This window comes from Sphingomonas sp. Leaf208, from assembly GCF_001421415.1.
GTDB lineage: Bacteria > Pseudomonadota > Alphaproteobacteria > Sphingomonadales > Sphingomonadaceae > Sphingomonas.
Window position 1 is genome coordinate 224273 of the sequence record NZ_LMKH01000034.1, and the last position, 54977, is coordinate 279249.

General features: G+C 66.2%; 58 protein-coding genes, 1 tRNA gene, 2 pseudogenes and 1 riboswitch (2 of these 62 running past the window's edge). Of the genes and pseudogenes, 35 read left to right on the top strand and 26 right to left on the bottom strand.

Annotated elements, in window-relative coordinates; genetic code table 11:
• Both ASE69_RS13780 and ASE69_RS22610 read right to left on the bottom strand, forming a co-directional pair.
• A protein-coding gene (locus ASE69_RS13780) for a glycoside hydrolase family 127 protein (protein WP_056487666.1) crosses the window boundary here: on the bottom strand, positions 1-1944 show its 5' portion. 18 nt of this gene lie to the left of the window's left edge; the window shows 1944 of its 1962 coding nt (coding positions 1-1944); its start codon is at positions 1942-1944; its stop codon lies beyond the left edge, outside the window.
• Positions 1945-2016: 72 nt separating this feature from the next.
• Entirely contained in the window at positions 2017-2373 is a 357-nt protein-coding gene (locus ASE69_RS22610) for a hypothetical protein (RefSeq protein WP_235518776.1), read from the bottom strand.
• A gap of 20 nt (positions 2374-2393) precedes the next feature.
• Here ASE69_RS22610 and ASE69_RS23490 point away from each other — a divergent pair.
• The 7 genes and pseudogenes from ASE69_RS23490 to thiC form a co-directional block, all read left to right on the top strand.
• Positions 2394-2822: pseudogene (locus ASE69_RS23490) on the top strand (sterol desaturase family protein); the annotation flags it as partial.
• Positions 2728-3162 (top strand): DUF2141 domain-containing protein, encoded by a 435-nt coding sequence (locus tag ASE69_RS23015; protein WP_321163579.1) that lies wholly within the window; start codon positions 2728-2730, stop codon positions 3160-3162. The pseudogene ASE69_RS23490 and the gene ASE69_RS23015, both read left to right, overlap by 95 nt.
• A gap of 69 nt (positions 3163-3231) precedes the next feature.
• Positions 3232-4095: a MipA/OmpV family protein gene (locus ASE69_RS13795; protein ID WP_156362338.1), complete on the top strand. Its 864-nt coding sequence runs from the start codon at positions 3232-3234 to the stop codon at positions 4093-4095.
• A gap of 391 nt (positions 4096-4486) precedes the next feature.
• A complete protein-coding gene (locus tag ASE69_RS13800) occupies positions 4487-5479 on the top strand; it encodes a ferritin-like domain-containing protein (RefSeq protein WP_056064415.1) in 993 nt (330 codons plus the stop codon).
• 49 nt (positions 5480-5528) lie between these two features.
• Positions 5529-6551, top strand: a complete 1023-nt coding sequence (locus ASE69_RS13805) for a ferritin-like domain-containing protein (RefSeq protein WP_056487672.1) — start codon at positions 5529-5531, stop codon at positions 6549-6551.
• Positions 6552-6630: 79 nt separating this feature from the next.
• Entirely contained in the window at positions 6631-7503 is an 873-nt protein-coding gene (locus ASE69_RS13810; protein WP_056487675.1) for an outer membrane protein, read from the top strand.
• Positions 7504-7914: 411 nt separating this feature from the next.
• Positions 7915-8024, top strand: a riboswitch (TPP riboswitch).
• A 39-nt stretch (positions 8025-8063) separates the two neighbouring features.
• The gene (thiC, locus tag ASE69_RS13815; RefSeq protein WP_056487677.1) at positions 8064-9980 is read left to right on the top strand and encodes a phosphomethylpyrimidine synthase ThiC; all 1917 of its coding nucleotides are present in this window, start codon (positions 8064-8066) and stop codon (positions 9978-9980) included.
• Positions 9981-9993: 13 nt separating this feature from the next.
• Here thiC and ASE69_RS13820 read toward each other — a convergent pair whose 3' ends face one another.
• The 5 genes and pseudogenes from ASE69_RS13820 to ASE69_RS13830 form a co-directional block, all read right to left on the bottom strand.
• Positions 9994-11022 (bottom strand): ImmA/IrrE family metallo-endopeptidase, encoded by a 1029-nt coding sequence (locus ASE69_RS13820; RefSeq protein ID WP_162236889.1) that lies wholly within the window; start codon positions 11020-11022, stop codon positions 9994-9996.
• Entirely contained in the window at positions 10964-11287 is a 324-nt protein-coding gene (locus ASE69_RS22440) for a hypothetical protein (protein WP_056487684.1), read from the bottom strand. The genes ASE69_RS13820 and ASE69_RS22440 overlap by 59 nt, the downstream gene beginning before the upstream one ends.
• Complete coding sequence (locus ASE69_RS23495) at positions 11280-11507, bottom strand: colicin E3/pyocin S6 family cytotoxin (protein WP_082453123.1); 228 nt, start codon at positions 11505-11507, stop codon at positions 11280-11282. The genes ASE69_RS22440 and ASE69_RS23495 overlap by 8 nt, the downstream gene beginning before the upstream one ends.
• Before the next feature lie 116 nt (positions 11508-11623).
• A pseudogene (locus tag ASE69_RS23500) lies at positions 11624-11784 on the bottom strand (Txe/YoeB family addiction module toxin); the annotation flags it as partial.
• A 65-nt stretch (positions 11785-11849) separates the two neighbouring features.
• Positions 11850-12104 (bottom strand): type II toxin-antitoxin system Phd/YefM family antitoxin, encoded by a 255-nt coding sequence (locus ASE69_RS13830; RefSeq protein WP_056487686.1) that lies wholly within the window; start codon positions 12102-12104, stop codon positions 11850-11852.
• A gap of 144 nt (positions 12105-12248) precedes the next feature.
• Here ASE69_RS13830 and ASE69_RS13835 point away from each other — a divergent pair, with 144 nt between their 5' ends.
• Positions 12249-13103, top strand: coding sequence for a hypothetical protein (locus tag ASE69_RS13835; protein ID WP_056487688.1), 855 nt, complete (start codon positions 12249-12251; stop codon positions 13101-13103).
• Between the two features lie 36 nt (positions 13104-13139).
• On the opposite strand, the gene ASE69_RS13840 is transcribed toward ASE69_RS13835, so the two are convergent.
• Complete coding sequence (locus ASE69_RS13840) at positions 13140-13442, bottom strand: alkylphosphonate utilization protein (RefSeq protein WP_056487691.1); 303 nt, start codon at positions 13440-13442, stop codon at positions 13140-13142.
• Entirely contained in the window at positions 13442-14137 is a 696-nt protein-coding gene (ung, locus tag ASE69_RS13845) for a uracil-DNA glycosylase (RefSeq protein WP_056487694.1), read from the bottom strand. The genes ASE69_RS13840 and ung overlap by 1 nt, the downstream gene beginning before the upstream one ends.
• Positions 14138-14310: 173 nt before the next feature.
• On the opposite strand from ung, the gene aguB reads away from it, so the two are divergent.
• Positions 14311-15159, top strand: a complete 849-nt coding sequence (aguB, locus tag ASE69_RS13850) for an N-carbamoylputrescine amidase (protein ID WP_056064445.1) — start codon at positions 14311-14313, stop codon at positions 15157-15159.
• 130 nt (positions 15160-15289) lie between these two features.
• Here aguB and ASE69_RS13855 read toward each other — a convergent pair whose 3' ends face one another.
• Entirely contained in the window at positions 15290-15877 is a 588-nt protein-coding gene (locus tag ASE69_RS13855; RefSeq protein WP_082453124.1) for a DUF4337 domain-containing protein, read from the bottom strand.
• Positions 15878-15933: 56 nt separating this feature from the next.
• Here ASE69_RS13855 and ASE69_RS13860 point away from each other — a divergent pair, with 56 nt between their 5' ends.
• The gene (locus ASE69_RS13860; protein ID WP_056487697.1) at positions 15934-16971 is read left to right on the top strand and encodes an MBL fold metallo-hydrolase; all 1038 of its coding nucleotides are present in this window, start codon (positions 15934-15936) and stop codon (positions 16969-16971) included.
• A gap of 134 nt (positions 16972-17105) precedes the next feature.
• Here ASE69_RS13860 and ASE69_RS13865 read toward each other — a convergent pair whose 3' ends face one another.
• Positions 17106-17840 (bottom strand): uracil-DNA glycosylase, encoded by a 735-nt coding sequence (locus tag ASE69_RS13865; protein ID WP_082453125.1) that lies wholly within the window; start codon positions 17838-17840, stop codon positions 17106-17108.
• 22 nt (positions 17841-17862) lie between these two features.
• On the opposite strand from ASE69_RS13865, the gene folK reads away from it, so the two are divergent.
• The 3 genes from folK (at position 17863) to ASE69_RS13880 (ending at position 19182) form a co-directional block, all read left to right on the top strand.
• Positions 17863-18372, top strand: coding sequence for a 2-amino-4-hydroxy-6-hydroxymethyldihydropteridine diphosphokinase (gene folK, locus ASE69_RS13870; RefSeq protein WP_056487700.1), 510 nt, complete (start codon positions 17863-17865; stop codon positions 18370-18372).
• Between the two features lie 21 nt (positions 18373-18393).
• Positions 18394-18469, top strand: a tRNA-Lys gene (locus tag ASE69_RS13875).
• 242 nt (positions 18470-18711) lie between these two features.
• A complete protein-coding gene (locus tag ASE69_RS13880) occupies positions 18712-19182 on the top strand; it encodes a phosphatase PAP2 family protein (protein WP_082453126.1) in 471 nt (156 codons plus the stop codon).
• Here ASE69_RS13880 and galE read toward each other — a convergent pair.
• Entirely contained in the window at positions 19179-20177 is a 999-nt protein-coding gene (gene galE / locus ASE69_RS13885) for a UDP-glucose 4-epimerase GalE (protein ID WP_056487703.1), read from the bottom strand. The genes ASE69_RS13880 and galE overlap by 4 nt on opposite strands.
• Before the next feature lie 59 nt (positions 20178-20236).
• Between galE and msrA the strand changes: the two genes are divergently transcribed.
• A complete protein-coding gene (gene msrA / locus ASE69_RS13890) occupies positions 20237-20779 on the top strand; it encodes a peptide-methionine (S)-S-oxide reductase MsrA (protein ID WP_056487706.1) in 543 nt (180 codons plus the stop codon).
• A gap of 97 nt (positions 20780-20876) precedes the next feature.
• Here msrA and ASE69_RS13895 read toward each other — a convergent pair whose 3' ends face one another.
• Entirely contained in the window at positions 20877-21896 is a 1020-nt protein-coding gene (locus tag ASE69_RS13895; protein WP_056487709.1) for an L-threonylcarbamoyladenylate synthase, read from the bottom strand.
• Positions 21897-21942: 46 nt separating this feature from the next.
• Between ASE69_RS13895 and ASE69_RS13900 the strand changes: the two genes are divergently transcribed.
• Positions 21943-23655: an acyl-CoA dehydrogenase gene (locus ASE69_RS13900; RefSeq protein ID WP_056487712.1), complete on the top strand. Its 1713-nt coding sequence runs from the start codon at positions 21943-21945 to the stop codon at positions 23653-23655.
• A 616-nt stretch (positions 23656-24271) separates the two neighbouring features.
• On the top strand, positions 24272-25087 hold the full coding sequence (locus tag ASE69_RS13905) for an arylamine N-acetyltransferase family protein (protein WP_056487715.1): 816 nt from the start codon (positions 24272-24274) through the stop codon (positions 25085-25087).
• 227 nt (positions 25088-25314) lie between these two features.
• On the opposite strand, the gene ASE69_RS13910 is transcribed toward ASE69_RS13905, so the two are convergent.
• Together ASE69_RS13910 and ASE69_RS13915 are read right to left on the bottom strand one after the other, a co-directional pair.
• Complete coding sequence (locus ASE69_RS13910; protein WP_056053547.1) at positions 25315-25671, bottom strand: GntR family transcriptional regulator; 357 nt, start codon at positions 25669-25671, stop codon at positions 25315-25317.
• Positions 25672-25708: 37 nt separating this feature from the next.
• A complete protein-coding gene (locus tag ASE69_RS13915) occupies positions 25709-26284 on the bottom strand; it encodes a nitroreductase (protein ID WP_056487718.1) in 576 nt (191 codons plus the stop codon).
• Positions 26285-26401: 117 nt separating this feature from the next.
• On the opposite strand from ASE69_RS13915, the gene ASE69_RS13920 reads away from it, so the two are divergent.
• Complete coding sequence (locus tag ASE69_RS13920) at positions 26402-28195, top strand: peptide MFS transporter (protein WP_056487721.1); 1794 nt, start codon at positions 26402-26404, stop codon at positions 28193-28195.
• A 117-nt stretch (positions 28196-28312) separates the two neighbouring features.
• Here the strand turns inward: ASE69_RS13920 and ASE69_RS13925 are convergent, their stop codons facing one another.
• Both ASE69_RS13925 and ASE69_RS13930 read right to left on the bottom strand, forming a co-directional pair.
• Positions 28313-29305 carry an aldo/keto reductase gene (locus ASE69_RS13925; protein WP_056487725.1) on the bottom strand — a complete coding sequence of 331 codons (993 nt, stop codon included), beginning with the start codon at positions 29303-29305 and terminating at the stop codon, positions 28313-28315.
• Positions 29280-30554, bottom strand: a complete 1275-nt coding sequence (locus ASE69_RS13930) for a dicarboxylate/amino acid:cation symporter (protein WP_056487728.1) — start codon at positions 30552-30554, stop codon at positions 29280-29282. The genes ASE69_RS13925 and ASE69_RS13930 overlap by 26 nt, the downstream gene beginning before the upstream one ends.
• Positions 30555-30623: 69 nt before the next feature.
• Here ASE69_RS13930 and glmM point away from each other — a divergent pair, with 69 nt between their 5' ends.
• Positions 30624-31964: a phosphoglucosamine mutase gene (gene glmM, locus ASE69_RS13935; protein ID WP_056487731.1), complete on the top strand. Its 1341-nt coding sequence runs from the start codon at positions 30624-30626 to the stop codon at positions 31962-31964.
• Complete coding sequence (locus tag ASE69_RS13940) at positions 31964-32179, top strand: DUF1272 domain-containing protein (RefSeq protein ID WP_056064261.1); 216 nt, start codon at positions 31964-31966, stop codon at positions 32177-32179. Before glmM ends, ASE69_RS13940 begins: the two co-directional genes overlap by 1 nt.
• A gap of 185 nt (positions 32180-32364) precedes the next feature.
• Here ASE69_RS13940 and ASE69_RS23230 read toward each other — a convergent pair whose 3' ends face one another.
• The gene (locus tag ASE69_RS23230) at positions 32365-32493 is read right to left on the bottom strand and encodes a hypothetical protein (protein WP_268795503.1); all 129 of its coding nucleotides are present in this window, start codon (positions 32491-32493) and stop codon (positions 32365-32367) included.
• 23 nt (positions 32494-32516) lie between these two features.
• Here ASE69_RS23230 and thiD point away from each other — a divergent pair, with 23 nt between their 5' ends.
• From thiD to ASE69_RS13965, 5 genes are all read left to right on the top strand, one after another.
• Positions 32517-33404, top strand: a complete 888-nt coding sequence (gene thiD, locus ASE69_RS13945) for a bifunctional hydroxymethylpyrimidine kinase/phosphomethylpyrimidine kinase (RefSeq protein ID WP_056487734.1) — start codon at positions 32517-32519, stop codon at positions 33402-33404.
• Complete coding sequence (locus ASE69_RS13950) at positions 33392-34030, top strand: ribonuclease HII (RefSeq protein ID WP_056487737.1); 639 nt, start codon at positions 33392-33394, stop codon at positions 34028-34030. The genes thiD and ASE69_RS13950 overlap by 13 nt, the downstream gene beginning before the upstream one ends.
• Before the next feature lie 176 nt (positions 34031-34206).
• Positions 34207-35346 (top strand): site-specific DNA-methyltransferase, encoded by a 1140-nt coding sequence (locus ASE69_RS13955; protein ID WP_056487740.1) that lies wholly within the window; start codon positions 34207-34209, stop codon positions 35344-35346.
• A 129-nt stretch (positions 35347-35475) separates the two neighbouring features.
• Positions 35476-36525 (top strand): dihydropteroate synthase, encoded by a 1050-nt coding sequence (gene folP / locus ASE69_RS13960; protein WP_056488326.1) that lies wholly within the window; start codon positions 35476-35478, stop codon positions 36523-36525.
• Between the two features lie 80 nt (positions 36526-36605).
• A complete protein-coding gene (locus ASE69_RS13965) occupies positions 36606-37490 on the top strand; it encodes a bestrophin family protein (RefSeq protein WP_056064245.1) in 885 nt (294 codons plus the stop codon).
• 293 nt (positions 37491-37783) lie between these two features.
• Here the strand turns inward: ASE69_RS13965 and ASE69_RS23020 are convergent, their stop codons facing one another.
• Positions 37784-39442 (bottom strand): uroporphyrinogen-III synthase, encoded by a 1659-nt coding sequence (locus ASE69_RS23020; RefSeq protein WP_235518781.1) that lies wholly within the window; start codon positions 39440-39442, stop codon positions 37784-37786.
• Positions 39439-40344 (bottom strand): hydroxymethylbilane synthase, encoded by a 906-nt coding sequence (gene hemC, locus ASE69_RS13975; protein ID WP_156362339.1) that lies wholly within the window; start codon positions 40342-40344, stop codon positions 39439-39441. The genes ASE69_RS23020 and hemC overlap by 4 nt, the downstream gene beginning before the upstream one ends.
• A 64-nt stretch (positions 40345-40408) precedes the next feature.
• On the opposite strand from hemC, the gene tsaD reads away from it, so the two are divergent.
• The 3 genes from tsaD to ASE69_RS13990 are packed head-to-tail and all read left to right on the top strand — an operon-like array spanning position 40409 to position 42964.
• Positions 40409-41434: a tRNA (adenosine(37)-N6)-threonylcarbamoyltransferase complex transferase subunit TsaD gene (gene tsaD, locus ASE69_RS13980; RefSeq protein ID WP_056487746.1), complete on the top strand. Its 1026-nt coding sequence runs from the start codon at positions 40409-40411 to the stop codon at positions 41432-41434.
• Positions 41431-42408, top strand: a complete 978-nt coding sequence (locus ASE69_RS13985) for an NAD(P)H-dependent glycerol-3-phosphate dehydrogenase (protein ID WP_056487749.1) — start codon at positions 41431-41433, stop codon at positions 42406-42408. Before tsaD ends, ASE69_RS13985 begins: the two co-directional genes overlap by 4 nt.
• A gap of 58 nt (positions 42409-42466) precedes the next feature.
• The gene (locus ASE69_RS13990; RefSeq protein ID WP_056488329.1) at positions 42467-42964 is read left to right on the top strand and encodes an MmcB family DNA repair protein; all 498 of its coding nucleotides are present in this window, start codon (positions 42467-42469) and stop codon (positions 42962-42964) included.
• Positions 42965-43133: 169 nt separating this feature from the next.
• Here ASE69_RS13990 and ASE69_RS13995 read toward each other — a convergent pair whose 3' ends face one another.
• Positions 43134-43742, bottom strand: a complete 609-nt coding sequence (locus ASE69_RS13995; RefSeq protein ID WP_056487752.1) for an ankyrin repeat domain-containing protein — start codon at positions 43740-43742, stop codon at positions 43134-43136.
• 78 nt (positions 43743-43820) lie between these two features.
• Between ASE69_RS13995 and ASE69_RS14000 the strand changes: the two genes are divergently transcribed.
• From ASE69_RS14000 to ASE69_RS14010, 3 genes are read left to right on the top strand one after another with little or no spacing between them, the layout of a single operon-like run.
• Positions 43821-44402, top strand: a complete 582-nt coding sequence (locus tag ASE69_RS14000) for an SCO family protein (RefSeq protein WP_056488332.1) — start codon at positions 43821-43823, stop codon at positions 44400-44402.
• The gene (locus ASE69_RS14005; protein WP_133020171.1) at positions 44399-44833 is read left to right on the top strand and encodes a YcgN family cysteine cluster protein; all 435 of its coding nucleotides are present in this window, start codon (positions 44399-44401) and stop codon (positions 44831-44833) included. The genes ASE69_RS14000 and ASE69_RS14005 overlap by 4 nt, the downstream gene beginning before the upstream one ends.
• Before the next feature lie 15 nt (positions 44834-44848).
• Positions 44849-45523, top strand: coding sequence for a M48 family metallopeptidase (locus tag ASE69_RS14010; protein WP_056487755.1), 675 nt, complete (start codon positions 44849-44851; stop codon positions 45521-45523).
• On the opposite strand, the gene ASE69_RS14015 is transcribed toward ASE69_RS14010, so the two are convergent.
• Genes ASE69_RS14015 through ASE69_RS14035 form a run of 5 tightly spaced genes read right to left on the bottom strand, consistent with a single transcriptional unit; the run spans position 45499 to position 50982 of the window.
• Complete coding sequence (locus ASE69_RS14015) at positions 45499-47673, bottom strand: transglycosylase domain-containing protein (RefSeq protein WP_056487758.1); 2175 nt, start codon at positions 47671-47673, stop codon at positions 45499-45501. The two genes, ASE69_RS14010 and ASE69_RS14015, sit on opposite strands and share 25 nt — an antisense overlap.
• Before the next feature lie 45 nt (positions 47674-47718).
• Entirely contained in the window at positions 47719-48129 is a 411-nt protein-coding gene (msrB, locus tag ASE69_RS14020) for a peptide-methionine (R)-S-oxide reductase MsrB (protein WP_056487762.1), read from the bottom strand.
• Positions 48130-48173: 44 nt separating this feature from the next.
• On the bottom strand, positions 48174-49262 hold the full coding sequence (locus ASE69_RS14025) for an NAD(P)/FAD-dependent oxidoreductase (RefSeq protein ID WP_056487765.1): 1089 nt from the start codon (positions 49260-49262) through the stop codon (positions 48174-48176).
• Entirely contained in the window at positions 49241-49921 is a 681-nt protein-coding gene (locus tag ASE69_RS14030) for a methyltransferase domain-containing protein (protein WP_056487768.1), read from the bottom strand. Before ASE69_RS14030 ends, ASE69_RS14025 begins: the two co-directional genes overlap by 22 nt.
• Positions 49918-50982 carry a type III polyketide synthase gene (locus tag ASE69_RS14035; protein WP_235518782.1) on the bottom strand — a complete coding sequence of 355 codons (1065 nt, stop codon included), beginning with the start codon at positions 50980-50982 and terminating at the stop codon, positions 49918-49920. Before ASE69_RS14035 ends, ASE69_RS14030 begins: the two co-directional genes overlap by 4 nt.
• Before the next feature lie 468 nt (positions 50983-51450).
• Between ASE69_RS14035 and ASE69_RS14040 the strand changes: the two genes are divergently transcribed.
• The 5 genes from ASE69_RS14040 to ASE69_RS14060 form a co-directional block, all read left to right on the top strand.
• Positions 51451-51912 (top strand): hypothetical protein, encoded by a 462-nt coding sequence (locus tag ASE69_RS14040; protein ID WP_056488335.1) that lies wholly within the window; start codon positions 51451-51453, stop codon positions 51910-51912.
• Between the two features lie 311 nt (positions 51913-52223).
• Entirely contained in the window at positions 52224-53237 is a 1014-nt protein-coding gene (locus tag ASE69_RS14045) for a hypothetical protein (protein ID WP_156362340.1), read from the top strand.
• Positions 53238-53248: 11 nt separating this feature from the next.
• Complete coding sequence (locus ASE69_RS14050) at positions 53249-53722, top strand: DUF11 domain-containing protein (RefSeq protein ID WP_056487776.1); 474 nt, start codon at positions 53249-53251, stop codon at positions 53720-53722.
• Between the two features lie 58 nt (positions 53723-53780).
• Positions 53781-54905: a DUF11 domain-containing protein gene (locus tag ASE69_RS14055; RefSeq protein WP_056487778.1), complete on the top strand. Its 1125-nt coding sequence runs from the start codon at positions 53781-53783 to the stop codon at positions 54903-54905.
• A gap of 70 nt (positions 54906-54975) precedes the next feature.
• Positions 54976-54977, top strand: a 2-nt sliver of a protein-coding gene (locus ASE69_RS14060; RefSeq protein ID WP_082453127.1) for a DUF11 domain-containing protein. The gene runs 5026 nt beyond the window's last position; just 2 of its 5028 coding nucleotides fall inside the window; the start codon is cut by the window's right edge — 2 of its three bases fall inside, at positions 54976-54977; its stop codon lies off the right edge, out of view.

Here is a 54977-nt window from a genome sequence, read left to right on the forward strand (position 1 = left end):
GATCGGCCAATAGGTCGCATACCGCTCATGCGCGACGCGGAAATACGGCACCATCCGCACCGGCTGCCGGTCCGCCGCGAGGATCGTGAACTCCAGCGGCCGGTCCCCCGCGCGCATCTTCTGCGCAATCGTATCGGGATCGCCCGCCAGCGTCGGCGGCGCAAACGGCGCGGCATTATACTCGCCATATTTGCGCTCGTTGACGATGATGTCCGATCCCGGCGCCAGCCCCTCGCGCCCGAAGCTCCCCGCCATCACCAGCGGCCCATAAGTGAACGCGACGATATCCGGCGCGGCCGGCGATCGCTCGACCCCGGGTCGCATATCCAGCCGCAGTTCCACCGTATCGCCGTCGCGCCACCCCCGCGCCAATTCCAGATACCGCCCCGGATTGGTCGACCGCACCGCCTCGACCCCGTTTACCAGCACCACCGCGGTCCGGCTCCACCCCGGATGCCGCAGCTTCAGCGTCAGCGCGGCCGGTCGCTTCAACGTCCAGCGCAGCGTCGTCGTCGCGGTGTCGGGGAACGCCGTCACCTGCGTCAGCACCGCGTCCTTGTCCTTCCAGCGCACGGCGGAGGGCACGAACAAATTCACGTACAGCGCGCGGTCGTCGTGGAAATAGATCGAGTCGCGATATTTGACGTGGTTCTCCATCCCTGTGCCGGTGCAGCACCAGAACGAGTTCTCGGGCGTGTGATACAGCTTCATGTACCCCGGCCGCGCACCCTGGAAGTACGTCGCCATGCCGCTGTCCGGGTCCTGCGACGCGAGAATCCCGTTATACAGCGTCCGCTCGTAATAATCGGCATAGCCCGCCTGCGGATCGTGCAGGAACAGCGCCCGCGTCAGCTTCAGCATGTTGTGCTGGCAACACGTCTCCGATCCCTTCGCCGACAGGACATGCTCGGCGAAATCGGCGACCGGAAAGAAATGCTCGTTGTCGCCGTGCCCGCCGGTCGCGAACGACCGCGTCAGCGCCACCGTCTTCCAGAAGAATTCGGACGCATCGCGGTATTCGGGCTTTCCCGTCACCTCCCACACCCGCTGGAAGCCGATGATCTTCGGCACCTGCGTATTGGCATGCAGCCCGTCGAGATGGTCGCGGCTCTTGGCCAGCGGCGCAAGGATCGCCTTGTGCGAGAACCGCTCCGCCATCGTCCGATACTCGGCGGTCCCGGTCATCGTGTAGAGGTCGGCGAACACCTCGTTCATGCCGCCATGCTCGGTATCCAGCATGGTCTCGAACTGCGCGTCGCTCAGCGGACGGCTCGCGACCACCGCCCAGTCCGCCAGCCGCAGCAGCACCGCGCGCGCCGTGCCGCTGTCCGCCAGCAACGTCGCATCGCGCAGGCCCGCATACACCTTGTGCAGCGTGTACCACGGCACGCCGGTGATCGGATCGCCGCGCAGATGCGCCGCCACCAGCGCCGGCCCGTCGGGGAATGCGCAGACCAGCCCGGTCCCCGACGCCGCCTGGCACGCCGCCAGTTCGCGCGCGATATGGTCGATCCGCGCCTTGAACCGTCGGTCGCCGGTCGATCGATACGCGAGCGCGCACGCCGACAGATAATGCCCCAGCGTATGCCCGTGGCAGTTGATGTCCGCCCACAGCGGATCCGATTCCCAGCCGCCATAGACCGGCGCCTTCGGTGCCAGCCCGGCATTCACCCGGAAATTGTGGAGCATCCGGTCGGGTTGCAGCGCGAGTAGATACGCCTCGGTCTTGCGCTGCGCATGCAGGAACGGCCCCTCGCCGAGCGTGACGTCGGCTAGGTCGAACGCCTGCAATGTCGCGGTCGGCACCGTCACGGGCACCACCTCTGGCGGCACGAACGCAAACGCCTGCGAACCGATCGACAGCGAGCCCACGGTCAGCGCCCCGGTCGCGACACCCGTCAGGAATTTCCGGCGGGATTGGCCCCCGCGGCACAGCTCGACCATAACGACACCCTCTTATGCTATCATTATTTGTCTGAGTAGCAGGCGTGTCGTGCAGGCGAAAGAGGCAGAGGGTCAGGGTACCCGGTGCGCGCAGACGTAGCCGGCGAACCGGGGCACGAGCCGCGTCGTCTGCATCGCGCCCATCGTCACCGAGGTCTGGCACGCCAGTCCGTCGCGGTGGGCGCAACGCCGGTCCGCGATATTGACGGCAGCCAGCCGCGCGCGGTCCAGCCGCGACAGGCTCCGCTCGAACCCGTCCTGGAGATAATCGAGGTCGCCGGGGGTAATCGTCCGTACACGGCGTGCCGGGCACAGCCTGTCGGTACGCCGCCCCAGCGCCTCGAACCCTGCACGGGTCGCGGGGGGCATACCGGAATACCCCGTTACGGTCAGGATCAACGCGAGCAGAACCATCGACGACTCCATCATGCTGTATCGCCCGCGACTATCACGCGACTGCAACCACGTCTCGCGGCCCCCCTGGTCGAGGCGCTCCAATCACCGGCGCTGTGGTAATTCCGCTACGGGTGCGGTTGATTCCGATCAACATCGGCGCGCCGGGTCTGGTACTGACGATCACGACGGCTATGGGGTAACGCATCGCATGAGGTGGGGAGGTTTTCCCCCGGTTCATGTGGCGGGGCGCATGGGGCGGCTGGCTGATCACGGCGAGCCATCATCGGCGACATCACGAACGACACGGGTGCAACTATGGCCTCTATTTCCGCTTTTGGGATCGGCTCTGCGGCACCGACAAGCAACGCGGCGATCTTGCCGGCGCGCATGCGAAAGCGGCTGTTCGTAGTCGCGGCAGCAACGACGTGGGCGATGCTGTCGGCGGCGGCGCCCGTCACGCGGCTCGACGTCCAGGTCAACAATCTCCGCTCGTCGAAGGGGATGATCCGGATCTGCCTTACCGCGGACCCCGACAATTTCCCCGCCTGCGTCGACGACGCCAAGGCACTGACGCGGACGCTGCCCGCCAGTGTCCACGCCACCAGCTTTTCGGGCCTTCCCCAGCGCGGCTATGCGCTCGCGATCATCCATGACGAGAACAGCAATGCGAAGCTCGATACGATCGCGGGCATCCCGCGCGAGGGCTATGGTTTCTCGCGCAATGCCGCGGTCCGCTTCGGCCCGCCGCGTTTCGATGCCGCCCGGTTCATGCTTGCCGGTGATGCCGAAATGCAACAGGTAAAAATGCGTTACATCTTCTGACCGATCGCAGCGGACCGAAAACGGTTTTACCGCGTTGCGACGTGGAACCTTTTTCTCCGGAGCATTTCCTTGCGCGCATTCACCCTTCTCATGTCTGCCGCAATTGCGGTGCTGGCAACCGCCACCCCGGTGCTCGCCCAGACCGATCCGAACCCGTCGCCAACGATCACGGACCCGCGCGATAACAACCGTATCACCATAGCGGTCGGTGCGGTGTCGATGCCCGATTACGAGGGTGCGGACAGCAATTCCTTCACCCCCGCCGGCGCGATCGTCGGCACGGTGCGCGGGCATGACTTCTTCCTCCGCGGCACGCAGCTCTATTTCAACCTGATCCCGAACACGGGCGAAGTCGGCATCAACTACGAAGTCGGCGTCATCGGCGGCATCCGCCGCGATCGCACCGGCGACATCGACAACCGCCAGGTCCGCGCACTCGGCAAGATCGATACCGCGTATGAACTCGGCGGCTATGTCGGCATTGGCAAGACCGGCGTCATCACCAGCGATTACGACACGATCACCGCGCGCGTCGCGTACGTCCACGACGTCTCGGGCACCTATGACAGCTACGTCATCACCCCGCAGGTGAACTACACCACGCCGCTGTCGGTCCGCACGCTCGTCTCGCTCGGCGTGTCGGCGGATTACGCCGGCAAGGGCTTCGGCCGCACCTACGCGGCCGTGACACCGATCGGTACGCTGAACAGCGGCCTGCGCACCTACGACATCAACGACAGCGGCTTCCGTCGCGCGAACGCCTCGCTGTTCGTCGTGCAGAGTCTCTCGGGCGATCTGCGCCACGGCTTCGGCGTCGGCGCGGGCGTCCTCTACGGCCGCATGCTCGGCAAGTACAAGAACACGCCGATCGTCGCCGACGTCGGCGATGCGGACCAGTGGCTCTACGCCCTCGGCCTGACCTACACCTTCTAAGCTATCGATTTCGGCGGATCCGGCTCGGCCCGATCCGCCGAATGCGTTACCTTTTCTCTCTCTCCGGTAGGGAGAGAAAAGAGGGCCTGCCGGGCGTTTTCCGGGAAGACCAGGGAAAGGTGAAGCCGGCATCCAGCCGCCACCAAAACCCCAATCATCGCAAGCAGGTAAGCCTCTCTGCCGGGTCGTGAAATTTATTTCATCGCACCCCCTTGAAGCGTGCATCCATTATTCATCCGCGTACGTTCCTCGCCACGGACGGCTTTTTTTATGTCCGTAATTGAGCGCGTTACGAGCGGGATTCGAGCAATCGACCCGATCGGGGCATGCCCCGTTGCGCGACTGCCGCAGAGCATTTCGACGTCCGCAACAGCAAGGGGAGGACCCTGATATGACCGAGAGCGTGCACCTGATCGAAGCCCTCGATGCGCGAGTGGAACGCCGCAGCGAGCGACGTGAATTCTTCAAGACCGCGCTGGGCGCCGCTGCGATGACCGCAGCCGGTGCGACCGCGCTGTCCTTCTCCACGTCGGCGTCGGCACAGACGATCACCGATGCGGACGTCCTGAACTTCGCACTCAACCTCGAATATCTCGAGGCGCAGTTCTATTCCTACGCCGCCTACGGCACCGGCCTCGACAACAGCCTGCTCAGCGGTACCAGCACGCAGGGCGCGGTTCGTGGCGGTCGCCAGGTCAATTTCACCGACCCCATCGTGCGCCAGTACGCACGTGAGATCGCGCAGGACGAGATCGCCCACGTCAAGTTCCTCCGCACCGCACTCGGCACCGCCGCCGTCGCGCAGCCGGTGATCGACGTCAGCGTCTCGCCGACCAGCGCATTCTCGCTCGCGGCACAGGCTGCTGGCCTCGTCCCCGCCGGCACCGCGTTCGATCCCTATGCTTCGGACGAAGCGTTCCTGCTCGGTGCGTTCATCTTCGAAGACGTCGGCGTGACCGCATACAAGGGCGCTGCCCCGCTGCTCACCAGCAAGGCCTATCTCGAAGCCGCCGCCGGCCTGCTCGCGGTCGAGGCGTATCACGCCGCGATCGTCCGCACGACGCTGTACGGCAAGGGCATCGCGACCCCGTCGCTGCGCCAGTCGGCCGATGCGATCTCGAATGCACGCGACAGCCTCGACGGTACGACCGATCTCGATCAGGGCATCTCGCCCATCTCGCAGACGCCGATCAACCTGAGCACGACGCAGGCCGCGGTCACCGCGTCGAACATCGTTCCGCTCGATGCGAACGGCGTCGCCTTCAGCCGCTCGGCCAGCCAGGTGCTCAACATCGTGTACCTCAACAAGGGTGCGGCGTCGGCAGGCGGGTTCTACCCGAACGGCATGAACGGCAACATCAAGACGAGCATCGCGGCAAGCTGATCGGTCATCCGATCACCCGCTCTTCTTCGATATTCAGGGGATTAACCCAATGACCGATCTCAATACCAAGCTGGAAATATTCGACGCGATCGCCAGCCGTCGCAACGAACGTCGTAACTTCCTGCGCTTCGCCGGCGGTTCCGCTCTCGCCATCGGCGGCGCCACGCTGCTCTCGGCATGCGGCAGCGACGATTCCGATCTAGCACCGACCCCGACTCCGGGACCGGCGCCGGTCGCAGCACTCAACGACGCCGACGTGCTCAACGTCGCTCTCAACCTCGAATATCTCGAAGCGCAGTTCTACGCGTTCGCGGCATTCGGTGTCGGCCTCAACGCCAACATGCTGACCGGCATCGGTACGCAGGGTGCCGTCACCGGCGGTGCACAGGTGCCGTTCCAGGACACCGTCGTCCGTGAATACGCGCGCGAAATCGCGATCGACGAAGTCGCACACGTCGCCTTCCTGCGCTCGGCCCTCGGCAGCGCCGCCGTCGCCCAGCCTGCGATCGACATCTCGGTCGGCACGGCAGCCGCTCCGGGTGCGTTCACCGCGGCCGCCCGTGCGGCTGGCGTCATCGGTGCGACGGGTGTGTTCAACCCCTATGCCGACGACAACAGCTTCCTGCTCGGCGCGTACATCTTCGAGGACGTCGGTGTGTCGGCCTATAAGGGCGCAGCACCGCTGATCGCCAACAAGACCTATCTCGAGGCGGCCGCCGGCATCCTCGCCGCAGAGGCGTATCACGCAGGCCTGATCCGCACGATCCTGTACCGCAAGGGTCTGCAGACGCCGAACCCGATCCCGTCGCTCATCACTGCCGCGAACCAGATCAGCGACGCACGCGACAGCCTCGACGGCTCGAGCGACGACGACCAGGGCATCACCGGGTCGGATCCGACGATCTCGAACATCGTGCCCACCGACGCGAACGGCCTGGCCTACAGCCGCTCGGTCGCTCAGGTGCACAACATCGTCTACCTGACGCCCACTGCGAAGATCGGCGGCGGCTTCTTCCCCAACGGGACCAACAACCGCCTCGACTCGCTGCGGACAAGCGGCGCCAACGCGTGATCGCGATCACTGCCTGAAACTGAAACCTTGGGCTGCGGCGAGCAATGGGAGCGCCGCGGCCCTCGTTTGGGGAACGACCATGACCAACTTCACGAAGCTCACCATGCTCGCCGGTCTCGCGACCGCGGGCATTTTCGCTGTCCCGGCCGCCGCGCAGGACATGACCACCGACACCAAGCCGTTCTCGGGCGTCTATATCGGCGCAGCCGGCGGCTATGACGTCCAGGGCAACGACGTCGGCTCGTCGATCCTGTTCGACCGCAACAACGACGGCAATTTCAGCGACAGCGTCAACACCATCACCGGCGCCAACGCCTTCTCGCCGGGCTTCTGCAACGGCTCCGCCCGCACTGCGGTGCCGGCCTATGGTTGCCGCAACGACGATGACGGTTGGTCGTATTACGGCCGCGCCGGCTTCGACGTGCAGCGCGGTCCGTTCGTGGTCGGCATCGTCGGCGAATTCGGCAAGTCCGAGATCACCGACAGCGTCGCCGCCTTCTCGACCACGCCCGCCAGCTACACGATGGCACGCAAGCTGAAGTGGGAAGGCTCGGCCCGCCTTCGCGCCGGTCTCGCCGCGCGCAACACGCTGTTCTACGCCACCGGCGGCGCCGGCTATGCCAAGATCGACAACCTGTTCTTTACCACCAACACCGCCAACGCGTTCGCAGCCACCGGTTCGGACAAGAAGTGGGGCTATGTCGGTGGCGGCGGCATCGAGCAGAAGCTGACCAAGAACATCTCGATCGGCATGGAATACACCTACCACCAGTACAAGGACGACGACGCCCGCGTCCTCGTCACCGCCGGCAGCGCGATCACTGGCAGCCCGGTCCTGCTCGCGAACAACCCGTTCGTCCTCGCCCCCAACACCGCCGGCACAGCCTTCCGCCGCAGCGACGACCAGTTCCGCTGGCACTCGCTGCGCGGGACCGTGAGCTTCCGGTTCTAAGGCGAAGGGCGGCCTGCACCAAGCTGGTGCAGGACTCGCCCAAGCCCGGCCAGCGCAGCAAAGCACGCCACAAGGCGTAGCTTAGCTACGACTGACGGCGCGCGGAGTGACAGAAAAGGCCGTTGCCCCAACCCGGGCAGCGGCCTTTCTCGTTTCAGCAAACGTGTGCTCGCTATCAAAACTCACCACCCACCCCGCTACCACCCCGGCGAAGGCCGGGGCCCAGTTGGAAAGGTGGAAATAATGGAGGGCCGCCGATCGTTACCGCCGTCCCCCAACTGGACCCCGGCCTCCGCCGGGGTGGTGAACTTCGATCGGCAGGACGCCCAACCGAATCCCAGGCGCACTTCCCTCGCGCACCCCCAAGCCCCCCAAATTCCCCATTGCACCCCGCCCCCAGCCCCCTATGCTCACCCCACCCCGGGGGAGCGCTAATCCGCGCTTGAGAGGAAGGCAGGAGCCTTCGACCCGCTGAACCTGATCCGGTTGATACCGGCGGAGGGAGGGAGCGGTCGCCACAGAACCGCAATCCTTGCTCCGAGACCCGTAGGAGCAAGCGCATGGCCATCGATACGCAATCCAAGACTGCAGACATCGGCGTAACCACCGGCCCGATCCGAGGCTCCCGGAAAATCCACGTAGCGGTCCCGACCAGCCCGGACGTCCGCGTCGCCATGCGCGAGATCGTCCTCGACCCCAGCTGCAGCGAGCCCCCCCTACGCGTCTACGACACCAGCGGCCCCTACACCGACCCCCGCGCGAAAATCGACATCAACGCCGGCCTCCCCCAACTCCGCCGCGCCTGGATCGAAGCCCGCGGCGACGTGGAATCCTACGAAGCCCGGGAACTCCGCCCCGAAGACAACGGCCAGCTAGGCCCCGACCGTTCCGGCGGCGTCCCCCAATTCCCCGCCACCATCAAACGCCCCCTCCGCGCGCGCGCCGGCGCCAACGTCAGCCAGATGCACTACGCCCGCCGCGGCATCATCACCCCCGAAATGGAATACGTCGCCACCCGAGAAAACCTCGGCCGCGCCATGCTGAAAGACTACAAGCGAGACGGCGAATCCTTCGGCGCGCAGATCCCCGACTTCGTAACCCCCGAATTCGTCCGCGACGAGATCGCCCGCGGCCGCGCGATCATCCCCAACAACATCAACCACCCCGAATCCGAACCGATGGCGATCGGCCGCAACTTCCTCGTCAAGATCAACGCCAACATCGGCAATTCCGCAGTCGCCTCCAACGTCGCCGCCGAAGTCGACAAGCTCGTCTGGTCGATCCGCTGGGGCGCAGACACGGTGATGGACCTCAGCACCGGCCGCAACATCCACGACACGCGCGAATGGATCCTCCGCAACTCGCCCGTGCCCGTAGGCACCGTCCCCATCTACCAGGCGCTCGAAAAGGTCGGCGGCGTCGCCGAGGACCTCACCTGGGAGATCTTCCGCGACACGCTCATCGAGCAGGCCGAACAGGGCGTCGATTACTTCACGATCCACGCCGGGGTCCGCCTCGCCTACATCCCGATGACCGCGAAGCGCGTCACCGGCATCGTCTCGCGCGGCGGCTCGATCATGGCGAAATGGTGCCTCAGCCACCACAAGGAGAGCTTCCTCTACGAGCGCTTCGACGAAATCACCGAGATCATGAAGGCCTACGACATCGCCTACAGCCTCGGCGACGGCCTGCGCCCCGGCAGCATCGCCGACGCCAACGACGAAGCGCAGTTCAGCGAACTCTACACGCTCGGCGAACTCACCCACCGCGCGTGGAAGAGCGACGTCCAGGTCATGATCGAAGGCCCCGGGCACGTGCCGATGCACAAGATCAAGGAGAACATGGACAAGCAGCTCGAAGTCTGCGGCGAAGCGCCCTTCTACACGCTCGGGCCACTCACGACGGACATAGCCCCAGGCTACGACCACATCACCAGCGGCATCGGCGCCGCGATGATCGGCTGGTACGGCACCGCGATGCTCTGCTACGTCACGCCGAAGGAGCATCTAGGCCTCCCCGACCGCGACGACGTGAAGGTCGGCGTGGTAACCTACAAACTAGCCGCCCACGCCGCCGACCTAGCCAAAGGTCACCCCGCCGCCCAGATGCGCGACGACGCGCTCAGCCGCGCCCGCTTCGAGTTCCGCTGGAGAGACCAGTTCAACCTCTCCCTCGACCCCGACACCGCCGAACAATACCACGACCAGACGTTGCCGGCGGAAGGCGCCAAAACCGCCCACTTCTGCTCAATGTGCGGCCCGAAGTTCTGCTCGATGAAGATCACGCAAGAGGTCCGCGACTTCGCGGCAAAGCAGAACCAACCGGCGGACACGTTCCTAGCGGCGGACGTCGATCAAACCGACACCAACCGAGCGCTCTTCGCCAAGGGCTCACATGCTGATGCCGAAAAAGGCATGGCTGACATGAGCGAAAAATTCCGCGAACGGGGCAGCGAGATTTATCTGCCGGCGGAGTGATTGAACGGTATGCCTAGGGTTTAGCCAGAGATCGTTCTCTGGCTCTACCAAGGATGTAGTCGCGAAAAGAGCGGTGGGAAATTACGTAACTGACCCACATACTTTCCGTTGCTCGGTTCTGAGCAGTCTCGACGCCTCGTCTATAAATGAGATTGACTGGGGCTCCCTTCGGCTCTTTGCCGATACCGCCCGCGATTATCGCATTTATGCTGGCGCGCGTTTTGGGTCGGAATTCGGGCGGGATCTCAGACAGGATGGTTTCTAGTGTATCCCGCCAAGCGGGGATGTCGGTACCCGGATCGTCCAGAATCTGGCGGATTTGCCACCAGTAGTAGTTGATATTAGAACCTGACATGATTTTGGGCTCATGTGCCGCAGCCATATCAACATTGGAAATAACGGTGCCGTATTCGATCGTTCGAGAATTTGTTTCAGGGGTACGGACTGACCGTATGACGATGTCATCTTTTACCTGAGCGCCTATAAAACCCGGCTTGCCGTACTTTCCGGCCTTCAGGAACGCGGCCGGCAACGAAACGTCTGCGATTTGATGTATCGAATGCATCAGGCCCGCAACGTGATCGGACCGTTCGGCGAGCGCAGTGACCCACGAAGACGGCATCAGCAATTCAGCGGCAAAGCGATTGGCTTCCGTCTCCATTTCCCTGTATTTTCCACGCTCCAGCGATCGTGGCATTTCGATATCGTCGACAATCGTGCCAGCATGCCACGGAATGATAATATGCCCGATTTCATGAGCGAGGGTGAAGCGCTTGCGCACCGTGGGCATATTTTTGGAGACCCAAACCTTCGGCCGTTTTCCCCGTACCTTAAGGTCCAGGCACAACCCATCGATCTCAGTCGGAAAGTCTTTGAAGGATAGAGTGGCAAAACCCCGGCATAGGGCTTCGACGTCAATGGGTGGGGTTAGACCAAGCCGCTCGACCAATCGGGCGGCCATCCGCTCCTCGGGATGACGGAGATCAACGATCAGGCTGTGCGGCAATCCACCGTGTGAGCGTAACAAGTTTTCCAGCTTCATCAGAGCGAGCCGCAATCCGCTCTTGAATTCGTATGTTGTCATTAACCGCCTCTCTGAGGGGCCTTTCCGTATGGCGCGCCGTCAGGATGGTATCGATTGCGTCAGGATCGGATACCCACAGCGAGTACTCGTCGAATGTCATCCCCAGATACTCGTGAATGTCCAAGGATGAATCGGAGGCATGCCATGCCTCTACGAAATCTTCGATCTCGTCCGATAGTACCTGTCCACTCAGGGCAAGCGAGATGAAGGACGAATCAGACATCAATCTTCCTTCCCTTTACGGGTAGCTTAAATAGCACGCCGGTTATCGCATCGGCCGCACCTAAATGAACACCACGGGCGGTAAACACCTCTACCTCGCCGTGAAGATCATCCCATGTGTATAGGCGTTTGCCGCTAACGCTTCTCCACCGCCGAGAACCGTGCACAAATCCCAATGCCAGACATTCGTCCAAGAAGCACGGCGTTGGTTTGCCTACCATCAACGCATAAGGACACAAAGTTCGCGCGTGTGCCACGTAATTCGAAGCGGGGAAGCCAATCAATCATGGTGTCGGCACGACAACACCTCAATCGTCTGCTCGTCACCCGTCACCCGTCACCCGTCACCCGTCACCCGAACCCGGTACACCAGTCGGTGCTCGCCCGTGATCCGTCGAGACCACCAGCCCGCAAGGTTTTGCGCAACGGCTCTGGCCTGCCCATGCCGGTGAGCGGGTGTCGCCTGCATTCCTCGATAAGGACGTTGATTCGTTGTAGAAGCTTGGCGTCCGCCTATTGCCCGCCGAGATACTCGGACCAGCCTTCCGGATCGAACGTGACCTTCAAGGTTGAATGAGCGCGTGCTCTTCGCCTTCGCCGGCATCAAGCCGCGCGATCCCGTCCAGCAACCGCTTCGCATTCGCCGGCGACGCCATCAAATGCAGCGTCTCCTCCATCCCGGCCCATTCGCTCGCCGAAATCAACACGACATTCTCGCCGAGCTCGCGCGTGATCATCACGGGAGCGCGGTCCGCTACGACCTTGTCGAGAACCGCCTTCAGGTTCTCGCGCGCTTCTGAGTAGCTCACGGTCTGCATAGGGCAAAGATGGGCGACATTCTGCTCGATGTCGAGAATGTCGGCCGCCGAGAAGGATGCCCCCGCGCCACACCCTCTCCATAAAAAGTCCAACAGCCTACGCAAACGCTGTCCTACACGCCGCCCGCCTGATCCGCTCCGGCCATGACCAAACCCACGCGCGCGCGCGCTCGCCGCGATGTCATGCCCGACATCGCCCCCGCTCTCGAACCGGCCACTCCCGAGGCAACCGCACGGACCACCGCGATGACCATCGTCGAGGCGGAGCATCTCCCGACGGTCGAGGACTTCGACCTTGCCGAATACGACTGGGTGCCGGTCCGCCGAAAGGTGCGGCACGATGGCTGGACGGTCGCGACGCAGCAGGCGTTCATCGGCGTGCTGGCGGATACCGGCTCGGTCACGCAGGCCGCGCGCGAGGTGAACATGTCGGCGACCTCGTGTTACCGCCTGCGCCGCGCGGCCGATGGCGCGGCGTTCGCGGCGGCGTGGGATGCGGCGGTGCAGACCGCGTCGCTGCGGCTGGTCGATCTCGCCTTCGATCGCGCGGTCAACGGATCGCCCGAGCCGGTGTTCGATCGCGACGGCAATCGCGTCGGCCAGCGCGTCCGCTTCAACGATCGCCTGCTGATGTTCCTCCTGCGCGCGCACCAACCGGATCGCTATCGCACCCCCGGCCAGGCGCCTGCGCCGGCGCCCATCCCGGTGTCGCCGGTCGAGGCCACGCTCGCCGCGCTCGCGCCGCCGATGCCCGCCGAACCGCACCGCCTGATGGCCCCCGAGGCGCTGGTGATGGCGCTCGAAGTCGCCGATATCCGCGCCGAACCCATCGCCCAGCACCGTCCCGCGGCAACCGGTTCCGCACCGTCCGTCCAGACGTTCGAGGCGCAACTCGCCGCCGCGAAGGCGACGATCCCGCCCAAATATCCCGAGAGGGTCCGCGTCCAGGAGGGTGAGGATGACCATGAAGGTCCTGGCCGGCGCCGTTTCCGAGCGTAACTTTATCGTGACCTTTGGCGCCGGCCATCTCCCGACCTAACGCTTCCGAACGAACTCCGCGCGCAGCACCAGCCCCTTGATCCCCTCGTACCGGCAGTCGATCTCCTGCGCGTCGCCGGTCAGCCGGATCGACTTGATCAGCGTGCCGCGCTTCAGCGTCTGCCCCGCGCCCTTCACGGTCAGGTCCTTGATCAGCGTCACCTGATCGCCGTCCGCCAGCACGTTGCCGACCGAATCCCGCACCACCACCGCGCCGTCGTCCGCCGCAACAGCCGTCGCCGCACCGCCCGCGACCCACTCGCCAGTCGCTTCGTCGTACACATATTCGCCGTCGCTCATCATTCAGTCTCCGGCAGCGCCCAGTCGATCGGCGCGCGCCCATGGGTTCTAAGAAAGTCGTTGGCCCGGCTGAACGGCCGCGATCCGAAGAACCCGGTCCGCGCGGCCAGCGGCGAAGGATGCGCGGACTGGATCACCAGATGCCGCCCACCCTTAGTAACGTCATCGACGAACGCCGCCTTCTTCTGCGCATACGCCCCCCAAAGCAGGAACACGACCGGTTTGTCCTGCGCGTTCACCGCCGCGATCACCGCATCAGTAAACCGCTCCCACCCATGCTTGCTGTGCGACGCAGCCTCGCCCATCCGCACGCTCAGCACCGCGTTGAGCAGCAGCACACCTTGTGCGGCCCAATGGTCCAGCATGCCATGAGATGCCCGCGGGATCCCGAGATCCGCCTCCAGCTCCTTGTAGATGTTCACCAGGCTAGGCGGCGTCCGCACGCCCTCGCGCACCGAGAAGCTGAGTCCGTGCGCCTGCCCCTCGCCATGATACGGATCCTGCCCCAGGATCACGACCCGCACCTGATCGAGCGGCGTCAGCTCCAACGCCCGAAACCGGTCCGCGTCGTCGGGAAACACCCGAGCCCCAGCCGCCCTCTCGCTCTCCAGAAACGCGTCGAGCGCCCGCATGTACGGCGCCTCGAACTCGGCGGTGAGCGTCTGCCAGCTTTCGGGGAGCGTATGATCGAACATCCCCGCCGCATGTCGGACAGGGCAGGGCAGTGTCAATTGCCGCTCCTAGTTCCCCCGCGAAGGCGGGGGCCCAGGATCACAAACGATACCGCCCGCAACCCTGGACCCCCGCCTCCGCGGGGGAACAGCAAGAAGGCTCGCACTCCGTGACGCCCCCCCTTATATGCGCGCCCATGACCGAGATCACCGTCGCCGCGCTGCAGCTGGGCTTCACGCCCAACATCGACCGCAACATCGCCAACGTGTCCCGCCTCGTCCACGAGGCCGCCGCGAAGGGCGCGCAGGTCATCCTGCCGCCCGAGCTGTTCGAAGGCGAATACTTCTGTCGCGTCGAGGATGAAGGCCTGTTCGCAAACGCCGCGCCCGTCGGCGAGCACAAGGCGGTGCTCGCGATGCAGGCGCTTGCCGAAGCGCTCAAGGTCACGATCCCGACCAGCTTCTTCGAGGCGGACGGCCCGCATCATTACAACAGCCTCGCGATGATCGGCCCCGACGGCAACGTCCAGGGCGTCTATCGCAAGAGCCACATTCCCGACGGCCCCGGCTATGAGGAAAAGTTCTACTTCCGCCCCGGCAACACCGGCTTCAAGGTCTGGCCCCACCCCGCGGGCAAGCTCGGCGTCGGCGTCTGCTGGGACCAATGGTACCCGGAAACCGCACGCGCGATGATGCTCATGGGTGCGGAAGTCCTGTTCTACCCGACCGCGATCGGCAGCGAGCCGCACGACACGTCGCTCGACACCGCCCGGCTCTGGCGCCGCGCCATGGTCGGCCACGCGGTCTCGAACGTCGTCCCGATCGTCGCCGCCAACCGAGTCGGCGTCGAGCACGGCCAGACCTTCTACGGCACCAGCTTCATCGCCGACGAGCGCGGCGACATTCTGGCGGAGCTTGGCCGCGACGACGAGGGCGTCATCACCGCGACGATCGACCTCGACATCGTCAAGCGCCACCGCGCCGCCTTCGGCTTCTTCCGCGATCGCCGCCCGGATCTGTACGGCCGTCTGGTCCAGGACATCTGACCCATCGATCCTCCCCCGCCAGGGGGAGGTGGCTGGCGCTTGCCAGACGGAGGGGGAGGAAAGGGTGACCGAGGTTCCGTGTCCTCCCCCTCCGTCACCTTCGGCGACACCTCCCCCTGGCGGGGGAGGATCACAACCAAGCCAACCCCGCCAACAACGCCCCCACCAGCGCAGCAGCCCCCGCAACCCACAGCAACCACCGCCGCCCGGTCAGCGCCGTAATCGACGCCAGCGCGATCGCCACCTGGATCGCGGTCACCGCCAGCGCCAGCTTCGTATGCGGCCGCAGCGCCTCGTCCGACTCCCCATCCGCCGCCGCCGAGCGCCGATCGAGCGTCTCCGCCTCCCGCTTCAACGCCGTCCCCCGCGCCTTGTACCGCGCGATATCCGCCCGGTGCGTCGCCATCTGAGTCGCACCGAACCCAGGCGGCGCGAGGTCGACCTCCATCTGCGCGATATGCCGCTTCAAGTCCTCCGCCTGGTAATAGCCCCACGCATCCGACGCCTGCGCCTTGATCAGCACCGCCTCGTTCTTGTGGAGCAACGCCTCGTTCTGCGTATGCCCGCCGAGGAAACTGGTCACCGCCGCCAGCGTTGCCAGGATCGCGGTGAACAATGCGATCCGCTGGTCGAACGCCTCACCCTTGACCGCGCGTTCCTCCGACAGTTGCTCATGCAACCCGCGTACTTCGAAATCATCATCCATGTTGGTCGTCATGGCCCTCCGCGCGTGACTGGACGCTGATGATCGCGTGACATAGTCGTCAGCGCGCCATGATCCGCACTCGCTCGATACTGCTCGCGCTCTCGCTCCTCGCCGGCTGCGCGACACCGGCGACAAAGACCTTTCCGCTGAGCGATCACTTCGACGGGACGCGCTTCTTCAACCCCGACGGCGTGCAGGGCAGTACTGGCGAGCAGAAGCAGGGCCCGGTCGCGCTGCTCCGCAACCTGGTAAAGCCGCCCTACCGAAGCTGGCCCAAGGTGCCCGTCACCCCGACGCGGCCCCCGGCCCGGGTCGAGGGCCTGACGATGCGCGTCACCTGGATCGGCCACTCGACCGTGCTGGTGCAGACCCAGGGGCTCAACATCCTGACCGATCCGATGTGGCTCGAGCGCTCGTCCCCGGTCCAGTTCGTCGGCGTGAAGCGCGTCCGCGAACCCGGCGTGCGTCTCGCGGACCTGCCGAAGATCCACCTCATCCTGCTCAGCCACGACCACCGCGACCACCTCGACATGACCGCGATGAGACGGCTCTGGCGGCGCGACAAGCCGCTGATCGTGACCGGCCTCGGCAACGACCAGATCCTCGCGCGCAGCGGCGTCCATGCGATCGCACTCGACTGGGGCGGGCGCGTGACGTTGCGTCCCGGCATCGACGTGATCGTCGACCGCGCGCATCACTGGAGCGAATACGACCCCGGCGACCGCGACAAGACGCTCTGGGCAGGCTTCACCGTGACGCTACCCGGTGGGAACCTGTATTTCGCGGGCGACACCGGGCCGGGCGACATGCGCTGGGCAACCGAAGCGCGCGCCGCCGGCCCGGTCCGCCTCGCGATCCTGCCGATCGGCGCGTATCATTTCGCGGGTCACCAGACCGACAACCACATCGGCCCGGACCAGGCGGTGACCGCGTTCGAACAGCTCGGCGCGGCCTATGCGATTGGCGTCCACTGGGGCACGTTCGAGCTGACGTCAGAGGGTATCAACGAACCGCCCGACCACCTCCGCGCGGCGCTGATCCGCGAACACATCCCCGCGAACCGTTTCCGCACCCCAGAGGCCGGCGAGCCCTGGGTGATCGATTAGTCGTCCAACTCCCCTCCCTGAAAGGGAGGGGCAGGGGGTGGGTAGGCCCGATCAAGCCGCAACCGATCCGCGATCCGGACACCAACCCACCCCCAACCCCTCCCTTCCAGGGAGGGGAGCAGCGTCACGGCTTCTTAAACCGTCTCGCGCAACGCCAGCGCCCGCTGGAACACCGCGTCGAACATCTCCGCCGTTAGCACACCGGTGTTCACGTTGTAGCGCGAGCAGTGGAAGCTATCGATCAGGATGCGCCCATCGGGCATCACATGCTCCGCCCCGTGCGCGAACCGCGCCTTGGGCAGCCGCCCACCCAGCATCTTTACCGCCGACTGATGCGCGATATGCCCCAAGGCCACGAACACCCGCGCGCTTGGCACCGCATCCGCCTGCGTCTCGAGGAACGGCCGGCAGGTGCGGATTTCCTCCGGCGTCGGCTTGTTCTCGGGCGGCAGGCACTTCACCGCATTGAGGATGATCGCGCCGTCCAGCGCCAGCCCGTCCTCTGCCTTCGCGCCATACGTCCCCGTCGCAAGCCCGAACCGCCCGAGCGTCTCGTACAGGAACTGCCCCGCGTAATCGCCCGTGAACGCGCGCCCCGTACGGTTCGCGCCATGCTTCCCCGGCGCGAGGCCGATGATGCCGAGCCACGCCGCCGGATCGCCGAACGCAGGAACGGGCGCGTTCCACCAGGTCGAGAACTCGGTCCGAAGCTGCTCACGCACGGCGACGAGGCGCGGGCAAAGCGGGCAGTCATGCGGCGGCTCGGTCTCGGGCAACGCGGAGACAGGCGTGAAGACGGTCGTAACGTCGACTTCGCCGTTCTCTTCGACGGTTTCGGGAAGCTCGGAGGTGTAAGGTGTGGAATCCATGGGATTGCGCTAGGCGGACCAAATGTCGCCTGCAACCCCGCTCCCGCCGATCGCGCAGGCCGCAACCACCTACGCGATCGCGCTCGGCTCCAACCGACGTGGCCGCCACGGGGCCCCAGAACGCGAGATCGCCGCCGCGCTGGAGACGCTCGGCACTGTCGTCGCACGATCGCCGACCGTCGCCAGTGCACCGCTCGGTCCCTCGAACCGCCGCTACGCCAACGCCGTCGCACTGATCGAGACGCAGGAGGACCCCGCCGCGCTGCTAGTCCGCCTCAAACGGATCGAGCGCGCGTTCGGTCGCCGCCCCGGACGCCGCTGGGGAAGCCGCGTGATCGATCTCGACATCATCCTCTGGTCGGGCGGCGCGTGGTCGTCGCCCGGGCTCACCGTGCCGCATGCCGCGTTCCGCACCCGCAGCTTCGTCCTCGGCCCCCTCGCTGGCCTGATCCCGACATGGCGCGATCCGCTGACCGGACGAACGATCCGGCAATTGGCGCAATCGGTTGACCGAAAGCGGCCACGCGATTAGGTGCGCGGTCCACGATGGCGGGGGTCCGTAGCTCAGTTGGTAGAGCAAGCGACTTTTAATCGAGAGGTCCCGGGTTCGAGCCCCGGCGGACCCACCATCGATGCCTCGGGCGATGCGCCGAGCAGGCGGCGGCATGTCCCGGCGATTCTCGCGGGCGCGTCAGTCGCGGCGATTGGGCTTGCCCTCATCCTCCTCGTCGGACTCGCGGTCGATCACTGGCCGTTCGCGTTCGACCGGTCGATCATCCTCGGTCTGCGCGCGTGGGGCGGGCCGTCATGGCTGCCCAAGGTCGCAGCCGACGTCACCGCGCTCGGCGGCGGCATCGTCCTGACGATCGTCGTGGTGGTCGCCGCTGGCCTCCTGATCGTTCAGCGCCTCTGGCTGACCGCCGCCGCGATGGTCGCGGCCAGCGTCACCGGCAATATCGTGGTCGAACTGGTCAAGCTGCAGGTCGCCCGCCCGCGCCCCGACATCGTCGCGCACCTCGTCACCGTCACGCATATGAGCTTCCCGAGCGGGCATTCGGCGAACAGCGCGATCGTCTATCTCACGCTCGCCGGCCTCGCCTCGCAGGTGACCCGGGATCGCGCGACCCGAGCGTATCTGCTGGTCGTCGCGATCCTGCTGGTCGGCGCGATCGGCTGCAGCCGCGTGTATCTGGGCGTCCACTGGCCGAGCGACGTGCTTTCCGGATGGAGCTTCGGCACGCTGTGGGCGCTCGCCTGGTGGCTCGCCACCGCCCGCGCGCGACGGGCGATCGGCGGTGAGCGCCACGCGTTCGGCACCCCGCCCGCCGACCCGGCCTCCTAGCGGCCCTTCTCCGCCAGCGCCCGCTCCCACGCCAGCGCATCGCGGACGATGCCGTCGAGATCGGCGTGGCGTGGAGTCCAGTCGAGCGTCTCGAGGATCGCGCGATTGTCCGAGATCAGCATCGCCGGATCGCCCGCGCGACGCCCTTCCAGGCGACGCTCGATAGTCCGGTTGGTAACCTTGTCGACCGCATCGAGCACCTCGAGCACCGAGAAACCCTTGCCATAGCCCGCGTTGAGCGTGTGGCTCTTGGCAGGGTTCGCGATCAGGACTTCCAACGCGGCGACATGCGCAGCGGCGAGGTCGGTGACGTGGATGTAATCGCGCACGCCGGTGCCGTCTGGCGTGGCGAAGTCGGTCCCGTAGACGCCGACCGCGTCACGCTTGCCGGTCGCGGCCTCGACCGCGATCTTGATCAGGTGGGTGGCGCCGACCGTCGACTGACCGCTGCGCCCCTGCGGATCGGCGCCGGCGACGTTGAAGTAGCGCAGCGCCGCGTAGTTCATCGGATGCGCCGCGGCGACGTCGCGCAGCATCGCCTCGGTCATCAGCTTCGACATGCCGTAGGGGTTGATCGGCACGGTCGGATCGCCCTCCGCGACGGGCACCTTCTCGGGCGTGCCATAAGTCGCGGCGGTCGACGAGAAGATGAAGTGCGGCACGCCCTCGACGACCGCGCTCTCGATCAGCGCACGGCTGGCGGCGGTGTTGTTGCGGTAATATTTGAGCGGATCGCTGACCGATTCGGGGACCACGACCGAGCCGGCGAAATGCATGATCGCGCGGACGTTATGCTCGCGAATCGCCGCGCGGACCTTCACATCGTCAGCGACGTTCGCCTCGACGAGTGCGGCGCGGGCGTCGACCGCCCAGTCGAACCCGGTGACCAGATTGTCGAGCACGACGACGTCATATCCCGCATCGAGCAGCGCCAGCACAGCGTGGCTGCCGATATAGCCGGCGCCGCCGGTGACCATAACCTTACCGTCGATCATACGCGTCTCCTCTTTGTTGCGCGGTAGCGACTTCCTATCTTGGGAGAAAGGAGATCGTGATGACGGATTATGTAACGCTCGCCGGCGGCTGCTTCTGGTGCACCGAGGCGGTATTCAAGGACGTGATCGGCGTGAAGAGCGCTGAGAGCGGCTATATCGGCGGGCACGTGCCGAACCCGAGCTACAAGCAGGTGTGCGGTGGCGACACCGGCCATGCCGAGGCGATCCGGATCGGCTTCGATCCGGAGCAGCTGAAGCTCGCCGACCTGCTCGACATCTTCTTCGCGACGCATGACGCGACGACGCTGAACCGACAGGGCAACGACGTCGGCACGCAGTATCGCTCGGCGATGTTCCCGGCGGACGATGCGCAGAAGGCGGAGATGGAGGCGGCGTTGGAGCGGGCGCAGGCGGACTCGCCGAAGCCTATCGTCACCACGATCGAGCCGATGGACACGTGGTACGAAGCCGAGGGCTATCACCAGGATTACTGGGAAACCTCGGGCCGCTCGAACCCGTATTGCATGGCGGTGATCCCGCCCAAGCTGCAGAAGCTCCGCAAGAGCTTTGCCGCACGGTCCAAGGCGGCGGTGAACGCGTAAGATTGGACCAATGCTGTTCCCCCGCGGATGCGGGGGCCCAGCTGAATATCGTAGTCCGACCTGACCCTGGACCCTCGCCTCCGCGGGGGAACGGGATTTAGCGGTGAGCGGCGCGGCGCACGCGGTCGTTGATCGCTTCGCCGATACCTTCAGGCGGAATCGGCGCAACAGCAATCTTCGGACGTTCGTTCGCATCGGCAGCGTGAAGCAGGTCGAACAGTCTCGCTGCGGCTTCGACAAGGTTTCCCGACGCGGAGAGCGACACGTCGCCTGTCACATCGCCGAAACCAATCAGCCACTCATCAGACCCTGTCTCGGTCGCATTCAACCGGAGCGGCTTGCTCGGCGCATAATGGCTCTCTAGCTGCCCTGGCGCCGTCACCCCACTACCAATCCCCCCCGGCGAAGGCCGGGGTCCAATTGAGGGACGGTCATGACGCAGGTCGTGACCGGTTACATCCGACGTTCCAATTGGGCCCCGGCCTCCGCCGGGGGGGTGCTCTAAGTACTGCCGGATAGCCTCCGCAGTTACCGGCCCCGGCCGCAACACCGTCCGCCCCGCCACGATCGTCGACTCCAATCCCGCCTCGGTAGCCCCATCGTCGAGGATCAGCGGCACGTTCCCCCCCAAGCTCCCCGCAACGTGCGCAGCGCAAGTCGGGCTGATCCCCCCGCTCGCATTGGCCGAAGGCGCCGCCAAAGGCCGCCCCGACGCCGCGATCAACCCCTGCATAGCCCGGTGCCGCGGCACCCGGATCGCGATCGTATCCAACCCCGCCGTCACCAGCGAAGCGATCCCCGAATCCCCCCTTACCGGCAACACCAGCGTCAAAGGCCCCGGCCAGAACGCCGCCGCCAACGCCCGAGCATCCGCATCGAACACCGCAATCCGCTCCGCCGCCGCCAGATCCGCCACATGCACGATTAGCGGATTGAAGCTCGGCCGCCCCTTCGCCGCATAAATCCGCGCCACCGCCTCCGCATTCGTCGCGTCCGCCGCCAGCCCGTACACCGTCTCGGTCGGCACCGCGACGATCCCCCCGTCGCGAATCAGCGCGGCGGCTTCGGCGATCGCGGCCGTGCCGTAGGGTAAAATCCGAGGGTGTGGACGGGTCATTCCACAGGCGTATAGCGGGTCCAAACCGTAGCGATAAGAGGATGCGATGGCCTTCACTCCAGCAACCACCGAACAGCGTTTCGTGCTCGACCATGTCGTGCGGATCGGCGAGATCGCCGCGACCGAACGCTATGCCGCCGCCAGCGACGACGTCGTCGACGCGGTCCTCGAAGGCGTCGGCCAGTTGGCGTCGGGCGAATGGGCGCCGCTCAACCGCACCGGCGACACCGTCGGCGCAAAATGGACCCCCGACGGCGTGGTCATGCCCGACGGCTTCGCGCAGGCGTACAAGGATTATGTCGAGGGTGGCTGGGGCGGAATCGGCGTCGAGGAGGAATGGGGCGGGCAGGGCCTGCCGTTCGCGATCCAGACCGCGGTGCTCGACACGCTCGGCTCGGCGAACATGGGCTTCGCGCTGTGCCCGACGCTGACCGTCGGCGCGATCGAGGCGCTCCAGCATCACGGCTCGCCCGAGCAGCGGGCGCTCTACCTTCCTCATCTCGCTACCGGCGAATGGACCGGCACGATGAACCTCACCGAGCCGCAGGCCGGCTCCGACGTCGGCGCCCTCCGCGCCACCGCCACCCCGCTCGGTGACGGCAAGTGGAGCATCAAGGGCACCAAGATCTACATCTCGTTCGGCGATCACGACATGGCACCGAACATCGTCCACCTCGTCCTCGCGCGGACGCCGGGCGCACCCGCGGGCACGAAAGGCATCTCGCTGTTCCTCGTCCCCAAGTACCGCCTCCAGGACGACGGCACGCCGGGCGACTTCAACGACGTCCGCGTCGTCTCGATCGAGCACAAGATGGGGCTTCACGCCTCGCCCACCTGTGTCTTGAGCTTCGGGGACAACGACGACTGCATCGGCGAACTGATCGGCGCGGAGCTCGGCGGCATCCGCGCGATGTTCACGATGATGAACAACGCGCGGTTGAACGTCGGCCTCCAGGGCGTCCAGGTCGCCGAAGGCGCGACACAGGGCGCGGTCGCCTACGCGCTCGACCGCGTCCAGTCGGCGCGCGCCGGCTCGCCGAACAAGGACTCGGTCAAGATCGTCGAGCATCCCGACGTCCGCCGCATGCTGATGCGGATGAAGGCGCAGACCCAGGCGGCCCGCGCGCTCGTCTACTACGCGGCCGGGCAGGTCGACCGCGCCAATCTCGGCGACCATGCCGCGCGCAACCGGCTCGAACTCGTCACGCCACTCGCCAAGGCGCACGGCACCGATCTCGGCAACGAAGTCGCATCGCTCGGCATCCAGGTCCACGGCGGCATGGGCTATGTCGAGGAAACCGGCGCCGCACAGTATTTCCGCGATGCCCGCATCACACCGATCTACGAGGGCACGAACGGCATTCAGGCGGCGGATCTGGTCGGGCGCAAGCTCGGCCTGGATAACGGAGGCGCGTTCGCAGCGCTGATCGCCGACATCCGCGCGGAAGCGAAGGACGAGCGGCTCCTGGCGCTGGTCGACGCGTGCGAAGCGATCGGGCGTAAACTCGCTACCGCGGACGTCGACGACAAGCTGGCCGCAAGCTACCCCTTCCTCACGATGCTGTCGGTCGCCACCTGCGGCTGGCTGATGGAGCGGCAGGGCGGCGTCGCCGGCAGTGACGATTTCGGCCGGATGAAGACCGCAGCGGTGCGCTTCTACCTCGACCAGATCGTCCCCGAGGCGATGGGCCTGAACGCGGCCGCGAACGCGAGCGCGGCGGTGCTCTACTCGATCGAAGCGGACCTGTTCGCGGCCTGAGCTAACCCCGCCACCCGTCATCCTGACGAAAGTCAGGATCCAGAGCCAAGCACGGCGACGCCTTTGGCTCTGGATCCTGGGTCGAGCCCAGGATGACGGGATGACGATGGCGACGTTCTTCTTCCCGTCTGTGTCGACACGACGGCCTTCGCAATCCTCCCCCGCAAGGGGGAGGTGGCACCGAAGGTGACGGAGGGGGAGGAACACGCAACGACGGTAAACCCTTACCGCCCCCTCCGTCTGGCAAGCGCCAGCCACCTCCCCCTTGCGGGGGAGGATCGACGTCCAGCGCCTCTCGGTCGTGACAGCGCCAAACCACACCGTCATGCCGGGCTCGTTCCGGCATCCACCAGTCCGCAAACTCGTGAGAATCGAGAGTGAGGAACGGTGGACCCCGGAACAAGCCCGGAGTGACAAAGCGAGCAGGGATGGCGCCCCTTTTCCCGTTCGCCCTGAGCGTAGTCGAAGGGCATGCCCAACGCGCAGGTGCTTCGACTTCGCTCGGCACGAACGGGGGGAGGGGGCGTTGCGTCATGTGCAACATCAGGTCCCCGCACTCGACGCCCCCGCCCAACGGACGGTATGGGGAAACACAAAATCTCTGAAAGCCCGACCGATGTTCGACCTCGAAGCCTATCTCCTCCGTGTCGCGATGCCCGCGCGGCCCACGCTCGACTCGATCGGCCTCGGCCGCCTCCAGCACGCGCACCGCCTCTCGATCCCGTTCGAAGACCTCGACGTCGTCCTCGGCCGCGGCATCGCAATCGACACCGATTCAGTCTTCGCCAAGCTCGTCACCGCACGCCGCGGCGGCTATTGCTTCGAACACAACCGCCTCTTCCTCGACGCGCTCGCGGAACTCGGCTTCACCGCACGCCCGTTGCTAGCCCGCGTGTGGATCGCCACGACCGACGTACCGCCGCTCACGCACACCTTCGCGCTGGTGACGATCGACGGTCAGGACTGGATCGCCGACACCGGCTTCGGCGGCAGCTACACGCCCGTCCTCCCGCTCGCCGACGGCGCCGAGGCAACCGCCCCCGACGGCGCCCGTTTCCGCCTCGAAGCGACCGAACAAGGCTGGACGCTGCTCCGCGACGGCGATCCGATGACTACCGATGGTCGCGGCGAGACGGGAGGATTCCAGCCGCAGTACAGCTTCACGCTCGCGCAAGTGTTCGACGCCGATCTCGCGCTGTCGAACCACTGGACTTCCACCGCACCGTCCAGCCGCTTCACGCACACCCCGATCACCAGCATCGTCCTGCCGAACGGCTTCGCCTCGCTGATCGGGCGCAACTACCGCCGGCGCTCGGGGACCGACACGACCGTCGGCGAGATCACCGACCCCCGCGTGTACCGTATCCGCATGAGCCTGTTGTTCGGGATCGACCTGAGCGTCGAAGATGTCGCCGCGCTGGGATTGTTTTGAAGCAGCACCCCGCTTCCGTTCGTGCTGAGTAGCGACCGAGTAGCTGCGTCAGCAGCGTATCGAGGGTGCGTATCGAAGCATGGGTTCCCCGCGCCAACCTGTCCTTCGATACGTCCTCTCGCTACGCGGCTTCGCGCCTACTCAGGACGAACGGGGGGAGCACGAACGGGACAGGGTGAAGACAAACGCAAGGGGCAGGGGAGGCGGAGGAAATCGCTCGCAGCGACTTAAGCCCGCTCACGCTCCAGCAGATCATGCGCATCCAACCCCAGCAGGTCGATATGCCCCAGGATCCGCGGCCACTGCGTCGTCACGAAATTCTCGCGCTCCGCCACCCGCAAAGCCTCCGCCGCACCCGGCATCACGAACATGCCGACCCCGCGCCGGACCTCGACATACCCGTCGTCCTGAAAGCTCTGATACGCCTTGGCGACCGTCAGCGGGTTCGCCCCCTGCTCGGCGGCGAACGCGCGCACCGACGGCAACTGATCGCCCGCACGGTAATCACCGCGTAAAATCCCCGCGGCGATCGTGCTGCGAAGGCGGATATAAACGGGGCTGTCGTCGCTGCTGAGCGCTGTCATGCTGTTCTAATACAGCAATCTGGCGGAAAGTCGAGGCTCAGGATTCCCAATGGCTTACGAGCCGTGCCATATCCGGGCGAGGCCGTTCGTCGAGCGCGCGCGACGGCGTGCCGATGAACATGAACCCCGCGATCCGCTCCGCCGCCGTCCCGAACGCGTCGCGCACCAGGTCTGAATAGGCGGGCCATCCCGTCAGCCAGCCGCCCGCAAACCCCTCCGCATGCACCGCATGGAGCAGGTTCATGCATGCCGCCCCCGCCGAAAGCTCCTGTTCCCAAAGCGGAATCTTGCTCTCCTTCGGCGATGACAGCACGACCACCAGGGTCGGCGCCTGGTGCGCGAACTGGTCGAGCGACTCGAGTTCGGTCCGCGACGCCGAAGGCCGTTCCGCCAGATACGCGTCCGTAATTAGCGTCGACAGTGCCGCGCGATGTTCGTCACCCACGACGACGAACCGCCACGGCGCGAGCTTGCCGTGATCGGGCGTCCGCGCCGCGATCTCGAGGATCGTCGCCAGCTGGTAGGAATCGGGGCCGGGCGCGATCAGGTCGCGGGGCTTTCCCGATCGGCGGGTGGCGAGCAGCGAGAGCGGCGTGGAGCGGTCGTTGAGCATGTCCCGGAAGATAAGCCCTGATGTGCGATATTTACAGGCCGAGCTTTGCCGCTAGGTTGCGCGCCATAACGGCCCCGCGTTCGACGGCGGCCAAGACGAGTATCAGGGAGCGTAAGAATGGTGGACACCCCGACCGCGGATACCCCGCGAGAGCCGGATATCACCCATATCAACCCGGCGTCCGGCGAAACCTGGTTCGGGCATCCCCGCCAGCTCGCGCGGCTGTTCACCACCGAAGCGTGGGAGCGGTTCGGCTATTACGGCATGCGCGCGCTGCTCACGCTGTACCTCACCAAGCATTTCGTGTTCGGCGACCGCGAGGCGACCGGCCTGTACGGCGGCTACACCGCACTGGTGTACCTGACGCCGCTGGTCGGCGGCTACCTCGCGGACCAGTATCTCGGCTCGAAGCGCGCGGTGAAGTTCGGCGCTATCATCATGGCGCTGGGCTATCTGCTGCTCTGCTTCGGTGGCGAGACCGCCAAGCCGTACGCGACGATCGCCAACCAGCGCTACGCGATCGAAGTCGTCGACCAGGCCGACAGCGAAGTCCGCTACCTCGTCGACGGCGCGAACAAGCTGAAGATCAAGGGCAACGACGACGGCACCGTCTCGCTGCTCGCCCCCGACGGCTCGACCGCACGCACGGTGGAGAAGGGCGGCTTCGAATCGGGCGCCGAACGCAGCAGCTTCTACGTCACGATCATGCTGCTCGCGCTCTGCATGATCTCGGTCGGCAACGGCTTCTTCAAGCCCAACATCTCGACGATGGTCGGCGAGCTCTACGCACAAGGCGACAAGCGACGCGATGCCGGGTTCACGATCTTCTACATGGGGATCAACCTCGGCTCGCTGTTCTCGCAGCTGCTCTGCCCGTTCCTCGCGGTCGCGGTCGGCTGGTGGGCAGGCTTCGGCCTTGCCGCGATCGGCATGCTCGCCTCGTGGACGCTGATCCAGTTCGATGGCGGCAAGCTCAACGGCTACGGCGAGCCGCCGGTCCGCACCGGTCCCGATCGCGCGCTCGGCATCTATGCGCTGGCGTTGCTCGGCATCCCGATCTTCTACCTGCTGTTCGTCAACCTCATGAACGCGGTGCCGCCGGTGCCGGGCTCCGGGATCGTCGGCTACATCGCCTCGCTGTCGCTGATGGGCAAATTGCTGTTCGGCACGTTCCTGATCGCGGTGCCGGGCATCCTGATCTGGTCGTTCATCAACGGCGAGCGTCGCGAGTTCCAGATGATGCTCGCGGCGATGGTCCTGATCGTGTTCAACGTCGTGTTCTGGACGCTGTTCGAGCAGGCCGGGTCGAGCCTCACGCTGTTCGCGGATCGCAACACCGACCTCAGCGTGTTCGGCCTCTTCAGCATCTCGGCGGGCCAGACGCAGTTCTTCAACGCGTTCTTCATCGTCGCGCTGGCGCCGGTGATGTCGATCCTGTGGACCAAGCTCGCCGCCAAGGGCCTGGAGCCGTCGATCCCCGTCAAGTTCGGCATCGCGCTGATCGGCGTCGGTGTCGGCTTCCTGTTCCTCGTCTGGGGCGCAAGCATGGTCGGGCCTTCGTTCAAGGTCGCGATCTGGTGGCTCGCCGGGCTGTATTTCATCCACTCGTTCGCCGAGCTCTGCATCTCGCCGGTCGGCCTCAGCATGATCACCAAGCTGTCGATCGCACGCGTCGTCGGGCTGATGATGGGCGTGTGGTTCCTGTCGATCTCGGTCGCGCAATATGTCGCCGGCGTCGTCGCGCAGGTCGCGAGCGTCGAGACGGTCGGCGGCCAGGTGACCAATTTGAAGGTCAGCCTCGATACCTATGCCGGCGTGTTCTGGACGATCGGCCTGGTCTCGGCCGGGATCGGCGTCGTGCTGCTGCTGATCTCGCCGCTGATCAAGAAGTGGATGCACGGCGTCCAGTAACGAAATCCCCCTCCCGCTTGCGGGAGGGGCTAGGGGAGGGCGCGACGTACGTACTGGCGTCCGGCCTACTGCGACAGCCCCTCCCCCGGCCCCTCCCGCAAGCGGGAGGGGAGGCCGTCAGATCCGCGTCATCGACAACGCCTTCTCGCCATACCGCGGCCCAGCAGTCCCACCCCTCGGCGCCGCCGCATCCAGCTTCGCCAGATCGTCCGCCGACAGCGCAACCTCCGCCGCCTTCATGCTATCCTCCAGCGTAACCCGGCGCTTCGACCCCGGGATCGGCACGATGTCGTCGCCCTGCGCCAGCAGCCACGCGAGCGCCACCTGCGCCGGCGAAGCCGCATGCGCATCGGCAATCGACTTCACCACCGCCACCATCTCCATGTTCTTGGCGAAGTTCTCCTCCGAATAGCGCGGATCGTTGCGCCGATAGTCACCCTCGGGAAGATCCGACCGCGCCGTAATTTGCCCCGTCAGGAACCCGCGCCCCAGCGGCGAATACGGCACGAACCCGATCCCCAGTTCACGGCACAGCGGTAGGATCTCGTCCTCGACATCGCGCTCCCACAACGAATACTCACTCTGCAACGCCGCGATCGGATGCGTCGCCGCAGCCCGCCGGATCGTGTCGAGCCCAGCCTCGGACAGCCCGAGATGCCGCACCTTGCCCTCGCGCACCAGCTCCGCCATCGCGCCGACCGTATCCTCGATCGGCACGCCAGGATCGACCCGGTGCTGGTACAGCAGATCAATCGTCTCGACCCCAAGCCGCTTCAGCGATCCCTCGCACGCCCGCCGTACATTGGCCGGCGTGGAATCGACCCCCGTCATCCCGTTCTCGTCATAGCGAAACCCGAATTTGGTAGCGATCACGACGCCGTCGCGCTTGCCGCGGATCGCCTTGCCGATCAGTTCCTCGTTGACCAGCGGGCCATAGATCTCGGCGGTATCGAACAGCGTCACGCCCAGCTCGATCGCGCGGTGGATCGTGGCGATGCTCTCTTGCGGGTCCGCCTCGCCGTACATGCCCTTGCCGATGCCGGCCATCGGCATGCAGCCTAAGCCCAGCGCGGAAACCTCGAAATCAGGGCCGAGCGTGCGATACTTCATGCGGAATCTCCTGAGCACCGTTCCCGTGATCGGACCGCGCTGCGACGGAGATGGTGACGGCGGTATCCATCGTCACGTTCCCGACGGTCCGAAACAGGTCGGGTATGGTCTCGACTGCGATGAGCAGACCCAGCACCTCGAGCGGGATCCCCATCGCCAACGCCACCGGCGCGACCGACGCGACGAAACTGATCGTGCCGGGCAGCGAGATCGACCCCATCGTCGTGATCGCCGCGGTCGCCACGCCCGCCGCCATCTGCCCCGGGCCGATCGGCAGCCCCAGCCAGTGCGCGACGTACAGCGCGACCGCCAGGTTCATCGCCGGACTGGTTGCGCGGAACACCGCGACCGACAGCGGCAGGACTATCCCGGCGGTGGCGGGTGACGCACCGAGGTCGGTCGAGGCCTTCAGCATCGCCGGCAACGAGGCGAGCGACGATTGCGTGCTGATCGCCACCGCCTGCGCCGGCGCGACCGCACGCGCGAACCGGCCGAAGCCGACCCGCCCGCCGATCATCCCGATCGGATAGGCGGACAGCAGGACGATGAACCCGATCGCCGAGACGCAGACGATATAGTGCAGCAGCGCGCCGAACGCCGCAGTCCCGGTGCGTGCGCCAACCCCGTAGGCGAGCGCGAAGATGCCGATCGGGGCGAGCTTCAGCACCCATGTGATGATGATCAACAGCGCGTCGACCACCGCCTGGAAGAAGCCGGTCAGTACGCGACGGCGATCGTCGGGCAGTTTCGTCACGGCAAACGCGAACGTCAGCGCGAAGACGGTCAGCGGCAGGAACGAGTCGCTGGAGGCGGCCGCGACGATATTGGTCGGCACGATCGTGTCGAAGAACGCACCGATCCCCGGCACCGGCCCGACCGGCGCGGCGCCGGTCAATGCGGCGCGCAGCGCGGCGCCGAGCGCGTGCGGCAACGGGAAGGCTTCCAGGATCAACGGCATGACCAGCGCGGACATGATCGTCGTACTCCACAGGATGACGACGATCATCACCATCGCCCGCACGGTGATCCGCCCGGCGCGCGCCGCCTCGGTGGTCGCGCCGATCCCGGTCACGAGCAGCCCGACGACCAACGGCACGATCACCATCTGCAACCCGTGCAGCCACGCCGAACCTATCGGCTGCGTCACGGCCGTGAAGGCGATCGCGTTCGCCGGCGACCAGGTCGCCGCAGCGATGCCCATCGCGATGCCACCGATCAGGGCTGCCAGAATCCGTGTAGTCTGCGACATGCTCGCCCTTCGTGTTCGACCGCGCTATCAACGGCTTCGGACACCGATACGGGACGGAAAGCGGACGCGATGGCAAGAAAATACTTCGGCACCGATGGCATTCGTGGCGCCACCAATGTCTCGCCGATGACGGCGGAGATGGCGATGAAGGTTGGCATGGCCGCCGGCGCCTACTTCCTGCGCGGCGATCACCGCCACCGCGTCGTGATCGGCAAGGACACGCGCCTGTCGGGCTATATGCTCGAATCCGCACTGGTTGCAGGGTTCACCAGTGTCGGCATGGACGTCGTCATGGTCGGGCCAATGCCGACACCCGCGGTCGCGATGCTCACCCATTCGATGCGCGCCGATATCGGTGTCATGATCTCTGCTAGCCATAACGCCTACGCCGACAACGGCATCAAGCTGTTCGGTCCAGATGGCTACAAGCTGTCGGACGAAGCGGAGGAAGCGATCGAGGCGCTGATCGACGGCGACATCCCGCTCGTACCGTCGAGCCAGATCGGCCGCGCGCGCCGTATCGACGATGCGCAGGGTCGCTACATCCACTTCGCCAAGTCGACCTTCCCCGAGAATCTTCGCCTCGACGGCATGCGGGTCGTGATCGATTGCGCGAACGGCGCCGCTTACAAGGTCGCACCGTCGGCGCTTTGGGAACTCGGCGCGGACGTCGTCGCGATCGGCGTCACGCCCAACGGTACCAACATCAACGACGGCGTCGGCTCGACCGCCCCGCAGACGCTCGCCGAGACGGTGGTCGCCAGCGGCGCGGACATCGGCATCGCGCTCGACGGCGACGCGGATCGCCTGATCGTCGTCGACGAGACCGGCACCATCGTCGACGGCGACCAGCTGATGGCGACGATCGCGGCAAGCTGGGCGCGGCAGGGGCGGCTGGCGGGCGGTGGCCTCGTCGCGACGGTGATGTCGAACCTGGGCCTGGAGCGTCATCTCGCGGCGCAGGGCCTCGGCCTCGTCCGGACCAAGGTTGGCGACCGCCACGTGCTCGAGAAGATGCGCTCGAGCGGCTACAATGTCGGCGGCGAGCAGTCGGGCCACATCATCCTGTCCGACTACGCGACGACGGGCGACGGGTTGGTCGCGGCGCTTCAGATCCTGGCGGAGGTCAAGCGTTCGGGGGCACTGGCGAGCGAAGTGCTGCACCGGTTCGAGCCGCTGCCGCAGTTGCTGAAGAACGTCCGCTTCGCCGGTGGCAAGCCGCTCGACGATGATGCCGTAAAGGCGGTGATCGCGCAGGCCGAGGCCGAACTGGCCGGCAACGGACGTCTCGTCATTCGGCCATCGGGCACCGAACCGGTGATCCGCGTGATGGCGGAAGGCGACGATCCGGCACAGGTCGAGCGTGTCGTCGACCGCATCTGCGACGCCGTCCGGAAGGCTGCCGCCTGATGCTCGAGATGCGCCCCGCCTGCGAACGCTGCACCACCGACCTTCCCGCCGACGCGCCGGGCGCATTCATCTGCTCGTTCGAATGCACCTTCTGCGCGGAATGCGCGGACGCACTCGACGAGCGCTGCCCGAACTGCGGCGGCGAATTGCTCGACCGCCCGACCAGGCTGGGCGAGGCGCCACCGCAAAAGCCGGCGGGCGCGCGGCGGCACTAGGCGCCGGTTGGGTAAGCGCGACCTCGCTCCTTGTTGCACCCCAACCCCTCCTACCACCCCGGCGGAGGCCGGGGCCCAGTTGGAAAGGTCCAGGTAACAGATCGCAGTCCGCGGTTAGCAACGTCTCCCAATTGGGCCCCAGCCTCCGCCGGGGTGGATGCAGGCGTATGTCCAGCACCCCTGTCCTACATCCGACCGATCATGCCATAGCCGATCCCATGACCGCCAACCGCGCCAAACCCAGTCCGGTATCCCCATTCCAACCCCGCCTCCGGCAATGTGCAGACTCGCGCCAGCGTCTGCACTTCGTGCACTTCGCCCCGATCTGGGACACTTTATGACAGCGCGGGTTCTTATAATAGCAGGCTCCGACTCGGGCGGCGGCGCAGGAATTCAGGCGGATATCAAGACGGTAACCATGCTCGGCGGCCACGCAATGACGGCCGTTACCGCGATCACCGCACAGAACACGCTCGGCGTGCAGGCGGTCCACCAGATCCCCACTGACATCGTCCTCGCGCAGATAGACTCGGTCGTCTCGGACATCGGCATCGACGCCGTAAAGATCGGCATGATCGGCTCCGCGGACACCGCCAATGCGGTCGCTGCATATCTAGAGCGTCTTTCCCCCCTCCCTGAAAGGGAGGGGCCGGGGGTGGGTAGGCCGCTGGGTGAGCGCGACACCAGCCCCAAGCCAACCCACCCCCAACCCCTCCCTTCCAGGGCGGGGAGCAGCCTCCCCATCATCTTCGACCCGGTGATGATCGCCACCTCCGGCTCAGTCCTCGCGGACACCGACACGATCGCCGCCTTCACCCGCCTCATGCGGATCGCGACGCTCGTAACCCCCAACCTCCCCGAACTCGCAGCCCTCGGTGGCGAGCAAGCAATCCGCGCACTAGGCCCGGCCGTCCTCATAAAAGGCGGCCACGCCGAAGGCCCCTCCGTCATCGACCGTCTCATCACCAACGCCGGCGAAACCGGCTGGACCAACCCCCGCATCGAAACCCGCCACGCCCACGGTACCGGCTGCACGCTCGCCAGCGGTATCGCCACCGGGCTCGCCCAAGGCCTGCCACTCGACTCCGCAATCGAGCGCGCCATCGCGTTCGTCCGCGCCGGGCTTGCCAACGCACCGGGGCTAGGCGCAGGCCACGGCCCGATGGGGCACGCCCTCGGCATCAGCCCGTTCGACCAGTTGAAAGACTACCAATGCCCGGCATGAAACACGAAAAGCTCTGCGTCGGCCCCGTCGCCGGCGTCGACGAGGCCGGCCGCGGTCCGCTCGCCGGACCGGTCGTTGCCGCCGCGGTGATCCTCCCCTCGAAAGGCGTCCCCCGCGGCATAGACGATTCGAAGAAGCTCTCCGCCTCCGAACGCGAACGGCTCTGCGCCCGTCTCAAAGGCTGTGCGATCGTCGGCATCGGCATCGTCCAGCCCGACGAAATCGACACGCTCAACATCTACTGGGCAACGATGAAGGCGATGACGCTCGCGGTCGACGCGCTGGCGGTCGAACTCGGCCATGCCCCCGGCCACGTCCTCGTCGACGGCAACCGCTTGCCCCGCTGGACCTACCCCGCCACGCCGCTGGTCGGCGGCGACGCGAAGTCGCTGTCGATCGCCGCCGCCTCGATCGTCGCCAAGCACACGCGCGACCTCATCATGATCGCCGCCGCCGACGTGCATCCCGAATATAACTGGCATTCGAACAAGGGCTATGGCTGCGCGCACCACATGAAGGCACTCCGCGATCACGGCCCCACGCCGATTCACCGCCGCAGTTTTGCCCCCGTCGCCGCCGCCTATCTGGCGCGCGAGGGACTTTTCGCACAGGAAACGACGAGCTGAGTCTTTCGCGCCACACCCCAAGGGCTTGAGCCGCGAGTCTCCCACGACTCAACATCTGGGCAACGGCGACTCGATTGGCCGCAGCGACGGAATCGTACCGAAACGCCGTTAACGAATGTTTGCTTGACGGAGTCGGACAATTCCGCCGCTATGGGCGTCGATAAGGGGCGGAAAACATGGGTTTGATCGACACGATCGCACGGCCGCGTGCGAAGAAGGCAGTGGAGCCGGCGGTTCAAGCCGTTCTTCCACTCGACCAGATTTTACGTGGCGACTGCATCGAGCACATGAAGGCGCTCCCGTCGAATTCCATCGACATGATCTTCGCCGACCCGCCCTACAACCTCCAGCTCGGTGGCGAACTCTATCGCCCCGACGGCAGCCATGTCGACGCGGTCACCGACGACTGGGACAAGTTCGACACCTTCGCCGCATACGACCGCTTCACCCGTGCCTGGCTCAAGGAAGCACGCCGCATCCTCAAGGACGACGGCGCGCTCTGGGTCATCGGCAGCTATCACAACATCTTCCGCGTTGGTGCCGCGGTGCAGGATCTCGGCTACTGGATCCTCAACGACATCGTCTGGCGCAAGACCAACCCGATGCCCAACTTCCGCGGCACCCGCTTCACCAACGCGCACGAGACGCTGATCTGGGCGTCGAAGGGCGAGAAGGCGAAATACCACTTCAACTACCGCGCGATGAAGACGCTCAACGACGAGCTCCAGATGCGCAGCGACTGGGAATTCCCGACCTGCGGCGGCGCCGAGCGGCTGAAGAAGAACGGCACCAAGGTCCACCCGACGCAGAAGCCCGAAGCACTGCTCTACCGCATCCTGCTGGCGTGCACGAAGCCCGGCGACGTGGTACTCGATCCGTTCTTCGGCACCGGCACGACCGGCGCGGTGGCCAAGCGCCTCGGCCGCAGCTGGATCGGCATCGACCGTGAAGGCGACTACATCGAAGCCGCGCAGGAGCGGATCGAGGCCGCGCTGCCGCTCGACGAATCGGCACTCGCCACGATGATGAGCCCGCGCACGCAGCCCAAGGTCGCGTTCGGCGTGCTGGTCGAGAACGCGTATCTCGCCCCCGGCGCGGTGCTGACCGACTCGAAGCGGCGGTGGCGCGCGACGATCCGCGCCGACGGTTCGCTGCTCAGCGACTGCGGCACGATCGGCTCGATCCACAAGCTCGGTTCGACCCTCCAGAACGCCCCCGCCTGCAACGGCTGGAGCTTCTGGCATTACGAGAGCGACAAGGGCCTGAAACCGATCGACGACCTCCGCCAGACGTACCTGCTGGCGACTACTGTCTGACCTTCTTGCCCCCCTCCCTGAAAGGGAGGGGCTGGGGGTGGGTTGGCTGCTTGGCGGGCGATACGTAAACCAACCGGCCGACCCACCCCCCGACCCCTCCCTTTCAGGGAGGGGAGCAGGAGACCGACCATCCACCTCCGCCCCGTCCAGTTCGTCGACACCCCGATCGGCTACGCAGACAACAGCGTCGCGCACCTGGCGGGGGGCCTGCAATGGTTCGCCGCCTACGAAGTGATCGAAGGCCGCACCCGCCGGACGATCCCCGTCGCCGACGTCGCAACGCTGGGCGAGCGCGCCGCGCACCTCCACGCCGCCATCACCGCCCCACGCGCGCCCCTCCGACTCGGCGAACGCACGCTCCGCTTCGACCAGCCGATCGTCGCCGGCATCCTCAACGTCACCCCCGACAGCTTCTCCGACGGCGGCAAGCATGTCGACGACCCCGCCGCCGCAGCAGCAGCCGGCATCGACATGGCCGCCGCCGGCGCGACGCTGATCGACGTCGGCGGAGAGTCAACCCGTCCCGGCGCTCCCGCGGTATGGGAAGGCGACGAGATCGCGCGCCTCGTCCCCGTCGTCGAACGGCTCGCGCTCGCCGGCGCGATCGTCTCGGTCGACACGCGCAAGGCCGCCGTCATGGAGGCGACGCTCGCCGCCGGCGCGCATATCGTCAACGACGTGGCTGCGCTCCTGTGGGACGATCGCGCGCTGGATGTTGTCGCGAAAAGTGGCTGCCCGGTCGTCCTGATGCACTCGCCCGATCCCAGGAAAGGCGGTCACGGCAACGGTGGCTACACCAACGTCCTGACCGACGTGTTCGACTGGCTCGAAACCCGCATCGCCGCCGTTGTCGCGGGTGGCGTCGACGCCACGCGGATCATGGTCGACCCCGGCATCGGCTTCGGCAAGACGCTCGCCGAGAACCTCGCGCTACTCAACGGCCTGGCGATCTTCCACGGGCTCGGCTGCCCGATCATGCTCGGCGCTAGCCGCAAGCGCCTGATCGGAGCATTGTCGAACGAAGCGCCGGTCGACCAGCGCCTCGCCGGTTCGCTCGCGTTGGCACTCAAGGGCGCCGAGGCCGGCGTCCAGATCCTGCGCGTCCACGACGTCGCCGAGACGGTGCAGGCGGTAAAGATCTGGCGCGGTCTGCGCGATCAGTCGCTCGTGGGCGGCTAAGCGGGGCGGCTGATCGTCGCTGCATTGCAGCGAAACGTCTCTTCGCGCATTAAACGCCCAGTAAACAAGGGAGCTTTCGTTTGATCGTCACCGCAACACCACGCCTCAGTCAAATCTTGAGCGAGGTCTGGCGCCCGCTGCTGGGTCTTTTCGTCTGGGACGTCGTCGTCACGATCACCTATTACGTCCTGCCGTTTCATGCGCCGGCCCTGCCACTGACGCTGTTCGGTACCGCGCTGGCGCTGTTCCTCGGCTTCCGCGACAACTCCGCGTATCAGCGCTGGTGGGAAAGCCGCGGGCTATGGGGCCTGATGATCAATGCCTCGCGCAATTTGGCGCGAATGGCGCGCAACATGCTGCCCGAGCCCGAAGGCCACGATATGAAGCGGACGATCGTTCTCCGCCAGATCGCCTACGTGAACGCATTGCGCTGCCAGTTGCGGAAGCAGCCAGCACCGCCCGAGGTGCTGCGCTTCCTGTCGAAGGAAGAGGCGTCGTTCGCGCTCGATCGCACCAATATCGCCAACGGCCTGCTCGACGGTACTGGCCGCCGAATCGATATCGCACGCCGCAATGGCTGGATCGACACCATCCAGCAGACGCAGTTCGAGGCGATCCTCGTCGATATCGCCAACGCGCAGGGTGGCATGGAGCGTATCAAGAACACGCCGCTGCCAAACCAGTATCGGTTCTTCCCCAGCATCTTCACGCGGCTGTTCTGCATCCTGCTGCCGATCGGGCTGGTCGAGACGCTTGGGTTCGCGACGCCGATCGGCTCGACGATTGCCGGGTTGATGTTCCTCGCCGTGCTCCAGATCGGCGACGATCTGGTCGATCCGTTCGCGGATACAATTCACGATGTCCCGTTGAATGCAATGTGCCGGACGATCGAGATCGACCTGCTTCAGGCGATCGGCGACGAGGCTCCAGAGCCGTTGCAGCCTGTCCGTGGCGTGCTGTGGTAGGAAAGACAGGGGGCGGCGCTATGGAGCGTCGACTTCCTCTACAGAACGGCTGCCCCACGGGGTGCGTTGAAGAAGATAAGGCCGGATCACGCAAAGTCCGTTCCGGACTGTCGTAGATCAAAGCACACCGCCGACTTTAGTGCGTGACCCCGTGGATGTTCCCGGGACGATCCGCCCGTACGCAGCTATCCTGTAATGGGAAAGAGATCGAACGGTCTCGCCGTTGAATCTCGGACAGGCGAATGCAAAGCCATTGGCCGTAGATCGCTGTTCACCAGCGAGACAAGTTCAGCTCAGATTCCCGACGGGTCCGGGGCGGTGTCCGTTTCGGTTGCCGTTTGTGGCGTTGGCATGACGACCGGCGCCGGCTGCGGCTGTCCCGCCTGGCCGATCAGCGCTGTGTTCTCGATTAGATCGAGCGCTTGGCGGGCGACAACATAGCGCCGCGCCGCGTCGATCCAGTTGCCGGCCTGCGCCGCGCCGGGGAGGCGGGCGACTTCGGCGCGGGCCGCCTCGACCTGGCCGGCGCCGAGCAGTCGCCGCGCGCGCGCGAGGCGGTCGGCGGGCATCGGCGACGGCGTTCCCGCCTTGCGCAGCACTATCAGTGAGTCGATCTGATGCTGGATCGTGTCGAGCCAATTCTCACCGGTCGAACTCGTGATGTCCGGCGCTATCGCATCGAGGCCCTGGCGCAGGTCCTCGAGCGTCACCGGCTGGCGCGCAGACTGGATCAGCAGCATGGTCGCACGGGGCTGGGCCTGACCGAACCGCAGGCGCAATTGCTCCTCCAGATAGCCAAGCCCGACTCCGCGATCGAGCGCACGGCGCGCGGCAAAGGCGACCAGCAGGCCTTCCGCGCGCGTCGCCTGCGCGCCGGCGGCGGCGGCGTCCGTAGTGATCGCCGCGGTGCGCGCCTCGAGCGCGGTCAACTGGCCCGCCAGCGTCGCCTCGCGCGTTGCCAGCACGGCGGTGTCGACCGGCGCGGCCGCCTGGGGCTGGCCATCCGGGCCGAGCGGTTGCGACGGGATATACCCGGAACTGCTCGCGCCGGCTTTCTGGCCTGCGACGGGTGCGCCAGCGGTGGTCGACGCCGTGGCGCCGAACCAGGGCAGCTTCCTCGCGGCATAAGCCATCAGCCCGAGCCCGGCGATAAACGCGAGCGCGGTCAGGGCGACGATAACGCCCATTCTGGGTCCGCGTGCCCGTGGGCGATCGGTCGGCACGTAGTCGCTCATGGCGTGCTTATCCCCGCCACGCACCGGATGGTCAATCGCGCGTATGTTCGCACGCGCAGCAGCCAGAGCGACGAGGGCCGGATCGCTTGGTTGCGGGGCGATCGAGACGGTCGCCCAGCCGGTTCCGGCCGCTTCGGCGACGGCAGCGCTGATTGCGGCGATCTCGATTCCGGATCGGTCGATGCCCGCCGTATCGAGCATCTCCTTCAACCGGGTCGCGGCGCGTTCGGAGTGCAGCAGCACGACGGTATCGGCGAACGAATGCGCCACCGTCGCGTCGATCGGCACATCATCGCTCGCGTAGACCGTGACCGCCTCGATCCCGTCGCCGGTCGGGGCACGATCGCGCCCGGCCAAATGCAGCAGGCGCGCGAAACCGCGATCGCGCGCTTCGTAAACGGCATCGCGGGCATCGCCCGACCCGGTCACCGCGACCGCAAAACCCGCGTCGGTTGCCGCCGCCGCGGTCGCCGCGCCGACCGCGACCACCGGCAGGCGCTTCAACGCGTCCAGTCCTGCACCGCCATGCCGCACTGCGTTCGCGCTGGTCAGCAACAGTCCGTCGAACCCCGCCGGATCCGGTACGCTCCAGTCGACCGGCGTTACGGCGAACAGCGGAACCTGCCGTACGTCGAGCCCGAGCGTCCGGAGCGCTGCCGCAGTCCGTGCATTGCCGGGCTCCGGCCGCACGACGACGACGGCATGCGCGGACGTCATGCCGCGAACAACCGGCGGACGCTCGCCGGCGCACGCGTAAGCAAGTCTACCGCCAGCATCGTGCCCAAGTCTTCGCCCGCGCCGCCCTCGATCGATCCGGCGACGTCGCACGTCCCGTCCTCGGCGATCAGCTCGGCGCGCAACGTCAGCGTCTCGCCTGCCAGCGACGCGAGTGCCGCGACCGGTGAATGGCAATCCGCCCCGAGCCGGGCCAGCAACGCGCGCTCGGTCAGCACGCACAGGCTGGTGTCGGCATGGTCGATCGCGGCGACGATCGCGTGCGCGGCGCTACCGTCGAGGACCTCGATCCCGACCGCGCCCTGCGCCGGCGCGGGCAGCATGATGTCGGTTGGGATCGCATGGCCGTCGTCGCGCCCGAGGCGATCGAGCCCCGCGGCGGCGAGCAGCGTGGCGTCCATCTCGCCGCTCGCCACCCGGCCGAGCCGCGTGTCGACGTTGCCGCGGATCAGCACGATCTCCAGGTCGGGCCGCAGCCGCAGCATCTGCGCGCGGCGTCGCGGCGAACTCGTGCCGACGACGGCGCCCGGGCGCAGGTCGGCGAAGGTCTCCGCGCCGATCAGCCGATCGCGCACGTCGGCCCGCGGCAGCATCGCGGCGATCCTCAGCGTGCGCGGCCGGATCGTTTCGACGTCCTTCATCGAATGCACCGCGCAGTCGATGTCACCGTCGTGCAGCGCGCGGTCGAGTTCCCTGGTCCACAGCGCCTTGCCGCCGATCTCGGCGAGTGCGCGATCCTGCACGCGGTCGCCCGTCGTGCGGATCACGACCGTCTCGACCTTGTCCGCTGACCAGCCATGTGCCGCGCACAGGGCATCGCGGACCAGGCCTGCCTGGGTGAGCGCCAGCGGCGAACCGCGCGTACCGAGCCGAAAAACTGTCATCCTGCGTGCCATGCAGAAAGGGGCCCCCTTCGACAAGCTTCACGCGGGCCTATACAGACATGCGATGATCATTCTCGGCATCGAATCCTCCTGCGACGAAACCGCCGCCGCGCTCGTCACCGGCGACCGGCAGGTCCTCGCGCATCGGCTGCTCGGGCAGGAAGCGGCGCACGCTCCGTTCGGCGGCGTCGTCCCCGAAATCGCTGCGCGCGCGCATGTCGAGGCGCTGGAGCCGCTGATCGTCGCGGCGCTGGCCGACGCGAAGCTGACGCTGGCGGATGTCGATGGGATCGCCGCGACCGCGGGGCCGGGGCTGATCGGCGGGGTGATGGTCGGGCTGGTCACCGGCAAGGCGCTCGCGCACGCCGCGGGCAAGCCGTTGATCGCGGTCAATCATCTCGAGGGTCACGCGCTTTCGCCGCGCCTGTCGGACCCGGACCTCGAGTTCCCATACCTGCTGTTGCTTGTGTCGGGCGGGCATTGCCAGTTGCTGCTGGTTGAGGGCGTCGGTGCGTATCGACGTCTCGCCACGACGATCGACGATGCGGCGGGCGAGGCATTCGACAAGACCGCCAAGCTCTTGGGCTTGGGCTTTCCCGGTGGCCCTGCCGTCGAACGGACCGCGGCGTTGGGAGATCCCAAGGCCGTCCCATTGCCGCGCCCGCTCAAAGGCTCGGCCGAACCGCATTTCTCGTTCGCCGGCTTGAAGAGCGCGGTCGCGCGTGTCGTCGGCCAGTATTCGCCCGAGGATATCGCCGCCTCGTTCCAGGCGGCGGTGGTGGACTGCCTGATCGACCGCACGACCAAGGCTTTGCGGACATCGCATGGTGCCACCGCGCTCGTCGTCGCGGGCGGAGTCGCGGCCAACACAGCGGTCCGTACCGCGTTGCAGGGTCTTGCCAGCGCGCACGGGCTCCGTTTCGTCGCGCCGCCTCTGTGGCTGTGCACCGACAACGCCGCGATGATCGGCTGGGCGGGGGCCGAGAGGTTCGCCGCGGGCCTCACCGATCCGCTCGATGTCGCCGCGCGTCCGCGCTGGCCGCTCGATCCGAATGCCGAAGCGGTACGTGGCGCGGGGGTCAAGGCATGAAGATCGGCGTCATCGGCGGCGGCGCGTGGGGCACCGCCTTGGCGCAAGTCGCAGCCTATGGTGGTCGCGAGGTGATCCTTTGGGCGCGCGAGGGCGCGGTGGTCGAGTCGATCAACACTGCCCATGAGAACACGCTGTTCCTCGGCGGCGTCGCGCTGTCGCCGACGATCCGCGCGACAGACGACCTCGCCGCGCTGGCCGACATGGATGCGATCCTCGTCGTCGCGCCGGCCCAGCACGTCGGCAGCGTGCTCGCCGCCGCCCCGATCGGCCGCATTCCGCTCGTGCTCTGCGCGAAGGGGATCGAGGCGGGTAGCAAGCGGCTCGTCGGTGAGGTCGCGCGCGCGGTACATCCCGATGCGCCGATCGCGGTGCTTTCGGGGCCGACCTTCGCGCACGAAGTCGCCGCCGGGTTGCCGACCGCGGTGACGCTCGCCTGCGAGGATGCGGCGCTTGGCGAACGGCTCGCGATACGCCTCGCGGCCCGCCATTTCCGGACGTACGCCTCGACCGACGTCGCGGGTGCGGAGATCGGCGGCGCGGTGAAGAACGTCCTCGCGATCGGTTGCGGCGTGGTCGAGGGGGCAGGTCTCGGCCAGAACGCGCGCGCCGCCTTGATCGCGCGCGGGTTCGCCGAGATGACGCGGTTCGGGCTGGCACGCGGTGCGCGCGCCGACACGCTGGCGGGGCTTTCGGGGCTGGGTGATCTTGTGCTCACCTGCTCCTCGACCAGCTCGCGCAACTTCTCGTTGGGTGTCGGCCTGGGGCGTGGCGATTCGGCGGCGACATTACTGGCAGATCGCCGGACCGTCGCGGAAGGCGCCTTTACCGCGCCTGTCCTCCGCGAAGCCGCCCGTGACGCGCGCGTCGACATGCCGATCACCGAAGCCGTCTGCCGCCTGCTGGAGGGCGCGCCGGTGAGCGACGTCATCGGCGACCTGCTCGCCCGGCCGTTGAAGGGCGAGGCGGGCTGACCGCCAGGCGATCCGCGAATGGGCTTGCCTCGTTCGCGGATTGTTCTATTTCCGGCGCATGCTCGACATGCCGCCGGACTCCTGCATCGACGAACCTGGATCACCCTTATGTGCGGCCGACGTGGCGCGCGGCGTGATCCGGATGTTGCTGCGCCACGATCTCACCGCGATGACCGAAGTGCCCCTAGATGGCGGCCGCCGTGCCGACCTGATGGCGGTGGACGCGCGTGGCCAGATCGTGATCGTCGAGATCAAGGTGTCTCGCGCCGATCTGCTAGGCGACGGGAAGTGGCCGGATTATCTCGGGCATTGCGACCGGTATTTCTGGGCGGTCCCGGCCGGGTTCGACGTCGGGCCCCTGAACGGGCCTGTGTTCCTGCCGGAGCGTACCGGGATCATCGTGGCGGACCGCTACGACGCGGCGATCGTGCGGGAGGCGCATACCGTGCCGCTGCCCGCGCATGTGCGGAAACGGTGTACGCTCGCGTTCGCCCGGCGCGCGGCACGGCGGCTGATCGCGCAGATGGACCCGGACGCCGACGGGTTGGCATTCTAAAGGAACGTCGTGAACTTCCCCCCTCCCTGGAAGGGAGGGGTCGGGGGTGGGTCGGTTTCCGTATCATGCAACCGTCGGGTCACACGCTGGCCTACCCACCCCCAGCCCCTCCCTTCCAGGGAGGGGAGCTTGTCGTGGTCCTGGCGGCGTTGGCGACCGTAACTCCAGCTTAGAACTTCGGGCCCGAAACCGCCTTGCGCACCTTCTTCGGCGCATCTTCCAGCAGCTTGCTCACGATCGGGTTGCGTCCATCCTGCTTGGCATAGGCGCGCGCGGACATGCCCGCCATGATATCCGCCTGGTCGGGATCGGCGTTCTCGGCCAGCAGCACCCGGATCATGCCCACGTCGCGGCGCTGTACCGCGCGAATCAGCGGCGTCTCGCCCGCCGAATTGGCCAGGTTCGGGTTCGCCCCCGCTGCGGTCAGGATCGGGATCATGTTCGTCTGCCCCAGCGTCACGGCGAGCAGCAGCGGCGTGTTGCCCTTGCCGTCGCGCAAATTCGCGTCCGCACCCTTTTGCAGCAGGAAGCGCAGATACACCTCGTCGCTGCGCTTGATGACGATGTGGAGCGCGCCTTCGCCGCTGGTCACGTCGCGCGTGTTGATGATGTTGCTGCCGGGCTTGCCGAGCATCTCCAGCACATCGTTGTTCTTCGCATCGCGCACCGCGGACAGGAACTTGTACCCCTCCGACTGGCCTTGCGCGAACGCGGGCGCCGCGACGCAGGCGAGCGCAGGCGTCAGGAGGGTAGCGGCGAGCATCAGGCGGATACGCATCGAGAGACTTCCTTGGTTCGTCCTGGATATCGGTGACGCTTGCGCCGCAGTAGCGAACAGATCAAGGCTGGCGGGACCATGACCCTCCGTTTCCTTCTCATACCGGCACTCGCCTTATCCGCGTGCACCGCCTCTGCACCGCCCGCCAAACCGCCGCTCGAAGGCGCGCGGATCGGCGGCGCCTTCACGCTGACCGACCAGAACGGGAAGACCGTCACCGAACAGGCGTTCGCAGGCAAATACCGGATCATGTATTTCGGCTACACCTTCTGTCCCGATGTGTGTCCGACGGATGTCCAGGCGATCGGCGCCGCGGTGAAAAAGCTCGAAGCGAGCGACCCTGCGCTCGCCGCGAAGATCGTGCCGGTGTTCGTGACCGTCGACCCGGCGCGGGACACCCCCGCGGTGCTCAAGCAGTTCGTCTCTGCCTTTCACCCGCGCATGGTCGGCCTCACCGGCACCGACGCGCAGATCGCGCAGATCAAGACCGAATATGCGGTCTATTCGAGCAAGGGCGATGCGTCGCCGGGTGGCGGCTACCTCGTAAACCACTCGCGCCAAGCCTATCTGATGGACCCGGACGGCAAGCCCCTCGCTTTGCTGCCGCAGGAACAAGGTCCCGACGCAGTGGTGACGGAAATCAAGCGCTGGGCCCGGTGAGCGCGCGCTTCTGGGAAGATACGCCGATCGACCAGCTCGACCGCGGCCAGTGGGAAGCGTTGTGCGATGGCTGCGGCAAATGCTGCATCCACAAGCTCGAGGACGAGGATACCGGCGAGCTCGTCGCGACCAACGTCTCGTGCCGCCTGCTCGACCGGCGCAGCGGGCAATGCTCCGATTACCGCCACCGCCACGCCTATGTCCCCGAATGCGTGCGGTTGACGACCGGCAACGTCCGCGGGATCGACTGGCTGCCGTCGACCTGCGCGTACCGCCTGCGCGCGGCCGGCGAGCAATTGCCCGAATGGCATTACCTCGTCTGCGGCGACCGCGAAGCCGTCCACCGCGCCAAGCAATCGGTGCGCGGCTGGACGATCAGCGAGGACGAGGCCGGCGAGCTCGAATATCACGTGATCGACCGCGAGCTCTGACCCGGTGATAGCCCGATGATCGAGGGCCTGGAGATCGTCCGTCACCCGCGCGCCCGCCGCGCGCGTCTGTCGATCGATCCCGCGAGCGGCCGCGCAAGGCTGGTCCTCCCCAAGCGTGCGGCGTTGAAGCAGGCGCTGGCCTGGGCGGAGGACAAGGCCGGCTGGATCGCCGAACAGCGCGCGCTGCTCCCCCAGCCGCGCCCGTTCGTGCCCGGTGCGGTCCTCACCGTCGCCGACGAGCCGCTGACGATCGAGTGGACCCCCGGAAGTCGCCGAGCCGTGGTTCGCGAGGGCTCGGTCCTGTCGCTGTCAGGCCCTTCAGAAACGATCGCGCGTCGCGTCGAGGCTTGGCTCAAGCGCACCGCAATCGCCGTGCTGGAAACCGAAACCGCCGAATACGCCGCCAAGGCCAAGGTGACCGTCGCGCAGGTCGCGGTCGGCGATGCCAAGGGCCGCTGGGGCAGCTGCGCGTCGAGCGGCATCATCCGCTACAGCTGGCGGCTGATCCTCGCGCCAAGCTGGGTGCGCCGCGCCACCGTCGCGCACGAAGTCGCGCACCGTGTCCACATGAACCACGCGCCGGTCTTCCACGCGCTGGTCGAGCAACTTTACGGCGAAGATCCGACACCCGCGCGCGTCTGGCTACGCACGCACGGCGCGGGCCTTCACTGGTTCGGACGCTCTTCCTGATCGCTCTGGAAGCGCTGCGTCTGCACCTGATCGCGCGGCACATCGCGTTGGAGCGGTTGCCGCCCCGCCGGTGACGGCTCACGCCGTTCACGCCCGATAACACGGTCGATCCAATCCTGGTTCATCTGCTGTTGGGGCGGAGCAGGTGCCACCTCGGGCTGATCCGCATCGGGTCGCGGGATCGTGTCGCCGGTCTGCGCATCGGTCGGCACCGGCGGCTGGCCCTGCTCGATCGGATTGCCGTCCGCATCGACCGCCATCTGGCCGTTGTCGGGCTGCCCGAAATAGCTCTCCTCGTCGGGTTCGAGCTGCCACTCGGGCAAGGTGACCTTCGTATCGAACTGCTCGATCGGTCGGTTGGCGGTCGCAGGCTTCATGAACGCGGCCCAGGCCTTGGCCGGCGCGGTGCCGCCGTGCAGGCCGGCGATCGGCTTGGCATCGTCGCGGCCCATCCACACGCCGGTCGTGATCCCGCTGGAGAAGCCGAGGAACCAGCCGTCCTTCGATGCAGTGGTGGTGCCGGTCTTGCCCGCGACCGGCCGACCGATCTGCGCCGCACGCCCGGTGCCGGTGTTGACCGCGGTCTGCAACAGGTCGGTCATTTCGGCGGCAACATAGGGCGCGACGAGCACATGGCTGCGGTCGACCTCATGCGTGTAGATCGTCTGGCCGTTCGCCGTGACGCGCGTGATCCCGTACGGCGTCACCGCGACGCCCTTGCTGGCGACCGAAGCGAACGCGCGCGTCATGTCGATCACGCGAACCTCCGACGTGCCCAGCACCATCGACGGATGGACGTTGACCGGCGTCGTGATGCCGAACCGCCGCGCCATGTCGGCGACCGTGTTGAAGCCGACCTCCTGGCCCAGCTTGGCGGCGACGGTGTTCAGCGAATAGGCGAACGCGGTCCGCAACGACACCGCGCCGGAGTTGCGCCGCGAATCGTTGCGTGGGCTCCAGCCGTTGATCGTGACGGGTTCGTCGACGATCGAGTCCTCCGGCTTGTGGCCTGCCTCAAGCGCGGCGAGGTATACGAATAGCTTGAACGACGAGCCCGGCTGGCGGACCGCCTGCGTCGCGCGGTTGTAGATCGACGAGACGTAATCCTTGCCGCCGACCATCGCGCGCACTTCGCCGCCACGATCGAGCGCAACCAGCGCACCCTGCGCTCCGGGAGGTGCGTTGGCGCGGATCGCATCGTCCGCCTGGCGCTGCATCGTCAAGTCGAGCGTCGTCCAGACTTCGAGCGGTTCGGTCGTCTCGTCGATCAGCGTATCGAGCTGCGGCAGCGCCCAGTCGGTGAAATACCGGACGCTGTTCTGCTTGGGCTCGGGCGCGAGTTTCAGCCCGGATACGTCCGCATCGGAAGCCTCCGACGCGGTGATCGCGCCGGTTTCCTGCATCGTCTCCAGCACGACACCGGCACGGCCCATCGCCGCCTCGGCATCGGCGGTCGGCGAGTAATTGGACGGCGCCTTGACCAGGCCGGCGATGACCGCGGCCTCGGCAAGGCTCAGATGATCCGCGCCGTGGCCAAAGAACTTCCGGCTCGCGGCATCAATCCCGTAGGCGCCGCCACCATAATAGACCTTGTTCAGATAGAGTTCGAGGATCTGGTCCTTCGAAAACTTCCATTCGAGCGCGAACGCCAGGATGCCCTCGCGGAATTTACGCCCGAATTTCTTCTGGTTGTTGAGGAAGACGGTACGCGCCAGCTGCTGCGTGATCGTCGAGCCGCCTTGCGTCCAGTGGCCGCGATCGAACCGCACCTTCACGGAGCGCGCGATGCCGACCGGGTCGACGCCGATATGCGAGCGGAAGCGGCGATCCTCGACCGAGACGGTCGCGTCGCGCATCGCCTTGGGGATCTGTCCGTATGGCAGCCACTCGCCGAAGCTCGGCCCCATCGACACGATCACGGTGCCGTCGGCGGCATGGACTCGGATCATCTGGCCGTTGGGCGACGACTTCAGGCTGTCGAAACTCGGCAATTGCGACATCGCGATATAGACCGCGATCGCCAGCGCACCGAGCGCGAGCACGCCGATCCCGACGCAGAGCTGCAGGAAGACGACCAGCCGTCGCCGCCAGCGTGACGCCGGCGGAGTTGGGGGCCGACGGGACGGGGAAGCAGAACGCGTACGGGCCATGTAACCCACAGAATTACGCGCTAAGCCCCCGCCCTACAAGCGACATCAGGCCGCGACGTTCGCTTTGCGCGGCCGGAATTCGAGCGAGAGCGAATTCATGCAATAGCGCTGCCCGGTCGGCGGCGGGCCGTCCGGGAAGACGTGGCCCATATGGCTGTCGCAGCGCGCGCACCGCGTCTCGATGCGGGTCATGCCGTGGCTGCGATCGGCGTGATCGGTGACCGCGTCGGGGCCGATCGGCTGCGTGAAGCTCGGCCAGCCCGACCCGGAATCATATTTGTCCGCGCTGTCGAACAGCTCGTTGCTGCACGCGGCACACCGGTAGATCCCGTCGGCCTTGTTGTCGTTCAGCACGCCCGCAAAGGCGCGCTCGGTGCCGCCCTCGCGCAGCACATGATATTGTTCGGCGGTTAGCCGCTTGCGCCATTCGGCCTCGGAAAGATTGAGCTGGTCCATGGACATGCATCTCGTGCTGGCGGGTCGTACTGGCGGGACGGTTTTCAAGACTGCCCCAATCTGGTTGCACTGGCGATGACCTGGATCAGTGCGGGGCGCAGGAAAGGAAGCAGCCACGCGGCGCGCTCGCTCTCGGCGATGTGGCGGACGATGCCGGCGATGCCGATCGGGCGAGCCAGGCGGCTAGCGAAATCCTCCTGCCATGACGCTGCGGCAGCGGGGCCGCCTTTTTCGTAGGCGCGTGCGGCCGCGACTCCGCTGGCCAGCGCGATGCCCATGCCTTCGCCGGCGAGCGACGGGATCACGCCAGCCTGGTCGCCGAGTCGGAAGAGTGCGTCGGCGCCGGTGCGTTGACGCCAGCCATAGGGGACGTTGGCGATCGCATCGATCGAGGCGCTCGGGTCGATCAGCGCGACCCATTCGCCGAGCGCGGGCATCTCTTGACCGAGGGCTTCGAGCAATTGCGCGGGGGAACCTGCCGCCTGAAGCCGTGAGCGATGAACCGCCATGCACAGGTTCGCGGTGCCGTCCTCCTGCATCGCCAGGCCGGCATAGCCGCGATCGAACAGATGAAGCTCGATGCCGCCGGCGAGCGATTTGCTAAGTGCAGGCGAGGGGGCGATCCGAACGCGGATACCCAGCGTCGGGTCGGCACCGCGCGCGTCCTCGGGGCGCGCCATCCCGCGAACGTCGTGCTTGCCGCTCGCGAGGAAGAGCGCGTCGGTCGCGATCGTCGCACCGTCCGCGAGCCGTGCGCTCGTCCCATCGATCTCCCGCACGGTGACGCCACGTTCGACCGGCGTACCCAGCCGTTCGGCTTCGTCCAGCATTACCGTATCGAGACGATGACGCGTAACCGAGACCGCCGGATGGGGCAGGGCGGCCTCCGCGCGGCGATTGCCCGCAAAGATGCGGGCACGCGTCACGCGATCGGGGTTGAGCATGTCGGGATCGATCCCGAGCCCGGCCAGCGTCTCCAGCGTCCGCCAGCTCAGGAATCCGCCGCAGATCGCATCACCGGTTTCGCGCGATCGCTCGACGAGCAAATGCGGTAGGCCGGCACGCGCCAACCCGATCGCGGTCGCGGCACCGGCGAGCCCGCCGCCGACGATCAGCGCAGGCGTTCGACGCATAACCGGAACGGGAAGACGCGGCGGACCTTCGCCTCGGTGATGCCGGCCTCGGCGAGCAGCGGCGGCCATTCGTCGGGGCGATAGCTGCGCGCGATCGACAGCGTCCCGTCGTGCCGGACGATCGGGTGCCAGCGTGCGATCGTTGCAAGCACGGGGAAACCCCAGTGCGCAAACCCGTGCCGGTGGAGGTCGTTGACGAACCACCCCGCGCTTGCATGTCCTTCCATAAAGCGGAGGAATGCGATCAGCTGGTCGTGGCTCATGTGATGCGCGACGAGGCTGCTGACGATCACGTCCCACGGCTCATGGGCAAGGTCGGCATAGTCGCCCGTGACATAGCGGATCGCCCCGCCATGCGCCCGTGCCGCCTGTTCGCTGCGAGGGTTGAGATCGACCCCGACCAGCTCCACGTCGAGACCCTTTGCCTTCGCCCAACGCGCGATCCGCCGCAGCATGTCGCCATCGCCGAACCCGACGTCGAGCAACCGGAAGCTTTTTCGCCCCGCGGTCGCCCTCGCGAGAAAGTCGAGCGTCGGGCGACGCGCCATCGTCACCGTGTTGACCGTCGCGAGATCGCCGACGACGTCGGCATAGGTCGCCGCGTCGAGGTCGTCGGCGTCCATCAGCTCTTCGGCCTGGCTGCGGACCGCGAGGCTCATGCCGCGCTCCGGAACCCGAAGCCCTCCGCCGCCAGCCCCGGCCCGAACGCGAGCGCCACGCCGTGCGCGACCGGCGGGCCTGCGAGCAATCGCTCAAGCACGAACATCAGCGTCGCCGACGACATGTTGCCGTTGTCCGCCAGCACCTGCCGCGACGCCGCCAACGCCTCGGGGTTCAGATGCATCGCATGCTCGACCGCATCAAGGATCGATCGCCCGCCGGCATGGACCGCCCAGCCATCGATCGATTCGGGCGGCCGACCCGCACTCACGATCGCACGGAAATCCTCGTCGGACAGCGCGGCGGCGATCCGTCCCGGCACTTCGCCCGACAAATGCATCGCAAAGCCCGCATCCGTGACGTCCCAGCGGATCAGCGTCTCGCTATCCGGCAGCGACGCGGCGAACGGCGCTTCAAGCGCGAACCCGGTCGCATCCGCCGTTACCAGCGCCGCCGCAGCCCCATCGCCGAACTGCAGCATCGCTAGCAATGCCTCGATGTCGTTGGCCGGTTGCAGGTGCAGCGTGGACAGCTCCACGGTGACGACCAGCACGCGCGCGTCGGGCTCGGAGCGAACGATATGCCGCGCACTCCGCAACGCGACGATCGCGGCGTAACAGCCCATGAAACCGATCAGCAGCCGCTCGACGCTCGACGATAGGCCAAGCCGGCGCGCGATGATCTGGTCGATCCCCGGCGCGACGAACCCGGTACAGCTCGCCACGACCAGATGCGTGATGCCCTCGACCGCGACCTTCGCGCGCAACGCCTCGATCGCGCGGATCGCGAGGTCGGGCGCATGCTCGGCATACAGCACCATCCTCTCGGCCGTCCCCGGATGCGGCTCGGCGGCGTAGAAGCCGGCGTCGTCGACCGGCGAGCCACCCCCCGCGGTCGGCGGCAATACCGACCAGCGATGGCCGATCCCCGACCGCGACGCCATCCGGTCGAAGACGCGTTCGGCACGCGCATCGACCCGCGTTCGCGCCCAGGCAATGAACGCCGCGTGGATATCGTGACCGGGAACGGCGGACCCTACGGCATTGAGATAAGCGGACACGATACCCTTTCCTGCGATCGACGCCCAACGCATGGCACGTTCGATCGGACTATGGGACGCACGCTATATCTGTTCGTCGCAAATCGGTTTCGCGTCTGAAGCGATATGTTGGCCGTAAAGCATCCTCAACCCCAACTTGCGCGTTGCTATAAATATACCGGTTCGTGGTTCTCATCCAAACCCAAAATGAACGGCTGGCGAGCTTATAAGACCCATAACGATTTGATTAATATAAAATAAGTTTGAATATCATACCTAGATATAGTTCTATTTGTTGACGTGCGTTTCCGCATTTAACAAATCGGCAGGACGGCGCTGAAGTTTTAGCGTTTAGTTCGAAGGTCGGGGTATCTCAGCCCTTATCTGGGATGGTCGAGGATTGACGTGCGATAGCAGCGACAGGCTGCGGGCATGGCGGTTCCGATCGGGGGTCGATGGTAACGGGTCGATGGCAATGGGGAGCCTTTGGTGAAAAACGAAACCGTCGTGGAATTGATCAAGGATCTGACTGCAAAATTGTCGGCCGTCGCCGAAGAATTCAACGGACGGGTCGCCAAGGCCGCGGAACCGGTGCCGGCTGGGAACGAACCGAATGATGCCGCGCTCGTCGAGCATGCGAATGCGGTGCTCGAACAACGGCGATTGCGGCGGCAGTTCCTGCCCGGCGAACTGTTCCATGAACCGGCCTGGGATATGCTTCTCGCACTGTTCGCATCGCGCGACGATCGTATGCCGATGAACATCAAGGCGCTGGTCAGCATGTCCGACGCGCCTGTCACCACATCGCAGCGCTGGATCGAACATCTCCACAAACTGAAACTGATCGACCGCGTCACCGACCCGACCGATCGGCGCCGCGTCGAGATATCGCTGAGCTATACCGGAGACCAGCAGATGAAGGCTTATCTGCGCGCGCTTCTTCGCGACTAGCTCGATCACTACGCCTGTCACGGCCGGCCATGACGCGTCTTCTCAAGGGACGTCGTCTGGCCGGTCTTTTTGCGTCTGGACGGTATCTGCGTAAATAAAGCCACTACGGTTCTGTATTTATCAACAATAGAACGGCAATGACGAAAGATGCCGTTTTGCTGTGTGATTTAACAAACGTTTATCTGAAAACGGATGTTGTCACATTAACTATCATAGTTTGGCTTTATGATCCCATTATGATTTCGTAGTATTTGATTAAGTGGCTTCGGACAATTTGTTCCCGATCGAAGGGAAGAAAATTGATTCGTCTGATGTCACAGCATGGAGGAAAGAGCGGGCGGTTTCGACGCGCTGCGGCACCTTGCCTGCTGTCCTGCATACTGAGCGCGGGATTGCCGCAGCCGTTGCTTGCCCAGACGCCAACGATAGCGACGCCGATCGGCACGCCAGCGGGTACGCCGATCGTCAATACCGCCGGCCTGCGATACGATGCCGATGGTACGGCGCAGTCGACAAACTCGAACACCGTCACGATCATTGTCGCCGAGCGACTGGACGTGGCGCTGGTCCGCGACGGGCAGGGCGCGATCGTTGTGTCTGCGCAGCCGGTCGCCATTCCCCTCACGCTGACCAATCTCGACAATGGCGCCGAATCGTTTGTGCTGGCCGCATCCGTGTCGCCCGGCATGGCGACGTTGCGCGCGCTGGTGATCGATACCGACGGCGATGGCCTCTACGATCCTGTCAAGGACGTCGCGCCGGTCGATGGCAAGACGCCGCTCTTGTCGCCCGGCCAGTCGATCAAGCTGCTCGCGATCCTGGTAGCAACGCCGGACGGCGGCACCACGAACGCAGTGCTGACGGTTACTGCGCGCTCGACCACGGGATCCGGGACGAGCGGCAATTCCTACCCCGGCGCGGGTGACGGCGGGGGCGATGCGGTCGTCGGACCGACCGGCGCACTCGCCACCGTCTCGGTTCCGATCGGCACGGGCCCCACCGGCCCGATACTGCTCAAGAGCCAGTCGGTGCGCGCCGCCGACGGGTCGCAGAACGCGGTACGCGACGCGGTCATCACCTATACGCTGGAGGCGCGCTTTACCGATGCCGTCAGCGGTGCGCGGATCGCCGATCCGATTCCTTTAGGGACCGTCTTCGTTCCGGGCAGCCTGACGCTTGACGGCGCACCGCTCAGCGACGGCGCCGACGGCGATGCCGGCCGCTTCGATGCAGGCGGCTCGCAGGGGCCGGGGATCACCGTCGCGCTCGGCCAGATCGCCGCGGCGTCCGCCCACACCGTCCAGTTCAAAGCCAAGATCCAATGAGGAGCATAGCCATGATCTCACGTCCGATGATTGCCGCCATCCTGGCGTCGACGGCCGCCGTTGCGTCCGCCGCCGCAGGACCCTTGCAGGTAACCAGCAGCATCATGGTCGAGGCGCGCAGTGCCGCGCCCGACGGCACCACGCGGGTCACGCTGGTCAAGCCGTCGCGGGTGACGCCGGGCGACAAGGTGATCTTCGTCCTCGCCTATCGCAACAGTGGCGCACAGCCGCTGGCGAACGTGGTGCTCGACAACCCGTTGCCGCGCCAGATCGCCTATCGATCGGCCAATCCCGGTTCGCCCGCGCCCGACGTCTCGGTCGACGGCAAGACTTACGGTTCGCTCGCCACCCTCCGCGTCCGCAGCCCCGACGGCAGCACGCGCGCGGCGAGCCCCAACGATGTCACCAGCGTCCGGTGGCGCCTCGCAAGTCCGTTAGCGGCGGGTTCGCAGGGCCAGTTCGCGTTCCAGGCCGTCCTCAAATGATCCGGCCGATCTCTCTCTCCACACCCGACCAAAACCATCACAGAAGGAAGACCTGACAATGCACGCAAAAGGGGTAATACGCACGCTGCTGGCCGGTACGGCCGCCATCGTGTCCGCCGGTACTGCCAGTGCGCAGACCGTACCGGGACCGGCCGGCACCGGTGCCGGAACGACCGTCACCAACACGGCAACGGCAAGCTATTCGGTCAACGGCGTCACCCAGTCGGCGACGTCGAACGCGGTGAGCTTCGTGGTCGATCGCAAGGTCAACCTGACCGTCATCGCCAACCAGCAGGCCAACACGCAGGTCGCGATCGGCAAGGCCAATGTGGTCACGACGTTCAAGGTGACCAACAACACCAACGGCACGCAGGATTTCTTGTTGTCGGCAAACCAGTTGCCGATCCAAAACCTGTTCGCCGGCGACAATTTCGACCTGACCAACCTCAGGGTCTTCGTCGATTCGAACGGCAACGGAACCTACGACGACGGGGTCGATAAAGCGACCTACATCAACGAACTCGGCGCCGATCAGTCGGCGATCGTCTTCATCGTCGGCGACGTGCCCAACGACCAGGCCGCCGCACTCGCCGCCGTCACGCTGATCGTGCAGGTCGCCGCGGGTGGCGATCCCGCCGCACAGGGTGCACCCCTGGTTCCCACCGTCGGCTTGAACGACGATGCGGTCGTAGACGTCGTCTTCGCGGACAATGACTCGGATGGTCTCGGCCTTGATACCGCGCTGAACGGCCAGGGTCGTGCGTCGGCTGCCTACGAGATCGGTACGCGCAACGTCGCATTGAGCGTCGCCAAGTCGCAGGTGGTGATTTCCGATCCGATCAACCTGCTCGTCGCACCGAAGGCGATCCCGGGCGCGGTCGTGCAATATTGCCTGGTCGTCACCAATGCGACGGTGGGCACCGCCGCCGCCAACGTCAACCTGACCGATATCGTGCCGGCCAACACGACATATCAGCCAGGGACGCTGACCATCGGCCTCCCCGGAATAAACCCGATCTGTACGCTGCCCGGCAGCTTCATTGCGAACGATGCGGGCGGGCTGATCACTGGTACGACGTACACCGGTTCGTATGATGCAACCGCCAAGCGGATAACGGCAACGATTCCGGTACTGCTCGGCGCCACCTCGGTCGCGGCCAGCTTCCGCGTGACGATCAACTAAGCTCCACGCCCTCGCACAAAGGAACGACCGATCCCGGCGCGTGGAGACGCGCGTCGGGAGAGGACCCTTCAT

Bases quoted from the DNA above. Each gene is read 5' to 3' on its own strand.
- ASE69_RS22610 (WP_235518776.1), bottom strand. From the start codon at position 2,373: ATGATGGAGTCGTCGATGGTTCTGCTCGCGTTGATCCTGACCGTAACG.
- ASE69_RS23015 (WP_321163579.1), top strand. From the start codon at position 2,728: ATGCGAAAGCGGCTGTTCGTAGTCGCGGCAGCAACGACGTGGGCGATG.
- ASE69_RS13800 (WP_056064415.1), top strand. From the start codon at position 4,487: ATGACCGAGAGCGTGCACCTGATCGAAGCCCTCGATGCGCGAGTGGAA.
- ASE69_RS13805 (WP_056487672.1), top strand. From the start codon at position 5,529: ATGACCGATCTCAATACCAAGCTGGAAATATTCGACGCGATCGCCAGC.
- ASE69_RS13810 (WP_056487675.1), top strand. From the start codon at position 6,631: ATGACCAACTTCACGAAGCTCACCATGCTCGCCGGTCTCGCGACCGCG.
- thiC (WP_056487677.1), top strand. From the start codon at position 8,064: ATGGCCATCGATACGCAATCCAAGACTGCAGACATCGGCGTAACCACC.
- ASE69_RS13820 (WP_162236889.1), bottom strand. From the start codon at position 11,022: ATGAAGCTGGAAAACTTGTTACGCTCACACGGTGGATTGCCGCACAGC.
- ASE69_RS22440 (WP_056487684.1), bottom strand. From the start codon at position 11,287: ATGTCTGATTCGTCCTTCATCTCGCTTGCCCTGAGTGGACAGGTACTA.
- ASE69_RS23495 (WP_082453123.1), bottom strand. From the start codon at position 11,507: ATGGTAGGCAAACCAACGCCGTGCTTCTTGGACGAATGTCTGGCATTG.
- ASE69_RS13830 (WP_056487686.1), bottom strand. From the start codon at position 12,104: ATGCAGACCGTGAGCTACTCAGAAGCGCGCGAGAACCTGAAGGCGGTT.
- ASE69_RS13835 (WP_056487688.1), top strand. From the start codon at position 12,249: ATGACCAAACCCACGCGCGCGCGCGCTCGCCGCGATGTCATGCCCGAC.
- ASE69_RS13840 (WP_056487691.1), bottom strand. From the start codon at position 13,442: ATGAGCGACGGCGAATATGTGTACGACGAAGCGACTGGCGAGTGGGTC.
- ung (WP_056487694.1), bottom strand. From the start codon at position 14,137: ATGTTCGATCATACGCTCCCCGAAAGCTGGCAGACGCTCACCGCCGAG.
- aguB (WP_056064445.1), top strand. From the start codon at position 14,311: ATGACCGAGATCACCGTCGCCGCGCTGCAGCTGGGCTTCACGCCCAAC.
- ASE69_RS13855 (WP_082453124.1), bottom strand. From the start codon at position 15,877: ATGACGACCAACATGGATGATGATTTCGAAGTACGCGGGTTGCATGAG.
- ASE69_RS13860 (WP_056487697.1), top strand. From the start codon at position 15,934: ATGATCCGCACTCGCTCGATACTGCTCGCGCTCTCGCTCCTCGCCGGC.
- ASE69_RS13865 (WP_082453125.1), bottom strand. From the start codon at position 17,840: ATGGATTCCACACCTTACACCTCCGAGCTTCCCGAAACCGTCGAAGAG.
- folK (WP_056487700.1), top strand. From the start codon at position 17,863: ATGTCGCCTGCAACCCCGCTCCCGCCGATCGCGCAGGCCGCAACCACC.
- galE (WP_056487703.1), bottom strand. From the start codon at position 20,177: ATGATCGACGGTAAGGTTATGGTCACCGGCGGCGCCGGCTATATCGGC.
- msrA (WP_056487706.1), top strand. From the start codon at position 20,237: ATGACGGATTATGTAACGCTCGCCGGCGGCTGCTTCTGGTGCACCGAG.
- ASE69_RS13895 (WP_056487709.1), bottom strand. From the start codon at position 21,896: ATGACCCGTCCACACCCTCGGATTTTACCCTACGGCACGGCCGCGATC.
- ASE69_RS13900 (WP_056487712.1), top strand. From the start codon at position 21,943: ATGGCCTTCACTCCAGCAACCACCGAACAGCGTTTCGTGCTCGACCAT.
- ASE69_RS13905 (WP_056487715.1), top strand. From the start codon at position 24,272: ATGTTCGACCTCGAAGCCTATCTCCTCCGTGTCGCGATGCCCGCGCGG.
- ASE69_RS13910 (WP_056053547.1), bottom strand. From the start codon at position 25,671: ATGACAGCGCTCAGCAGCGACGACAGCCCCGTTTATATCCGCCTTCGC.
- ASE69_RS13915 (WP_056487718.1), bottom strand. From the start codon at position 26,284: ATGCTCAACGACCGCTCCACGCCGCTCTCGCTGCTCGCCACCCGCCGA.
- ASE69_RS13920 (WP_056487721.1), top strand. From the start codon at position 26,402: ATGGTGGACACCCCGACCGCGGATACCCCGCGAGAGCCGGATATCACC.
- ASE69_RS13925 (WP_056487725.1), bottom strand. From the start codon at position 29,305: ATGAAGTATCGCACGCTCGGCCCTGATTTCGAGGTTTCCGCGCTGGGC.
- ASE69_RS13930 (WP_056487728.1), bottom strand. From the start codon at position 30,554: ATGTCGCAGACTACACGGATTCTGGCAGCCCTGATCGGTGGCATCGCG.
- glmM (WP_056487731.1), top strand. From the start codon at position 30,624: ATGGCAAGAAAATACTTCGGCACCGATGGCATTCGTGGCGCCACCAAT.
- ASE69_RS13940 (WP_056064261.1), top strand. From the start codon at position 31,964: ATGCTCGAGATGCGCCCCGCCTGCGAACGCTGCACCACCGACCTTCCC.
- thiD (WP_056487734.1), top strand. From the start codon at position 32,517: ATGACAGCGCGGGTTCTTATAATAGCAGGCTCCGACTCGGGCGGCGGC.
- ASE69_RS13950 (WP_056487737.1), top strand. From the start codon at position 33,392: ATGCCCGGCATGAAACACGAAAAGCTCTGCGTCGGCCCCGTCGCCGGC.
- ASE69_RS13955 (WP_056487740.1), top strand. From the start codon at position 34,207: ATGGGTTTGATCGACACGATCGCACGGCCGCGTGCGAAGAAGGCAGTG.
- ASE69_RS23020 (WP_235518781.1), bottom strand. From the start codon at position 39,442: ATGACGTCCGCGCATGCCGTCGTCGTCGTGCGGCCGGAGCCCGGCAAT.
- hemC (WP_156362339.1), bottom strand. From the start codon at position 40,344: ATGACAGTTTTTCGGCTCGGTACGCGCGGTTCGCCGCTGGCGCTCACC.
- tsaD (WP_056487746.1), top strand. From the start codon at position 40,409: ATGATCATTCTCGGCATCGAATCCTCCTGCGACGAAACCGCCGCCGCG.
- ASE69_RS13985 (WP_056487749.1), top strand. From the start codon at position 41,431: ATGAAGATCGGCGTCATCGGCGGCGGCGCGTGGGGCACCGCCTTGGCG.
- ASE69_RS13990 (WP_056488329.1), top strand. From the start codon at position 42,467: ATGCTCGACATGCCGCCGGACTCCTGCATCGACGAACCTGGATCACCC.
- ASE69_RS13995 (WP_056487752.1), bottom strand. From the start codon at position 43,742: ATGCGTATCCGCCTGATGCTCGCCGCTACCCTCCTGACGCCTGCGCTC.
- ASE69_RS14000 (WP_056488332.1), top strand. From the start codon at position 43,821: ATGACCCTCCGTTTCCTTCTCATACCGGCACTCGCCTTATCCGCGTGC.
- ASE69_RS14010 (WP_056487755.1), top strand. From the start codon at position 44,849: ATGATCGAGGGCCTGGAGATCGTCCGTCACCCGCGCGCCCGCCGCGCG.
- ASE69_RS14015 (WP_056487758.1), bottom strand. From the start codon at position 47,673: ATGGCCCGTACGCGTTCTGCTTCCCCGTCCCGTCGGCCCCCAACTCCG.
- msrB (WP_056487762.1), bottom strand. From the start codon at position 48,129: ATGGACCAGCTCAATCTTTCCGAGGCCGAATGGCGCAAGCGGCTAACC.
- ASE69_RS14025 (WP_056487765.1), bottom strand. From the start codon at position 49,262: ATGCGTCGAACGCCTGCGCTGATCGTCGGCGGCGGGCTCGCCGGTGCC.
- ASE69_RS14030 (WP_056487768.1), bottom strand. From the start codon at position 49,921: ATGAGCCTCGCGGTCCGCAGCCAGGCCGAAGAGCTGATGGACGCCGAC.
- ASE69_RS14045 (WP_156362340.1), top strand. From the start codon at position 52,224: ATGTCACAGCATGGAGGAAAGAGCGGGCGGTTTCGACGCGCTGCGGCA.
- ASE69_RS14050 (WP_056487776.1), top strand. From the start codon at position 53,249: ATGATCTCACGTCCGATGATTGCCGCCATCCTGGCGTCGACGGCCGCC.
- ASE69_RS14055 (WP_056487778.1), top strand. From the start codon at position 53,781: ATGCACGCAAAAGGGGTAATACGCACGCTGCTGGCCGGTACGGCCGCC.